Here is a 57,671-nt window from a genome sequence, read left to right as displayed (position 1 = left end):
TCAAGCAGTGACTCACGGCAACCGTACAGATTATCGAATTTTGATTTGGTAACAGCATCGTTCACATTGATAGCAGGGATTTTCAGACTACCTTGTTTGGCCATATCATACAGACGGGCAACACCGGTAGTTGTTTCTTCAGAAACGCCTTTAATATCCTGCAGCATTGCCGGGTATTTTTCATGCATCAGTTGGGTTAAATCACCGCCGTCATCCAGCAACAGGTTAGGCGCCCAGCCATCAGGACCGGTTATAGTTTGTTCTACACACCACCAGTACTCTTCCTCCGTTTCCCCTTTCCAGGCAAAAACAGGAATACCTGCTGCAGCAATTGCAGCCGCCGCGTGATCCTGAGTAGAAAATATATTGCATGATGACCAGCGAACTTCCGCACCAAGCGCAATTAATGTTTCAATCAGTACGGCTGTCTGAATGGTCATATGCAGGCAGCCAGCAATACGGGCGCCTTTGAGCGGCTTTTCACTGCCAAATTCTTCCCGGATAGCCATAAGGCCGGGCATCTCGGTTTCGGCAATTGCAATTTCCTTGCGTCCCCAGGAAGCCAGGGACATATCTGCGACTTTATAATCGGTAGTCGCTTTTCGTGTTAAAACTGTTGTCGAGCTCATCGAATTCCTTAAATAGTTATTAAAGCGCTTTTTTCAATTTTTCAACCTGATCCAGACGCTCCCATGGCAGGTTATCACGGCCGTAATGCCCATAAGTTGCTGTTTGACGGTAAATTGGTCTTAGCAAATCATGATGATCAATAATGCCCTGAGGAGTTAAATCAAAGTTTGTAGTAATCAAATCAATGATAACCTCATCAGGCAGCTTTCCAGTACCGTAGGTTTCAATACTGATTGAAGTCGGCTCAGCGACGCCTATTGCATAGGAAACCTGAATTTCACACTTGTCGGCGATTCCTGCCGCAACCAGGTTTTTGGCCACATAACGCGCGGCATAGGCAGCAGAGCGATCGACTTTAGAAGGATCTTTACCGGAAAAACAGCCGCCGCCGTGTCTTGCCATTCCGCCGTAAGTGTCGACAATAATTTTACGGCCGGTCAGGCCGCAATCGCCCAGGGGACCACCGATAACAAAACGACCGGTAGGATTAATAAAATAACGAGTATCCTTAGTCAGCCACTGTTCCGGCAAAACCGGCTTTATAATTTCTTCGCGCACCGCTTCGCACAAGTCGCTATGACTGATATCTGGCGAGTGCTGGGTTGAAAACACAATGGTATCAATTTCAATCGGCTTGCCATTCTCATAGCGCATTGTCAGCTGGCATTTGGCATCCGGCCGTAACCAGGACAGTCGATTGTTTTTACGCAGCAAAGCCTGCCTTTCCATCAGGCGGTGGGAATAAGCGATTGGAGCCGGCATAAACACATCGGTTTCGCGGCTGGCATAACCAAACATTAACCCTTGATCACCCGCCCCCATAATTTGGGTCTGTTGATTATCGACGCCCTGGGCAATATCGGGAGACTGCTTGCCGATTGCTGATAATACAGCGCAGGAAGCCCAGTCAAAGCCCATTTCCGAACTGTTATAACCAATATCCCGGACAACCTCGCGTACAATATCTTCCACATGGATAGTTGCAGTCGTTGTTATTTCTCCGCCGACAATTACCATACCGGTTTTAACAAAAGTTTCGCAGGCAACACGCGCTTTACGATCTTCGGTCAGAATTGCGTCAAGGATTGCATCAGATATCTGATCGGCAATCTTGTCAGGATGTCCTTCAGAAACAGATTCAGAAGTAAATACATGGAAATTGTTCACATTCACTCTCTTGTTGGTTCATTAGCGTTAAGGATAGTAATAAACTGGTCAAAAATAACTTCAATATCATGGGGACCAGGGCTTGCTTCTGGATGGCCTTGAAAACCCAAGGCTGGTTTAAATCGGTGTTTTATGCCCTGCAGGCTCTGATCGAACAGAGAGCGATGAGTTACCTCAAGGCAATCGGGCAATGTTTTTTCATCGATGGCAAAACCATGGTTCTGACTGGTGATAAACACTCTGTTCGGCGCCTGTGTTTCCAGTACCGGATGATTGGAGCCATGATGTCCAAATTTCATTTTAAGCGACTTGGCGCCGCAGGCCAGACCCAAAATCTGGAATCCCAGACAAATACCTAATATCGGCAGTTCTGCCTGTAAGAAGGTCTGGGTTGCTGCAATCGCATAATCACAGGCCTGCGGATCGCCGGGGCCGTTTGACAAAAACACGCCGTCCGGCTTCAATGCCAGTACGTCTTCTGCCGGTGTCTTTGCCGGAACAATGGTAATATAGCATCCTTTATCACGCAGAATGCGCAGCAGCATGCTTTTTACGCCAAAATCGTAAGCTACAATGTGGTGCCTTAAGGGTCGGGATGGCGCACCCCACTCTCCGCGCCCTTCTTCCCAGCGCTCAATGGCCTGCCTTGATACTTCGCTTGCCAGATCAGCGCCGTTTAAACCGGGAAAATTACGCGCCTTCTCCAGCGCCAGTTCCGGTTTATCAGCCTGAGTGCTAATACAGGCACCCAAAGCGCCTTTATCACGCAGGATCTGGGTCAGATGCCGGGTATCAACTTGCGCAATCGCAACAATATTCTGTTTTTTCAACCACTCAGGCAACGACATTTTTGAGCGATAATTGCTGGGAATCAGGGAACATTCACGCATAACCAACCCGGATGCCCAGATTTTAGACGATTCATTATCTTCTGCATTGTAACCTGTGTTTCCTACATGGGCGGTTGTCAACGTGATAATCTGACGGGCGTATGACGGATCGGTCAACATTTCCTGATATCCGGTCATAGAGGTATTAAACACCAGTTCCCCGACACAATCGCCATTTGCGCCGATTGAAATACCCTCATACACCGTTCCGTCTGACAGAGCCAATATTGCTGGTTTGTTAAACATGAAATAGCCCTTCCAAGGCACTGCTGCTATTGCATATTGCAAAGACAGCAGTAATTAGTTTGTCTGCGATAAAATTTCGCAATTGTAACTGAATATGATTAAAATTTCATGTCTTCAAAGAATTTTTTTACACCGTCAAACCAGGATGTGGTGCGTGGTGAATGCGTTTTCTTACTGCTGTCTAATGATTCCTGCAGTTTGGTCAACAGTTCTTTTTGTTCACGCGACAAATTGACTGGTGTTTCAACCACAATATGGCATAACAAATCACCTGGTCCGTGGCCTCGGACTGATTTAACCCCTTTGCCGCGCAGGCGAAGGACCTTGCCAGTCTGGGTTTCTGCCGGGATTTTAAGGGTAACACGGCCTTCAAGCGTTGGAACTTCAACCGATCCGCCCAGTGCTGCAGTAGCAAAACTAATCGGTACTTCGCAATGCAAGTCACTGTCCTGACGCTCAAAAATGCTGTGCTGCATCACATTGATTTGTACATACAGATCTCCGGTTGGCCCGCCATGGGAACCCGCTTCCCCTTCGCCGCCAAGACGAACTCTGTCGCCATTGTCAACTCCGGCTGGAATTTTAACCGTGAGCTTTTTGCTTTCACGAACTCGCCCCTGGCCATGACAAGACGGGCAAGGATCAGTGATAATCCGGCCTTCGCCATGACAGCTGGGACAGGTTTGCTGAATTGAGAAAAAACCTTGCTGAATACGAACCTGGCCTATACCGCCACAGGTTTCACACTCGGAAGGTTTTGAACCTTTTTTCGCGCCGCTGCCTTCACAGGGCCCACAAGCTGCATGCCGGGGAACAATAATTTCAACCTGTTTTCCGCTTGCGGCTTCTTCCAGGGTCAGTTGGAGATTATACTGCAGATCAGCGCCGCGTTGCCCGCGGGATTGTCTGCCCTGGCCACGGCCGCCGCTAAAGATATTTTCAAAAATATCTTCAAAGACATCCCCAAAACCGCCGAAACCTCCAAAACCTCCGCCGCCGGCAGCGCCTTCTACGCCGGCATGACCGAACTGGTCATAACGGGCACGTTTGCTGGAATCAGAGAGCACAGCATATGCTTTCTGTACTTCCTTGAATTGTTCTTCGGCTGCGCTATCGCCCGGATTGCGATCAGGATGATATTTCATCGCCAGCTTGCGGTAAGCTTTTTTAATTTCATTATCATCAGCACCGCGGCTGATACCTAATACTTCGTAATAATCCCGATTTCCCATGACTACTTGCACCAAAAAAAGCTATCAATTGCATAATTATAAAAGTTTGACAGCACATAATAAAAAAGGGGCAGTCAGAATCCCACCCCTCTCACCTTAATTATTCAGGACATGTACTGATTGTTATTTTTTATCGTCCTGTACTTCTTCAAACTCAGCATCAACAACACTTTCATTAGCATTAGCATTTGAACTGCTGCTTTCGCCATGTCCGGCATCTGTGCCCTGGCCAGCCTGTCCTTCTGCTGCTTTTTTAGCATAGACGCGCTCAGCCATTTTTCCAGAGGCTTCAGACAAAACTTTAATCTTGTCTTCGATCTGGGCTTTATCGCTGCCTTTGATCGCTTCTTTCAATTCGGCAATGGCAGACTCGATGCCTTTCTTCTCATTTTCATCCATTTCACCAGCCAGATCAGCCAATGATTTTTCAGTGTTATGAATTAAGCTGTCCGCCTGATTGCGAATATCAGCCATTTCCTTGAATTTTTTATCTTCTTCAGCATGAGCCTGAGCATCTTTAACCATGGCATCAACTTCTGCATCACTCAAACCGCTTGATGCTTTAATAACGATTGATTGTGCTTTGCCGGTTGCCTTGTCTTTTGCAGACACGTTCAAAATACCGTTGGCATCGATATCAAATGTTACTTCAATTTGCGGCACGCCGCGGGGCGCAGAAGGAATATTTGCCAAGTCAAAACGGCCAAGCGATTTGTTGGCAGAAGCCTGCTCACGTTCCCCTTGCAATACATGGACGGTCACTGCAGTCTGGTTGTCGTCAGCTGTTGAGAATACCTGGCTTGCCTTGGTTGGAATAGTGGTATTTTTTTCAATCAGCTTAGTCATGACACCGCCCAGCGTTTCAATACCTAATGACAGCGGCGTAACGTCCAGCAACAGGATATCTTTTACATCGCCTGACAGTACAGCAGCCTGAATTGCAGCGCCAACCGCAACCGCTTCATCAGGGTTAACGTCTTTACGCGGCTCTTTGCCAAAGAATTCCTGGACTTTTTTCTGGACTAAAGGCATACGGGTCTGACCGCCTACCAGAATCACTTCATTGATTTGAGAAATATTCAAACCAGCGTCTTTCAGGGCTGTTTTACATGGCTCAATTGAACGCTCAACCAGGCTTTCAACCAGTGATTCCAGTTTGGCACGAGTTAACTTCAGGTTTAAATGTTTAGGACCTGAAGCATCAGCAGTAATATAAGGTAAATTAACATCGGTCTGTTGCGCAGAAGACAGTTCGATTTTTGCTTTTTCAGCCGCTTCCTTCAAACGCTGTAATGCTAATGGATCGCTATGCAAATCAATGCCAGTGTCTTTTTTAAACTCGGCCGCCAGGTACTCAATCAGAGCCAGGTCAAAGTCTTCACCGCCGAGGAAAGTATCGCCATTGGTAGCCAATACTTCAAACTGGTGCTCACCATCAACTTCCGCGATTTCAATAATTGAAATATCGAATGTACCGCCGCCTAGGTCATAGACAGCAATAACAGAATCACCGCGTTTTTTATCCATACCATAGGCAAGTGCAGCAGCGGTAGGTTCGTTAATAATACGTTTAACTTCAAGTCCTGCAATACGGCCAGCATCTTTGGTTGCCTGACGTTGTGAGTCGTTGAAGTAGGCAGGAACAGTAATAACCGCTTCTTTCACTTCTTCGCCAAGATAATCTTCGGCTGTTTTTTTCATTTTACGTAAAACTTCAGCAGAAATTTGCGGCGGCGCTTTATCCTGATTATTTGCTCTTACCCAGGCATCGCCATTGTCGGCCTTAACAATTTTATAAGGCACCATTTTAATGTCTTTTTGCACAACCGGATCGGCAAAAGTACGGCCGATAAGGCGTTTGACCGCATAAAGCGTATTGTCAGGGTTAGTCACTGCCTGACGTTTTGCAGGGTTACCAACCAGAATCTCACCGTCTTGAAGATACGCAACGATTGAAGGCGTAGTACGGTTACCTTCAGCATTTTCAATAACACGCGGCGTATTGCCTTCCATTACCGCGACGCAAGAGTTGGTTGTACCTAAGTCGATTCCAATAATTTTTGCCATGTTTTTTGTGCTCCAAAAATTAGATTAAAATATCTTGTTTAGACATATGGGGTAAGAATTACAAAATTCAACCCATATGTACGCAAATAAACTTCAAGGGGCTCCGCTATTTTGCTTTTGCCACAATCACCCTTGCCGGCCGAATCACGCGATCATTGAGTTTGTAACCTTTCTGAAATACCGCAATGACTGAATTAGGCATGGCGTCGGCAGCCTCCTGCATAGACATGGCTTCATGCTCTTGCGGATTAAACGGCTCACCCAGCGGGTTAAGCTGCTGAACATTATTTTTTTCCAGTACATCAAGAAACAGCTTGTTAGTCAGCTGCAGACCTTCGTACATTGCAGCGTGCGTTTCCGGATCAATCAGCTGCAACGCCTGCTCAATGCTATCTGCCACAGGCAATAAAGAGCTGATAATCTTTTCCTGGCCATAGAGGCGCGCATTAGTAATATCACGCTCTGCACGCCGTCTGACATTTTCAAGCTCGGCAACGGCACGGACTGACTTTTCCCAGTTCTCATGCGCCTTTTGCTCCGCCAGCGTCAGTTTTTCTTCCAGGGCGGCATAATCCGGATGTTCCAGGGCGGACTCCCTGATTTCAGGTTCTGTTGTCTCTCCCTCTTCAGACAACAATTCATCCTGATCAGCCTCTTCTTTAAATCTTTTCCAGTCTTTGGTATTTTTGTCGCTCATTTAGCACTCCCAAATTCATTGGCTAATTAATATGGTGTTATAAAATCAAATTTCAAGACTTTGATTGATGAATTTTTAATTTAAATAAATGTGCTCTCCAATATTCCATACAACGTGGCATGCATTAAGGCTACTCATTAAGAAACATTTGTTTGCAATATATTTTATTTCTAACCTATTGAATGTTGTCTCAAAAATCTGCTAGCTTATTTGATTTTTTTACAGGGACGGTTATGAAAACAAACTTTATCTCAATTAAAAAACCAAAGTTGTCACAAGCCTGGTTAGTATTAACGAATCAAATGTCATACACTCTTACTCAGGAAGAATTAATAGCCAAAGTTGAACATTGCGACAGCCAGGTAAGCGCGCTGTCTTTGCAGAATTTTGGATTAGGGTATAGGCAGCCTAAAACAATTGTCGCGTTACTGGAAAAAATTTCTTCCAATATCATAACCCTGGATTTAACTAACAACGTATTATCACGCTTGTCTATTAAAGAGATAGATACTTTATTTCAAACTCTAAGCAAAAGCTCAATTAAACATTTGGATCTTTCTTTAAATGCACCAAGAAGCATCTGGTCAGAAGAAGAATTGATTGCTTTTTTTAGCAAAATATCACGTAACCTTGAATCTTTATGTCTTGGATTTTACGATTTGGCCAGCTATCCTGCAAATCAGGTGAAAAACGCATTTAAAAAACTCCCTGCTCTTCAGAAACTCGATTTGCGTAATAATTGTCTTGCCAATTTCAAGCCAGACGAATTAACTGAAATATTGGCAGCCCAATCAGCTCCTACTCTGATGCTAACTACCAATGGTTTTGGCGACTCTCCCGACTGGAGCATAGCGGCCTTACTGCAGTGTATACCAGCTACAACAAAGTGCGTTAATATCAGCCGAAACTGTCTGGCCAGTCCTGATGCAGAGACGCTGAAGCAATTAGCTGAAATAAAGCCGGAATTACAGGAAATCATTATCGATTCAAAGCGTATCTATAGAGCCGATGACAATAAGGCTTTTATCATCCAGACTGTTGAAAAATACCATGACGCTGCCTTTTTTCAATCCAAATTTGCAGTTCCAGTCCAGCCGGTGAAAAATATAGAACCGGTAGTTGTCGGACTGAGGGCTTGAGGTAGAATTTCGTTTTATGTGAGCATGTAAAACCTTGATTACGCTGCGCTGCATCAAGGCTACTCTTGCTAGCGTTAACTATTTAGAGCATACTAGCGAAAAGGTGTTTCAGAAAGGTTCGTTATGCATAAGTGGACGCCAACTTCATGGCAGCAGTTTTCCTATCAGCAGGCAGCGCAATATCCTGATCAAAATCAATTGGCACGGGTTGTTGACCAATTAAGCCACTTGCCGCCGCTGGTGACTCACGACGAAATCAAAAGTCTGAAAAAATCGATTGCACTGGCAGGCCGGGGTGAAGCGTTTATTTTACAGGGTGGAGATTGTGCAGAATCATTTCAAGACTGCCGTTCAGAAATAATTAGCAATAAAATCAAAATTATCCTGCAGATGAGTCTTATCCTTTTATATGGTATGCGCAAACCGATTATTCGTGTTGGCCGTATTGCAGGTCAATATGCCAAACCACGATCGTCGGATTTAGAGACAATTGACGGCGTTACTCTGCCCAGCTACCGAGGCGATCTGGTCAATTCACCCCAGTTTGATGAGCAGTCCCGCATCCCAAACCCGAAATTACTGTTGAAAGGCTACAGCCATGCGGCAATGACTTTAAATTACATTCGGGCTCTGGTTACTGGCGGCTTCGCAGATTTGAATCACCCGCAACAATGGGATCTCAGCTTTGTTGAACATTCGCCGCAGGCTGAAGAATACAATGCCATTGTTGATTCCATTGCCGACTCACTGGAATTTCTTGAATCGATTGATGGTATCCGCAACAGCAGCATTAGCAAGGTTGATTTTTATACCTCCCATGAGGCATTACATCTTCATTATGAGCAAGCATTAACCCGCCAGGCCAATGGCGAGCATTGGTATGATTTGTCCACCCACTTACCGTGGATTGGCATGCGGACTGCCCAGCTCGATAGTGCGCATCTTGAGTTTTTACGCGGAATCCAAAACCCGGTCGGGATAAAAGTCGGCCCTACCGCCACACCCGAATGGCTTAACCAAATTCTCGATGCCATTAACCCAGACCGAGAAGAAGGCCGTGTTTTGTTAATTACCCGTTTAGGAGCAAAACAGATAGCCAACCTGTTGCCTGAACTGATTAAAACAGTTCAAGACAGTAAAATTCCGGTAACCTGGTCTTGCGATCCGATGCATGGTAATACTGAAACAACAACCGATGGCATTAAAACCCGCCATTTTGATAATATTCTGTCAGAACTGCAACAAGCGGTTACTATCCATCGCCAAATGGGCAGTTATCTGGGCGGGGTTCATTTTGAACTAACCGGCGATAATGTAACGGAATGTATTGGCGGCGCGCGCGGCTTAAATGAACAGGATTTAAAACATGCCTACCACAGTCTGGTCGATCCAAGATTGAATTATGAGCAATCCCTGGAAATGGCTATTCAGTTAAGCCGAGAGTTTAAACAAAAATAATGTCATCTCGGCTAAACAACTTTTTTCATTGTAAACATTGAGCATGGGCACGTAAGTGCTCCTCAATAAAGCTGGCTACAAAGTAATAACTGTGATCATAGCCATTTTGTATTCGCAAGTTTAATTCAACACCGGCTTTATCACAGGCTTTTTTAAACAATTCCGGTTTTAACTCGGTTTTGAGAAATGGATCAAGGCTGCCCTGGTCAATCAGAATTTTGCCATTGGGCCAAGGGTATTTTTCCATTAAATGGCAAGCATCGTAATCTTGCCAGGCTTCGGCAGAATTGCCCAGATAGGCAGTCAGCGCCTTTTTTCCCCAAGGGCTTCGTGAAGAGGAACAAATTGGTGCAAATGTCGAAACACAATGGAAAAGCTCAGGATTTCTCAAGGCAATTACTAATGCGCCATGCCCACCCATAGAGTGTCCGGAAATAGCCAGGCGGGCAGTATCAATTGGAAGATGTGCTGCAATTAAACCGGGTAACTCCTGGCTGATATAACGATACATTTGATAATGTTTTTCCCAAGGGGCTTGCGTAGCATTCACATAGAAACCAGCGCCTTCTCCCACATCGCTTTCAGTATTACTATTTAAATTAACATTACGCGGGCTGGTGTCTGGAACAATCAACGCCAATCCCAAGGCAGAGGCAATGCGTTGCGCACCGGCCTTGGTAATAAAATTTTGTTCTGAACAGGTTAAGCCCGAAAGCCAGAAAACAGCAGGAACTTTTGCTGTTGCCGCCGCCGGCGGCAAATAAACGGCAAAACGCATCTGGCATTGCGTACTCTCGGCATCATGCTGGTAAACATATTGAGTACCGCCAAAACAGCGGTGCTCTTCCACTACGTTGATAGTCATCCTGCCCCCTCTCAAAAAGTTAGAACACTGCGGATAGACTCGCCGCTGTGCATCAGGGCAAACGCGTCATTAATTTTTTCAACCGGCATCACATGGGTAATTAAATCATCGATAACAATTTTACCATCCATATACCAGTCAACAATTTTCGGTACGTCAGTACGACCGCGTGCGCCGCCAAATGCAGAACCTTGCCAGACTCTGCCGGTGACTAATTGAAAAGGTCTGGTTGAAATTTCCTGCCCCGCGGCGGCAACGCCGATAATGGTGCACACCCCCCAACCTTTATGGCAGCACTCTAAAGCCTGACGCATCAATTGGGTGTTGCCGACACATTCAAAACTGTAATCTGCTCCGCCTTTGGTCAATGAAACAAGGTAAGGAACCAATTCTTCCTCGACTTCAACAGGATTAACAAAATCAGTCATACCCAGTTTTTCTGCCAGCTGGCGTCGCGCCGGATTAATATCAACGCCTACGATTTGCGAAGCGCCAACCATTTTTGCGGCCTGGATAACGTTTAATCCGATGCCACCCAGACCAAATACCACAACACGTGCGCCGGGCTGGACTTTCGCTGTATAAATTACGGCCCCGATACCGGTTGTTACACCACAACCAATGTAGCAGACTTTCTCAAAAGGCGCGTCTTCCCGAATTTTAGCGACAGCAATTTCCGGCAATACGGTGTAATTGGCGAAGGTGGAGGTACCCATAAAATGCAGCAGCGGTTTGCCATGCAAACTGAAGCGCGAACTGCCATCCGGCATTAAGCCTTGCCCTTGGGTGGCACGGATCGCCTGACATAAATTGGTTTTTTGCGACAAGCAATATTCACATTGCCGGCATTCAGGCGTATAAAGTGGAATAACATGATCGCCAGGCTTCACCGAATGGACTCCAGGCCCGGTTTCAACTACCACACCCGCTCCTTCATGCCCTAGAATTGCCGGGAACAATCCTTCCGGATCAAGACCTGATAAAGTATACGCATCAGTATGACAGACGCCTGTCGCTTTGATCTCGATGAGAACTTCTCCTGCACGCGGGCCTTCCAAATTGACTGTTTCAATGCTCAGCGGTTGATTTGCCGCATAAGCTACCGCAGCTTTCACATCCATAATTGTGTTCCTGAATTAATAAATCAAGGACTTATTATGATTAAGAATTGGGGAAAAATAAACGGCAGATTGTGTTGGGTCAAACGACCCAACCTACTTTTGATTGTTTAAAATTTCCGTGAGATGGCTTACGATGCGTTGTTCTAACCAGTAAACCGGTTTTCCTGGTATGCTGCCGCTGATGAAACCCACATGTCCGCCGGTTCTGCTAATTTCCAGCGTTACCTGCTCCGAAAGTTCGGCCTCAGTTGGAACTACCTGCGGTGTCATGAAGGGGTCATCAACTGCATGAATAATCAGGGTTGGGGTCGCTATTTTTTTCAGCCAGCCGCGTGAGCTGCAAAGGCGATAATATTGATGCGCGCTGTTAAAACCATGTAACGGGGCGGTAACTTTATCATCGAAGGTCCAAAAGCATTGACTGGTCTTGAGATAATGCAGAATTTCCGGTACTTGTTCTGCGAGGATAACCGATTTTTTCATAAATACCCTGCGTAATTTACGCAGCAGATAACTTTGGTAAATTTTTGAAAACCCGGTGCCAATACGCTCGGCAACCTGACGCAATTCAAACGGAACAGACACAGCAATCGCAGTATCTACCAGATCCTGTTTACCAGACTCGCCCAACCATTTCAGCAAGACATTACCGCCTAATGAGACGCCAACAATGGCTTTGCGGCTTTTGGGTTCACGTTCAGCAAGCAGACTCAGAATATAATTTACATCGGCCGTATCGCCTGAATGATAGGCGCGGGCCATTCGATTTGGTTCTGCACTGGCACCGCGAAAATGCATTAAAACCGATCGCCAGCCAGCTTTCTTAAACCGTTGCATTAAACCAGCAGCATATTTTGATTGTACGCTTCCACCCAGACCATGCAGCACGATCACTAATGGCGCAGTTTCTGGTAAGCCGTTTTTTGACCAGGCCAAATCAATAAAATCGCCGTCAGGCAGCTCAATACGTTCATACTGATCAACTGGTGCTTTAATCTTGCGGGCAACGGTCGCATAAATAGTCTGCGCATGGGCGCCCGGGAGCCACCATGCGGGTTTGAACTGGCTTTTAATTATCATCGTGTATTCTGGTGAAAAGCGGGACTGAATTCATGAACCGCATCAACCAAAGCTTTAACATGCTCTGGCGGCACATCCGGTGTAATGCCATGTCCCAGATTAAAAATATGGCCTGTGCCCTGTCCATAAGCAGCTAAGATTTGCCTGACCTGCTGTTGAATTGTATCAGGATCAGTTAACAGAATCCCGGGTTCAAGATTCCCTTGCAAGGCTACTTTATCGCCTACCTGTTTTCGCGCTTCTGCAATATTGCAAGTCCAGTCTATACCTAAGCCGTCACAGCCAGTCGCTGCCATTTCCTGTAACCAGTCACCGCCGCCCTTAGTGAATAAAATTACAGGCGTCTGTGCACTGAAGCCTTTGATCGCAGCAACGATTTTATTCATATAGGCGAGTGAAAACCGGTTATATTGTTGCGTATTTAGCAGCCCGCCCCAGGTATCAAAAATCATAAGCGCGTTGGCGCCCGCTTTGATTTGTGCCTGTAGGTAATTGCTGACAGCGTGTGCCAGCTTTTCCAACAGCAAATCGGCCATTTCTGGTTGCCTGGTGATCAAATCCATCATTCGATTAAATTGCCGGCTGCTGCGTCCTTCAACCATATAGCATGCTAAAGTCCATGGACTTCCGGAAAATCCAATTAATGGTAATTGCGCGGGCAATTCACGGCGTATTAATCTGACGGCGTCCATTACATACGCCAGTTCAGTTTCTGCATCAGGAACAATCAGTTGCTCGATAGCGCGATTATCGTGGAGTGGATAATGAAAGCAAGGACCTTCGCCTTCAGCAAAGTACAGCCCCAGTCCCATGGCATCCGGAATTGTTAAAATATCGGAAAACAGGATAGCGGCATCAAGTGCGTAACGACGTAATGGTTGTAAAGTTACCTCGCAGGCAAGTTCAGTATTTTTACATAGGCTAAGAAAATCACCAGCCTGTTTTCTTACCTCGCGGTACTCTGGTAAATATCGCCCTGCCTGACGCATTAGCCAGATGGGCGTTCTGGTTACTGGTTCACGGCGCAATGCACGCATGAAGGTGGATTGACTGGCGTCGTTCATAGCATAAATCGGATAACAGACAAAATTAGCGCCATTGTAGCACCGTTATTGGTTTTATTAAAATTTCACAGAGTGGGGATAACGGCGGGAATTGCTGAATTGAAATTGAACTGTTATTCTCCATTTTTTTATTTCAGGTGTAACTAATGGATAATTTAATCATTACTGGTTTGGCAGTGGAAACCCGCATTGGTACTTATGAATGGGAGCAGCATATCAATCAGAAATTACTGCTTGATTTGGTTATTCCGATCGACTGCGCTAACTGTGAAGAAGATTTAAGTAAAACACTTGATTATGCCCGTTTGTGTGAGTGTATTACCAATTATATTGAAAGTAACAGCTTTCAATTAATTGAAACTGTTGCTGAAAGAGTTGCTGCTTTGGTTAAATCCGAGTTCCATGTCGAAACGGTTAGTGTGAAGGTCAGTAAACCGAATTCGGTTAAAAATGCAGCTAATATTCAGGTTGCAGTAACCCGTTAATTGGTACAGCACCGCATAATCAAGGGTTTTCCCTCTCCCCAGCCCTCTCCCGATACGGGAGAGGGGGTATTTGGTACAGCACCGCATAATCAAGGGTTTCCCTCTCCCCGGCTCTCTCCCGATACGGGAGGGGCGTAAGGAAATAGGATTAAATATAGCCATTGAATACTGAATACTTTAAAATTAGCCATCGCTTTTTCATCCCCCCTATTTAGTATGAAAAAAATCCTTTTTCAAGACGATTTTGCTGTTTCCGGTATTATGTGTTTTGAGAGCTGCGGCAAAACCATCAAGAGCTTGTTAGATTCGTGTATCAGCGCCTGCATTGCTGAAAAACTGTTGCCTGACGATGCCAGACTCAATATGGATGCTGAACCAGGCGGTATCGGTATTCATCGTTTGCTGATTTCTATTGAAAGCGAGACAGACGATTTTACGCCTGTGGAAAATTTTAACACTATTCTTTCCGAGAGAATTAGGCAGGACGTAATTTTTGAGGTCATTGATACTCAGGAAGAGAATCATAAGAGTAAATCAGGAAAAATTAATTGGATAAATATAACAGTCAACCTGATTGCCATGACCGCCATCACAATTTTGGCATTGGCATTCCCGCCGTCAATTTTATTATCAGTGATTCTGATTACCGTTTCTTTTTTAATTACCGCTTTCACAGCACGGGAATATCTGATTAACTTTTTCCGAAATCTGCGCACCGGCAAACTGGCTAATATGACAAGTACGATTAGCCTTGGCTGGTTTTTATCGCTGGCCCATTCCCTTTATCACACTATCAGCATGCCTATGGCCAGTAGCTTTTCTATGGTTTTTATGAACTTTATCATGCCGATTATATTGATAACCTGCATCAACGGCATGGATGAAATTAAACGTATGGTTATGGAAAAATCGCGAAAGATGCAATTAAACGGATTGAAAACGCTATTTCCACAAATGTCGGAGAAATACCGTTGCTATCAATTATCGCAAACAGATTCAAAGCTTCTGGCCGAGCAAATGGCAATTATTCTCCAATCTGGGGCCTCTTCAGCGACTGATCACTCGGAACTGATTGCAAAATTATTAACCGCCAATGAAACGCAGGAAGAACAAAAAAAGCTATTGCGCGAAGGTATGCTTATTGAGGTTAAACCGGGAGAATGTTTTCCTGTTGATTGTATTTTGGTTCACGGCAATACCATTATCGATGCCTCAATACTGACCGGAGAACCGCAACAGCGCAAACAACGCTGGCAAACGATTCCGGCAGGCGCAATTAATCTCAGCCAGCCGGTCACTGTTTATGCTACCAAAAGTCCATACCATAGCACTGTGAACAGTCTGCTATTCCGCTCAAACCGGGCGAAAAATACCGCACCAGCGGGTTCTGTGCCCAAATTTGTTTATCTTTATACAGCTCTGGTCGCTATCGGCATTATTACCGCTATTCTTGCGCCAGTCGCCTTTGGAATCGTAACATTGCCGCTGGTCTTGCAGAATGTCATCGGCATTCTGTTTTCCATCTGCCCCTGCACGATTGCCATTGCCCATCAGTTGCCAGGCCTTATCAGCCTTCATCACCGGAACAGCAAAGGCATTCATTTGCGTGATGAGAATCTTATCACTAATCAAACGGCTGAGATAAAAATCATTGTGTTTGATAAAACAGGCACATTAACTACCGGCAATTCCGTGATTGACTCATCGGATATTCCGGCTAGCTCGCCAATCTGGCAAAGAATTTACTTATTAGAAAAAGCCTACGGCAGAGAACATCCACTGGCGAAAGCAATTACCAGACATTATGAAGAGAATATCGGCGCCAATATCTTTTTTAATGAAGTTAAAGGAGGTCAGATTGATTCGGAGAATCGCGGCTTAACTGCGATAGTACAGGAAAAAGTGATTCAAATAGGTAATGCTGATTATCTGAAAAATAATAACATCATAGTGCCTGAAATCGATCAGGGTAAAATTAATCAGGGTTTTTCAGCCGTGTATGTCGCCCAGGATGGACAATATCAGGGGGTGATTTATTTTAAACATGAAGTCAGGAAAGGCATCCGGGAAGCGCTCTCCAATTTAAAGCGTGAAGGCAAAAAAATTATTATGCTCACGGGCGACAACTCCAAATCAGCCGAAGGATTTAACCAACATATTGGTGAACAGTTTGACATAAAGGATATTCATGGCGACCAAACGCCAAAAAATAAAGAAGATTTTTTAAAATTGCTGATGAGCGATCCCCAAATTAAACCAGGAAACATCTGGTTTGTAGGCGATGGTTTAAACGATGCGCCCTGCTGCCGGATGGTAACTGAACAAGGCGGCGTCAGTTGCGCAATGGACACCAATGATAAATCGGCTTTTTTTACAGATATCTGTTTAAACGGTTCATTGGATTATTTATTCCAGCACAATAAATTAAATCGTTCTCTTCAGCAAAATACGATGCAGAATAAATGGATTGTAACCTGGGGTACGATTGCTTTCCTGGCATTTATTTTAAGCTTTTCTGTGGCTGGCGTTGCAGTTTCACCGCTTATCCCTATGGCGGTGATGTTAGCGACAACAATGTTTATTTTATTTAATTCTTACCGGATCAAACTTTCTATCGATAATGCCCTTGATAAAGTCACGTCATGGCCGAAAAAACTCCTGGCCTCCAATCTATCGATTGGCTTACTGCTGGGTGCAAGCGTTTTGCTTATTTGCGGTGTTTTGGTTACTACCATTGCAACTGGCGGACTGGCCTTACCGATTGCTGCGTTTACAGCAGGCGCTGCCGCTGCGGTTAGTAGTGTTTGTACTTTATCGGCAATCGGCTTATCTGGCGCTTTTTTGATATTGCTTGCCAGTTCTCTTGTATCTGCCAGATTGGCCAGGAATAAAACTCAAGAGATATTATTGCCCGTTAAGCAGCAGCAGGACGATTTAGCTAAACCTGTTCCCGTTGTGGTTAACGATGAAGGTGTTAAACATAATTTTGATTTCTTCCTGGGCAGGTTTCGCAGGAATCGGGTAACCAGGGATCAGCCTGTTGTTGAGAGTGTGCCAGGAAACCTGGCGATCTAGGCAGTCTTACTCTCACTGAATTTGCCAGCGAGAGAAATCTTGATTACGTGGCAAGAAAATGTTGGGTCAAACGACCCAACCTACGTGTTATGCATCCATTTTGCGGATCATGCCTTTCATGCGCTCGCTGCGGGCGACTGTAATCTGTGCTTTTTCAGCGTCAGCACGAGAATGGAATGGGCCGATAACTACCCGGAACCAATTAGTATTACGCTGGCTAATCTGACCTATGCTGACATCAAATCCCTGCATGACCAGTGATGCCTTAAGATGTTCCGCATCCTGACGTTTATTAAAGGCCGCTACTTGCACCATATAGGATTCTTTTGCTGCTGGAACCGGCACAGGTTTACTTTCAGCAACGGCTGCTTTTTGCGGCTGCTGCGTTGTGACTACGGCAGATTGGGGCGCCCGAGCGATTGCTGCTGCGGAGCTTGGCGGCACCACCTTTGCAGGCTCCTGGTGCTGCGCTTGCGGCGCTGGGCGGTAAGCGCTAACCGGCGTCTTACTGTCTTTGGCAAGCAAGGTATAAAACTCAAATTTAGGCTTGGGCAATTCAGGCTTTTTGGCAACAACCGGCTGTTGCGGTGTTTGCTTGCCGCTATGTTCCTGCACCTGCTTATTAACCCAGGAGGTCAGACTGGCAAAATCAAAAACCGATGCAACAAGATAACCACATAAAAAAGAGGCAACTACCAATAGAAACTGCTTGGGCGCATTACTGCGCTCCCGTGTTTGCCTTTTTCTCACATAATCTCTTGCCATCACATACTCTCAGGGGCTGATACGCCAAGCAATTTCAAGCCATTTCTTAACACCTGGCGCACAGCGGTTAAGAGACAAAGCCTTGCGCTACGCAATGCCATATCTTCGCATAATAGCTGCACTGCATTGTAATAGCTGTGTAAGCCATTAGCCAGTTCCCGTAAGAAATAGGCAACCTGATGCGGTTCACAAACCGATGCAGACGCAGCAATAATTTCCGGATAACGGCTGAGCAACGTAATTAAAGCAGTTTCATGCGGTTGGTTAAGCAAATTGATATTTGCCAGGCCAGCATCCTGATCCCAGGTTAAACCGCGCTCGTTTAATTGCCGTAACACACTGCTGATACGGGCATGAGCATACTGAATATAATAAACCGGATTGTCGCTTGATTGCGACTTTGCCAAATCAAGATCAAAGTCCATATGTTGTTCCGGTTTACGCATCACATAGAAGAAGCGTGCAGCATCGTTGCCGACCTCTTCCCTGAGTTCACGCAGCGTTACAAACGAACCGCTTCGGGTAGACATCTGCACGCGCTGGCCGTCACGGTACAATATGGCAAATTGAACCAACAGGACATCAATGGCACTGTCATCATGGCCCAAAGCTCTGACTGAGGATTTCACTCTGGTCACATAGCCATGATGATCCGCACCAAAGATATCAATTACACGATTAAAGCCCCGATCATATTTATTCCAGTGATACGCAACATCGGAGGCAAAATAAGTAGTTTGGCCGTTAGCACGTATCAGAACCCGGTCTTTTTCATCGCCGAAAGCAGTAGCTTTAAACCATAAAGCATTTTCCTGCGTAAACGTATGGCCAGTGTCTTTCAGCGCCTGTATTCCTTTCTCTACGGAGCCATTGTCAAATAATGACTGCTCAGAGAACCAGCAATCAAAATGCACGCCAAACTCACCCAGATCATCTTTAATATCATCCAATACCGAATCCAGTGCCTGCTTATGAAATAATTTAAATCCATCCGGCCCTAGTAATTCGCCTGCGCGGGTTATTATGGCGTCAATATAGAGCTCTTTATCGCCGCCTTCAGGCTCATCGGCTGGTAATCCCGCGCTGACAGCAGACCAGGGATGAACAAATTTCCGGCCATGCTGCTGCAATACCTGATTGGCAATTTCGTTAACATAATCGCCGCGATAACCATTGGCAGGGAAAACAATTTCTTCACCGGCAAGGGTCAAATAACGTAACCAGACGCTGGCAGCCAGAATATTCATCTGCCGGCCGGCATCATTAACATAATATTCCCGGCTTACCGCAAAACCGGCAGCATCAAGCAGATTACCCAAGGTCGCGCCAAAAGCGGCCCCCCGGCCATGGCCTACATGCAGCGGGCCGGTTGGATTAGCAGAAACAAACTCGATAATGACTTTCTGGCCATGGCCAATATTACTGCGGCCGTATGCTTCACCATCCTTAAGGACCGTGGTAATCACTTGAGAAAGGGCATCAGTGCGCATAAAGAAATTAATAAAACCCGGGCCAGCAATTTCCACTTTTTCCAATGCTGAGTCTGTTTCCAAGGCAGCAGTAATCAATTCAGCAATCTGGCGCGGCTGTTTTGCGCATGGTTTTGCCAGCATTAACGCCAAATTAGTAGCAAAATCACCATGACTGCTGTCTTTAGTCCGTTCAATTTTAATTTCCGGACTCAGATCAACAGGAACGACGCCTTCATTTTTAAGCTTAATCAGCGCAGTATTAAGCAATTGTTCAACAATTTGTTTCATCAGGTTTTATTCTTTCATCAAAAAGCTCCTATTATGCGCTTTTTCACGTCAGAAGCAAAGTCTTATAATTTCAAAAACCAAACACCGTATCCTACCTTCTTTGCCCTAATCTGGCGGTGAAAAAATCCATAAATACCTTCACTTTTGGCAATTCAAAATCATATGCCCGGTAAAAAATATAAATGTCGTAACAACGGAATGCATATTGAGGTAACAATCGAATTAATTCACCGCTATCAAGCCAATGTTCAACCAGACTGTCGCCAGTCAGAAACATGCCAATGCCTGCCAGACAAGCCTGATTTAATTCAGCAAAGCTATTCATATATAAAATCGGATTTGCAGTCGGGAGTTGTCCGCCATCAGCCAATGGCAAATAGTGAGCCGGCTTTCGCAGACTGTGCGAAATGACAGGATAACGAGGTAAATCTCCAGCATCGACCGGCATACCATAGCGTTCAACAAAAGCTGGCGAAGCACAAAGAATATTGCTAACCGTAAAAATTTTGCGATAACGCAAACTGTCCGTTGCTGGTGGAATAAGTGGAAAACCAACCATAATATCAAGATCACCGCGGGCAAGTTGGTCATCTTGTTCTGAAAAATCTATATTCAATTCAATGAGGGGATATAACGTCATAAATTCCGGCAAAAACTGCAATACCATATCACGACAGGTAATAGTGGATACCAGAACATTCAACTGGCCTTGCGGATTTTTTTTCTGCGATTCAATAAACAAATCAATTGAATTAATTTGCTCGGCAATCGTTTTACAACGCTCATAAAATAATACCCCAAACTCCGTCAGCTTAACCTGTCGTGTAGTGCGCTGAAAAAGCTGCTCGCCAATTGCCTGTTCAAGATTTTTAATCTGCTTGCTAACTGCGGTAGTTGTTAAAAACAACGATTCAGCTGCGTTGGAAAAGCTGTTTAACTCCGCAACTTTAAGAAAACAGGCAATTTGTCCCAGATTATACATACCCCGACCATTATCAACTTTAAGTTCATTATAATTTAACATTTTATCAATTAATTTTCAATAATGTTTCTTATATAATTAACTTTACTACATAGGAGAAAAATTATGACTGTTAAAACGACTGCTTATCGCTTCCATCATATTGGTATTCCAACGGCAGAACCAAGAAAAGGCGAGCGATATAGTTCAACATTCAAAATGTATACCAGCGGCGGCGAAAATAGTGAGTTTCGCGTGCAATATCACCGTTTTGAAGAAGGATGCCCCTTGCATCCGCTGATACAAACTATGACTCATGTCGCTTTTGTGGTAGACGATTTGCAACAGGCAATACAGGGAAAAGCAGTATTTATGCAGCCTTATGAGCCATTCGCCGGTTTTAAAGTAGCAATGGTTATGGATTCAGGCATGCCTATTGAGTTGATAGAAACCACTTTGAGTGAGGAGGAAATTTGGGGTGGGGAGCATAAAAATTCGGTGATTTATCCGGGTGAGTAAAATTTCTTACTAAGCTATACTTATACTAACTTGTTGGCATTAATATATAATTTAGGTATTGGAGTATTTTGATGGACGTATGCCCGACTGAGCGGCACTGCCATTAAGCTAAGAAAATTTGTCATCCCCGCGAAGGCGGGGATCCATCCATCAAACAAGGTAAAGAGCTAACTTGAGACATGGATTCCCGCCTTCGCGGGAATGACAGTATCTGTGCGCCTGAGCGGGCATAAGAAAGTTATTCATGAGAAATTTGCAGGAGCGAATTTGAATGCATCATTCCATTCCACTGATAACAACGATTGCATCGGCATTTGCTCTCGCACTTGTGCTGGGATTTATCGCTGTTCGGCTTAAGCTGCCTGCGTTAGTTGGTTATTTACTTGCCGGGATTGTCATTGGCCCATTTACCCCCGGCATATTTGCCAATGTCGAAATTGCTCAGGAACTGGCTGAAATTGGCGTCATGCTATTGATGTTTGGGGTTGGATTACATTTTTCATTGAATGATTTATTGCAGGTACGCAAAATCGCCATACCGGGCGCTATTGTCCAAATGGCTGTCGCCACGGCACTTGGTTCCAGTGTTGCAATGATGTGGGGATGGCCGATAGGAAGCGCATTGATTTTTGGCCTTTCGTTATCAGTAGCAAGTACTGTGGTCTTGTTGCGGGCGCTGGAAGAGCGCGGTGCGCTGGACTCAATCAATGGTCATATTGCGGTTGGCTGGCTGGTCGTCGAAGACCTGGCGATGATTATTGTATTGGTTCTGCTGCCGCCGCTCTCCCAATGGCTTGGCGGGAATACGCCGCCAGCAGAAGCTGGCAAGCCGCTATGGACGGTTCTGGGATTCACGTTCATCAAAGTAACAACATTTATTGCTTTAATGCTTCTGGTTGGCAGGCGGTTATTTCCAAAATTACTGGTACAAATCATCCGCACCGGGTCCCGCGAACTATTTACTTTGTGTATTATCGCCGCCGCAGTCAGCATTGCTTATGGCGCTGCCATGCTGTTTGGCGTATCGTTCGCGCTTGGCGCTTTTTTTGCCGGGATGATTTTGCGGGAATCCTCTTACAGTCACCGGGCAGCGGAAGAATCTCTGCCTCTGCGGGATGCGTTTGCAGTACTGTTCTTTGTATCAGTCGGTATGTTATTTGATCCATCGGTATTAACAAAACATCCACTACAAATCCTGGCCGTGGTTGCAATTATCATTATTGGCAAATCAATCGCAGCATTTGTCTTGGTCCTGCTTTTTCGCTATCCTTTACGCTCCGCTTTAATCGTCTCAGTCAGTCTCGCCCAAATTGGCGAATTTTCTTTTATTCTTGCCGAACTGGGGGTCCGTTTCAATATTCTTCCGGTTGAAGGAAGAAGTTATATCCTTGCTGGCGCCTTGATCTCAATCGCAATCAATCCATTATTATTCCGGTTAATCCAGCCTATTCAAAACTGGACCCGCTCACATGCTTCTTTAAGCAGGATATTTGAGCGCTCTAGTGATCCGTTAGCGGAGCTGCCAATGACAACCAGCGCTGAGTACCTTGCCGGACAAGTTGTGTTAGTCGGCTATGGCCGGGTCGGAAAACGGGTAGCCCAGTTGTTGTCAACAAAAGGTGTTCCTTATGTGGTTGTAGACGAAAACCGGGAATTGATAGAACGATTACGCGCCTCGGGGATACCAGCTGTTTATGGCGACGCTTCGGAACCAACGGTCCTGGTTCAGGCTCATATTGCCCGCGCTGATCTGCTCATGATTGTGATTCCCAATACCATACACATTAGTCAGATGATCAAATGCGCACGCCAACTTAACCCGGAAATTGAAATCGTTATCCGTACTCATAATGAAGCAGACACGGTAGCCTTGCAGAAAGAGATTCACAACAAAGTATTTTTTGCCGAAGAAGAAGTTGCCAACAACATAGGCTCGTATGTATTGAGCCGATATGGCAAATAACTCACCCAGCTTACAGCCAGTACAAGACTCAATGACTACGCTCTATTTTCTCATAAGCTTTCTGGATATAACCATCCTGCGACAACATAATCGCAATCGGCTTGGTCTTGTCAAAATGGGCAAAAACTATCATCATCATGACCGTAATCGGCACTGATAAAAACATGCCCAGAATTCCCCAGATGGCTCCCCATAGCGCCAAAGCAAACAAAATAACCAGCGGACTTAAATTTAATGATTTACTTAAAAAGCGTGGTTCAATCAGATTACCAGCTATGAACTGAACCGTTACGATTCCGGAAGTCACCACAAAAAACGGCAGCCAACCGTCAAACTGAATCAGAGCCAATAATGCCGGAAAGGCTGTAGCGATAATTGCACCGATATTGGGAATATAATTCAGGAAGAAAATCAGCAATGCCCAGAACTCGGCAAAATCAAGACCGACAAATTTCATAATTATCCAGCTGGAGATCGCGGTAACCAGGCTAAGCAATGACTTGATTCCCAAGTAAGTTTGCGTGTCTTTGACAATATGATTAATAATATTGTTGACCAATTCTCTATGCTCTGCCTGCGGGAACAGGGCATTTAATTTCTGGCGAAAATAATGCTGTTCAACGAACAGGAAGACCACATATAACGTGATAAGAACTGCAGAACCGGTAATCGAAGTAAATACCGCGTAAATATTTACCAGAATATTCTGCACGCTTAAGCTTTTAAGGAAACTGTCAAAATTGGCCAGAATCTTGATATGAAAATAGTTATCCACTTTGTCAAAAATTGCCATCAGATTTTCCTGATAACGGGAAGACGCGGCGATAACTTCGTTCACATTATCGCCGATAATGCTGATTAAAACCCGCACAAAAACGACGACAACCAGCAATGCAAAAATCATCCCCAAACTACCGTTCAGCCGTTTACCCACCCAGGGTATTTTGTGGACTGAAGCGTCAATGGTATTTAACAAGTGCCAGATAAAAATGGCGATTACAATCGGGATCAGCATGCTGCGGCCAACAAATAACAGGTAGCCGATAATCCAGACTAAAACCACACCCGCAGTAAAAGAAACTGTCCTGTTCATAACCCTGCTCCACAATTCTTCAACCAACTTTTGTTGGCCGAAATGACCCAACCGGCAAATTTCCTGCTATTATCAATACTTTCAATTCAACATATCATACCGTGCTGTCTCAATCTTGTGAAACACTTCCAGGTGTTGGACCTGCTCTGGCAGGAAAACTGGCAAAATGCGGCATCCATACTATTGCCGATTTACTGTTTCATTTGCCCTATCGCTATCAGGACAGGACACGAATTACGCCTGTGCGTGATCTGCGGGTCAATGACTACTGCGTCATTGCGGGACAGGTCTGTAAAACCGAAGTGAAATACGGCAAACGGATGATGCTCTATTGTTATGTGGAAGATAAAACCGGGATCATTCGCTTACGCTTTTTTCACTTCAACAAACAGCAGGTTAAATCCTTAAATGAATCAACCGGGATTCGTGCCTTTGGTGAGGTGCGTGAATTCGCCAATCAGCTCGAAATGATTCATCCTGAATATCGTTTATTGAGTGATGACGGTCAGTTAGTAATGGAGGAAACCTTAACTCCAATTTATCCCGTCACTGAAGGCCTCACGCAATCCCGGCTCAGACAACTGGTAAAAATAGCCCTGGATCAGGTAACGCCGGCACTGGCTGAACTTGAGTGGTTAAGCTCCCAACAATTGCAGCAAAATAATTTTCCTCCGCTGGCCGATGCCGTCAATCTACTCCACAATCCACCGCCAGATATTTCCATTCAGGCACTGGAGGAAGGCAAACACCCGGCTCTGCAACGCATGGTATTTGATGAACTGGTTGCCCAGCGTCTGAGTATGCAATTTGCCCGAAAGGAACGCACTCGATTACAAGCGCCCATAATTCCGCCGCAACCGGAACTGCAAAACCGGTTTACCAATCTGTTGCCTTTTGCGTTAACCAGTGCCCAGCAGCGCGTGGCTGACGAAATTATTGCAGATTTGAATCAAAATAAACCCATGCTGCGTCTGGTTCAGGGAGATGTCGGCTGCGGCAAAACGACTGTTGCAGCGATTGCGGCCTTGCAAGCCATAGGAAACGGCTATCAGGCCGCCTTGATGGCGCCGACAGAACTATTAAGCGAACAACACGCCATAAACTTTGCCCGTTGGTTCGAGCCCTTGGGCATTCAATGCGGCCGTTTAAGCGGAAAAATGAAAATCCGTGAACGTCGGGAAACATTGGAAAAAGTGTTAAATAATGAATGCCAGCTGTTAATCGGCACCCATGCATTATTTCAGGAATCGGTAGAATTTCATAAGCTCGGAGTGGTTATCATTGATGAACAACATCGTTTTGGCGTAGAGCAGCGCTTGCTGTTACAACAAAAAGGCCAGAAAGACGGCTTAACGCCGCATCAATTATTAATGACCGCGACCCCTATCCCCCGCACGTTGGCCATGACTCAATTTGCTCATCTGGATATTTCAATTATTAATGAATTACCACCAGGCCGAACACCGGTTAATACCGTAGTCATTAATCAGGACAAACGCGAATTGATAATTGAGCGCTTAAGCAGTGCAATCAGCACCGGCTGCCAGGCATACTGGGTATGTACCCTTATTGAAGAATCGGAAAAACTGCAATGCACGGCAGCAACCTTAACGGCTGAAACGCTGCAGCAACAACTTCTCCATGCCCGCGTAGGTCTGGTACATGGCCGGATGAAACCTGTTGAAAAAGAAGCGACTATGGCAGCGTTCAAAGGAGGGGAACTGGATTTGCTGGTTGCAACTACGGTTATTGAAGTCGGCGTTGATGTACCCAATGCCAGCCTGATGATCATCGAAAATGCCGAACGCCTTGGACTCGCGCAGTTGCATCAATTACGCGGCCGGGTTGGCCGTGGGCATACCGTGTCGCATTGCCTGCTTTTATACCAAAATCCGTTGTCGCAGGTTGGCTCGGAGCGATTACGGGTAATGCGAGCCACCACAGATGGGTTTGTAATTGCAGAAAAGGATTTACAGCTTCGAGGTGCCGGTGAAGTGTTGGGCACACGGCAGACTGGTTATCGACAGTTTAAAATCGCCAACTTGCAGCGTGACGGCTATTTATTACCTGCGGTGGGTGTAACAGCCAAGCAATTGGTTCAAGATGATCCGGTACTGGCGCAAACTATTGCCAAGCGTTGGCTAGGTGAGTTTGAACAGTTTTTGCAAGGTTAGGCTGGGTCGTTTGGCAAAAGCAAACGATTGCATGGATAATCTGATATTGCTACCATAACAAATTGTTTTTTAACCATACCGTTAAATAATGGCCAGCTCGGAACGCTATTGGCAAGCAAAAAAAATTACCTTGATTGGCGCTGCGATGAATGCTCTCCTGGGCATAATCAAACTCGTTGGCGGTTTCTGGTTTCACTCGCACGCCCTCGTAGCAGACGGGTTTCATTCAATCTCGGATCTGTTAACCGATGCCATGGTGCTGTTCGCGTCCAAATACGGCAGCCAGGATGCGGACGACTCACACCCATATGGCCATCAGCGCATCGAAACTGCGGCAACCTTACTGTTATCTTTGCTTCTGATCCTGGCCGGTATCGGCATTGCATGGGATGCCTGTGATGAATTAATCCATGCCAGTCATGATAAACCAGGCTGGATTGCGCTTCCCATTGCCGTCTTTTCGATATTAGCCAATGAAGCGTTATTTCATTACACCAGGCATGTGGGTGAAAAAATAAAATCGGCGTTGGTCATTGCCAATGCCTGGCACCACCGTTCTGATGCTGCCTCATCGATTGTCGTTGTTATCGGCCTTGCAGCCAGTCTGGCCGGCTATATTTATTTTGATGCGATTGCCGCAGTTATTGTCGGTGCCATGATCATAAAAATGGGAGTAGATTATGCCTGGAACAGCGTCAAGGAACTGGTTGATACCGCAGCTGATCCTAAGACTCTGGAAGAAATCGAAAATATTATCAAACAGGTCAAAGGTGTAAAAAAAATCCACCAGCTACGCAGCCGGTTTATGGGACATGATATTTTTGTCGATGTTCATATCCAGGTTGCACCCTATCTTTCCGTTTCGGAAGGCCATTATGTCGCGCAACATGTCCACCGCGCTCTGATCAACAAAATGCAGCATGTTGAAGACGTTACCGTCCATGTTGATCCGGAAGACGATGAAGAAAACTGCCCGTCATATCACCTGCCCAACCGTCAGGAACTTGAGGACAAACTGTTTACCCACTGGAAAACGCTGTTTCCCGAGATCATGTCCTGGAATCTGCATTATCATGATGGGAAATTGCGAATCGACTTAATCTGTCAACAATTGACTGCTGAAAGCTTGCCTGTATATCAGCAGATACAATCTGAACTGGCAGCGTACCCCGATATTGTTGAAATCAGAATTTACAATAAGGTAAAGGTTATAACAAATGAGCAAACCTGATATTGTTGCACTGGGCGAGCGTTGCTGCAAGAAAACGCTTGCTTAATACCGTCTGTGAAAATATTATTCACTTCCTGAATCAGCAACCTGTAAATACGGTATGAATGAAATAAACCTGTTGGCTACGGCCTCGTCATTAAAATTAGTGTTTGCTATTGCCATCGTTGCCGTTATTCTGTCAGCAGGCTGGTATCCTTTTAAAAAGCGCCTTGAAAATGAAGATCACATTGATTTCCCCATCGGTGAGACATTGGCAACCGGTGTGTTTCTGGGCGCTGCTTTATTGCATATGCTGCCGGAGGCTAATTCCTTATTTACTGCTGAAGGCTACCATTATCCTTTTGCCTTTATCATTACTGGCGCGGTCTTTTTATTTTTTCTCTGGTTTGAGCATCTGGGAAAAGAACTGTATCATCATAACGATACCACCCATCCGTCCTTTGCGATTTTAGCCTGGGCAATGCTTTCAATTCACTCCTTAATGCTGGGAGCGGCACTTGGGGTCAATCACAGCAATTCAGTAGTTATTATGCTGTTTCTGGCGATTATTACCCATAAATGGGCTGAAAGCTTTGCCATTGCAGTCCAGCTCAACAAAAGTTCATTAAGCCGCGCACAAAGCCTGATTTTCTTTCTTTCATTCAGCATGATGACCCCGCTTGGTATTTTTATCGGCTGGTATTTTGGCCGCGGTATAGAAACCAACTCCTTATTTGACCCAATCCTGATTGCCGCGTCAGCAGGTACGTTCCTGTATCTTGGCACTCTGCATGGACTTGAGCGCTGTGTCATGGTTGAACGTTGCTGCAACCTGCGTGATTACAGTTTTGTGATTATCGGCTTTTTATTAATGGCGGCAGTAGCAACTTATGTTTAAGGCTGGCAGCTTTTTTACGCGCAAATATTATTAATCCGCTATATACTAATGTAATGCAGGACGCAGGAACATTATTATGGCAAAACAAAATAACGCCAAAAAGGCGAAAAAACATGTTAAAAAAGCGCTGTCTCACATAAACAAACCGGCCGATTGCCTACAGGAAAAGCAGCACTATGATCGTATCGCCTGCGTTTTTCAGGGTGGCGGCGCCCTGGGCGCTTACCAGGTAGGCGCCTATAAGGCAATCCACGAGCGCGGCTATGTTCCGAATTTTCTTGCCGGCGTATCAATCGGCGCAATCAATAGTTCTATTATTGCCGGGAATCCGCCTGGTCAGCAAATTGATAAATTATTAACCTTTTGGAATACGATTACGCCTAAACTCTGGTCTGACTTCCTGTGCCAAAGCCTTGGTAATAATGATATTGCCCATCATCTTCATAACCAGTCAGGCGCTTTTCATACCATAATGCATGGCGTTGACGGTTTTTTTAAACCACGTATCATGCCGCCCGGTTTATTTACTAACGATACACCGGACAAGCTCAGTTATTATGATACCTCCGAGTTACGCAGCACGCTTGAAAATCTGATTGACTTTGATCGCATCAATAGCAAAGAAGTCACTCTCTGCCTCGGAGCGGTTAATATTGCCACTGGCGAGATGGAGTTTTTTAATAATCAGTTAATGACCATTACACCGGAACATATCATGGCAAGCGGCGCTTTACCGCCCGGGTTGCCGGCAATTAAAATCGGTGAAGACTATTACTGGGACGGCGGCATTTATGCCAACACGCCGCTGGTTACGGTTCTGGACGCTCTGCCGGAACTGGATACCTTGTGTTTTGTCGTTGACTGCTTCAGCCTGAAAGGCCATTTACCACATACCCTGGATCAGGTCGATGAGCGTCAGAAAGATATCCGCTATGCCAGCCATTCACGCCGGTTAACCAATGTTTATACCAGCCGACAGAATTTACAGGCAGCAATTCAGTTTTTAGGCGAGAAATTAACCCCTGAGGCCAGAAAAGATCCTCGCGTACAACAAATCCTTGATTTAGGTCACGCCAAACGGTTTAGCGTGGTGCATGTGATTTACAATGGCACACCCTTTTCGCACTCGTTCAAAGACTATAATTTTATTCGCTCGGTAGTCAATTTGCGTATGGAAACCGGTTACCAGAATGCCATCGAAGTACTCAGTAAGCCAGATTGGGAAAAGAAATCCAATAAATTACTTGCTTGTTCTATTTATGGCGTTGAATCGGAATATTTTGAACAACATTAAGGAGGTAATGATATGACTATGAAATATAGCATGCTGATGGGTTCATTATTATTGGCAACGCAAACTATTGCGGCCGACATCACAACAATGGTCTACAGTACAGACAATAATAAAACGGCCTTGGGCACAGTTGTGTTCAGCGATACGCCGTATGGCCTGCTGATTAAACCTAACCTCAATGGTTTGCCGGTGGGCGCACATGGTTTTCATCTGCACCAGACTGCGAATTGCAGCGATGCCGGGATGGCTGCCGGCGGGCATTATGATCCCAAACACACGAATAGCCACCAGGGCCCTTACGGGGAAGGTCATTTAGGCGATTTGCCGGTATTATTCAGCCTTGATGGAACAGCCAATACACCATTACTGGCGCCGCGTCTGAAAACCAGCGATTTAAAAGATCTGGCATTGATGATTCATCAAGGCGGCGATAATTACAGTGATACCCCTCCTCTTGGCGGTGGCGGCGCTCGCATTGGTTGTGGGTTGTTGAACAACCAGCAGTAAATATGTTTTAATAAAAAGTTGGGTAATACGCTTTTAAGGATAGAAATGCGCACAAGGACTAAGGTGCTAAAACAGGCATTTACAGCAACTATGTTGTTACCGCTCACAGCTTATGCGAATAGCGCCGGTTATTTCACTGACTGGCTGCTGAGCGGTTCTTTTGGTATCTATCAATACGAATCGGGTACCAAAAATCTCCAATATGTAGTTACCGAACTTGAAACCGATCGCATGATCCAGCGCACTAGCCGACATGCTCCCATGTTTGGCGTCGCACTGAAAAAACCGGTTTACCAGAATACTTACCTTCAAGGCTTAAGTATCGGCCCGGCGCTTTATTACCAACGAGCCAATTTCACTGGCGCGGTGCTGCAATATGACGATTGGTTATTTAATAATTACAATTACAATATGGGCGGGAATGTCTACAACGGTTTTATTGAGGCAGAAGCATTGCTAAAACCATTCTATAAAGCGATTTCACCGGTAGTTGTACTGGGTGTCGGTGCCTCTTATGCCCGCCTTGATTATCATGATTATCCGGCATATTCAGATGTAGCAGAAGAAGGCCGTATGAAAACATCCGGACACAGTAATGCCAAATTCGCGTTCGAAGCAGGCGCGGGCATTGCATTTCCTTTGTTATCCAATCTCAAAGGCCGATTAAATTATCTTTATCAAAATACCGGCCGTACTACCACGCAAATCTATAATGCAACAGGTATAGCAAACGTCAGTATCTCCAACCGGATGGACAGCCACAATTTGTTGTTTTCGGTAGTCTATCAAATCGGAAGTTAACGTAATTTTGCAGCCGATTGTCACGACGTTGTTTCAAGGCATACTTCGTGACAATCAAACAGATGGCTGTGTAACCGTCCATTTTTCGCGATAAAAACAGGCAAGGCTTGCTAACCCGATCAAGCTGAACAAGACAGCTGGAACAGCTAGCGGCAACGTGGACGTAACTGTTTTGTTAATCAGAAAATACCCGGCTATGCCAGCGAAGAAGAAACGGCTGGCTCCGCACGCTGCCGCTGCTGTTCCCTTGGCCTCCTCAAACGGCTCCATCGCGCCGCCTGATCCAGCGCCCATACAGAATGTGCCGCCCATCCCAATCAGCAGCATAGGATAAACAAAATTATGGACACTCAAACCATAATAAAGATACCAGATCCACATCCACAGACCGCCTGCCAGGGTAATTAAATAACCGGCGATACAAGTCTTGAAAATACCGATACGCTCGACCACCAGCCCACCAATAAAACTGCCGATCAGTAATGAGATCCCCATAAAACAGAAATAAAAACCATATTGGGTTTGCGGTATACCAAGACAGCGCATAATCAGGTAAGGCGATAAAGCACAGAATAAATAAAGATAGCAATGCCCAAACGCTGAAGCGAGATTATAAACAGTAAAATCCTCATTACGGATTACAGTCAGATATTGCTTAAAAAGTTTGCCGGATAAGGGCGTGCGTTTATTCGCCGGCAGGGTTTCTTCCAGCCAGGCTCCCATAGTATAAAAAGCAGCGCCGGCAATAAATAAAAGAATCCAGAACGTATAAGACCACCCCAAATACAAATCAAGATAACTGCCGATAAAAGTCGCAAAGATGGGTGAAAACGAAATCATACCATTGAGAAAACTGTATGCCTTGGCGCTTTCATCTCCAGCATAACAATCACGCACAATTGCAAAACCAATCACCATCATGCCGCACGAACCAACAGCTTGCAGAATACGAAAAAACAATAATTGCCACACTGTCGTACTTAATCCGCAGCATAATGATGCAACGGCAAAACAGGCAATGATGACCAGGGCTGTTTTACGGCGGCCATAATGGTCGGAAACCGGCCCTATCACCAATTGCATCAATCCAGAAGTAAGCATAAACCAGTTCAGGGTTAACAGCATCTGGGTATCTGTCGCCTGAAATTCCTGGGTCATATGGGCTATTGCCGGTACATATAAATCCATTGCGAGCGGCAAAGCTAATACCATTGGCGTTAAAGCAAGAATCAATTTGGCAAACATAATGCAATATTCCAGAATTTAAGTCGACTGAGCAAATCATATTGTGCACTTTATTCTCAAAAATGCCAATACACTCACCTGCCAATGGAGCGCTTGAATCAAACTTCAAAGCTCCCATAATTTTGGTTATCGACAACATTCTACAGATCACGTATTATCAAAATCTTCATTATGATGAAACATTCAGTCAACCGTTACAGTTCATTTGGAGTGGATTATGACAGCAGGGCAATTATCAATATCCCTTGTCAACAGACTGTCATTATCAGACACGAATAAAGTGTCTGCGGGCTATTATCGTTCCAAACTTTTTATTGCGCCTTTTACTACCAATCCGCTTGTTGCAGCAGCAGGTCCTTTGTTATCGTTGATGGAAAGGCTTTGCATCAGTCCTTCTGTACCGCCTATTAATAGCATCAGGGATAATATTGAACATGAAATGCGCGCCTTTCACAGCCGCCTGGAAGGTAAAGACTATACCGATGAACTTGACTGTATTGCCCATTATTTACTGTGCGCAACGATTGATGAACTATTAGGCAAATGCTATCTGCGTCTGCACGGTAAAGCGCCTGAATTTGTCGCGTTTACGCCTTCATCCTATGATGAAACGGGTCCGGAAGAACGCTTCTTTGACGTGATTGCCTATATCAAGGAACGGCCAAACCAATATCTTGACGTTATCGAACTGGCCTATTACTGCCTCATCAGTGGCTTTGAAGGTAAATATCATCAACAGGCTGATGGCCGTCTTGCGCTTGATAATCTGATTGAAGAATTATTTCAACTGATCCAGCAACACCGTGTCAATAAACCACTGCACTTATTTAAAGATACTGAAAAAGCTGAAATTGAAATGCAGCCAGTAAAAAGTTATCGCACAATAATTGCTGCCGGCTGTATCTCGGTTGCGGTTCTGGTTGCAAGTTATGCCCTAAGTTATGTCCTGCTGGATAATCAAGCTAAAAATATCCAGTTCGGGCATACTGTAATTGCCAAACTGGATGACTAATGGATAACTCGTTAACAATTATTTGCGATGCTTTAAAAAAGATTTTTAATCAGTTAAAAGTTCAGAATAATGCCTTGTCATTCATTCTGCTGACGGGAAAAATCGGTCAGGGAAAAACCGCTTTACTGAATCAAAGCCAATTAACCCGCTACTCAATCGGCTCTGAGTATAATGCCAATCTTTTTTATAACCAGAATGGCGTCATTCTTGAATTGGGTGAAACCTGGCTGAACCAAAGCGAAAATCTGCTTGCTTCCAGTTTAAAACAACTTAACCGTTGTCATAAAAATGTAAAAATCAGTGGTATATTGCTGGCGGTTGATAGCAGCGACTTGCTGTTTGGCGATCCCTCGCAACAGCTGGAACAGTGCAAATTGCATAATCAATTGCTTAACCGGTTCGGACATGCCCTGGGGTATGCGGTTGATACGGCGATTATTATCACCAAACTTGATACCCTTGCAGGGTTCTGTGAGTTTTTTCAGTTTGAACATGCAGCTGAACTAAAAAAACCACTGGGATTTTCGCTGGAGTTTTCGCCTCAACGAGCCAAGCTTGCCGCTCATTATAAAGTACAATTTGATCGGATGATTGAAGTTTTAGGGCAGCAGATCATTCATAAACTGCATCCTGCTCGTTCAAGCCTCAAACGGACATTGATTCGAGAGTTTCCATTACAATTGACCAGCTTACGCATTCCCATTCAGGCTCTTTTGCAAAATATATCACCTCAGTATTTTAAAACCAGGGCAATATATTTCGCCAGTGCCGAACAGGGCGGCTTAAGCATAGACCAGCTAAATAAAAAGATTCAGCATGAGTATTCGCTGACAGTCCAGGATCGTTTTCCACAAGCAACCAATTATCGGGCATATTTTATTGAGGGCGCCCTGCTGGCTTTTCAGCAACAAACCATGCGTCGCACAACCCGTACGGATCAACGTTATAAACTGATTGGAGCCATATCAGCATCATGCGCTGCGTTACTTCTGGCTGGTCTTGGTTATCAACACTTCAAAACATCACGTCTGCTTGATGCGGCAAGTAAAGAATTATTAGCCTATGAAACACTGATTAATCAAAGTGAAAACAGAGCATCAGCATTTTATCATTTGACGCAGGCCGAAGAAAAACTGGGGCTAATACCCAGCAATATCCTGTCTTTATCTGCAATTGAACGGCTAAAAGCGCAATTACATAACAGCACTCAGCATCAGTTGCATGACAGTTTCCTGCCTGAACTGGTTGCAAACCTTGAAAATGTGATAACCAATCCCTCACAATCGCAACCCGAACGGTATCAGGCACTGAAAATTTATTTAATGCTTGCAGAGCCAGAGCATTTTTCCGAACCGGAAATTATTACCTGGTTCAATGCCCATCAACCTGATGGCAAGACCGGGCCAATTAACGATAAAGAATTATTCCTGATCAAAAATGCATTAAAACAACCGTTCCAACCGCTGACAATTAGCCGGCAATTAGTCACTGATACCCGTAATTACCTTAATGCCCTGCCTGCCGCCTACCTGTATTATTCGTTAGCGAAAAATAGCTTTCCGCAGGAAACACAGCCGCTGAAAATTGATGGCTTTGATCTGGCAAGCAAGTCTTTACCGGTTTATTACACTAAAGAGGGATTTAAACAGGTCTTTCAACAGTTACCTCAAATTGCGCATAAGCTGCAACAGGAAAACTGGGTTCTGGCAAGGCAGGATCTGGCAAACATTCAACAGCAACTGGAAGAAGCTTATTGCTTTGATTATATGACCTGGTGGCAAAATTTCAGCCGGCGTACCCAGCCCCATCATTATCAGGGTTATGAGCAGGCAAGACAGCTTACCCAGCTCTTATATCAAAATAACGCGATTGCCAGTCTGGTTAATCTGATCCAGCAGAATACCAGTCCGGATGTAGCTGATAGCAGCGGTTTATTTAATCAGAAAATAGCCAATAAATTTACGTCGTTAAGCCTGATGAGCGATTCAGCAAGCAAGGACTTGACCCAGACTATTCATGAGCTTGAAAAATTTATTACAACCTTATCTCTGGTCGACGATCATGGCCAGACCGTATTCAATTTAACCCGCGCAAGATTCCAGGGCGACAACCCGGCAGATCCGCTGAGTGCTATTTATGCCCGTGCCCGGCAATTGCCTGACCCTGTTGCAGGCTGGGCAAAACAGATTGCTGATGATACCTGGTTCATTTTTATTAATGAAAGCAAAGAGTACCTGAATACGCAATGGAGGCAGAATGTATATAACAGTTATATCGAAACAATCGCCCACCGTTATCCATTAGATTCACAGGAAAAAGAAGAGGTAACGCTTGCTGATTTTAATCAGTTTTTTGCGCCTAACGGCAAATTGAATACTTTTGTAAACAATTACCTCAAACCATTCCTTGATACTTCCCATCCGCAATGGACAGCAAAGGAAATGAATGGTTATGTACTGCCTTTTTCACCTGAATTATTAAATGAACTGATTCGGGCAAATGTAATCAGTAATATGTTTTTCCCGGATAACTCTTTGGATAGCAAGATTGAATTCAGCTTGCAAAAAATCAATCTGGATCCAGTAGTATCAAACCTGCAACTCACTATCGGCTCCACGATTTTAACCGACACCCAAGGCAGCGATTCCTATACTTCCTTCATCTGGCCGCAAGCCGGAGCGAAACTAAGCCTGAATTCGATTGAAGGCGAGCATTTTGAACTGGAAGAACAAGGCCCATGGGCATTTTTCAAAATGCTGCAAAAAGTGAATGTCCTCGTTGATAACAACGACAGTGCAAGCTTGCAAATTTTATTTGAAGTCAATGGAAATTCCGGCCGTTACCTGTTAAAAACCCAGAACCAGATTAACCCCTTCAGCCCAGGAATTTTAACCGGCTTTAATTTAAGCAAAGAAATTGTGTAAACTGGTTACAGCGAGAGGTTCTCCATTAAGGTTTATAAGTCTAGTTATTTAGATCAGACTTATTATCTCAAGGAAAAACTATTTTTGAAATATTATGGATAAAAGCTCTAGTACCTTATTTTGAACTTCCCTTTCAATAACACCTAATTTTTTGACAATACGCGTGCGATCTATTGACCTCAGCTGATCAAGTGCAATCTGCCCTTTTTTATCTTTAAATTCTGTCAATATTCTAGTTGGAAAATTGTCTTTAATGGTGCTGGTCATCGGTGCAATAATAACTGTTTTCAACCTACTCAAATTTATTGAGTCCGGTGATATGATTACTGCCGGACGTGTTTTTTTAATTTCAGAACCAATGGTAGGATCAAGATTGACTAAAAAAACATCAAACCTTTTTATTTTTACCATGTCCATTCATCCATATCAAAATCATTGCTTAGATTTAAATGACTCTCATCACTACCATCATCCACAAGAGCATTGAATTGCTCTAACCATCCTTCTTGCTGATTTTTGATTGGAATTAATGTAAGCACACCCTTCTCATCTGCTCTAATTTCCAATTCTTCACCAGGATGTAAATGAGCTTCTTTAATGATAACTGAGGGAATACGAATTCCTATTGAGTTTCCCCATTTAGTTAAAGTAACCGTAGACATTGTAACTCCAGAAATGTATATTCATAATATAATTATACATGGTATATACATATATTCAAGCCTTGTTGTCTGCAAATGAACAAATTATAGCTAATTCACCACTAGAAAAGAGTAAAATTAAGGTAGCTTGATCCGGCATAAATAAAATATGAATTAGCAAAGAGCCGCTCACAACCGGTTAGATGCTTCATGAAATCGCATGCTTTTAAAATAGCTTTAATTTAAGCAAAGAAATTTTGTAAAACGGTGAGTTTTATGGGTAAATAACGCAGGGGTTGATTATTCGCCTAATGCCACACCATAAAATGGTAATTTGCTTACCTAAACTCTGAGAGAGCGCATAGCGCTCACCCGGGGGCTTATCCGTTTTGGCCGCGATTATCCAAAGCTACAGGAAGATGCCAGTTTATCTAGCAAGCTATTGCTTAATTTATCTGTCGTAATTAACTCTGGACAATTGCATAGCCGGGCAATAACCTTTAGTCTACTACCAAAATCACACCTGCTCTCGCCCTCAAAATAATCATAACCACTGATTTCAAACTTTTTATGCAAAGAGTCTAATAGCATGGGACGTAACGAGTGCTTGTCTAAATTACCGTTGTCTGGATTTTGTAAAAAAGTCAACAAATCAGTTATTAATCGCGGCGTAGAGGTTGTTTTATGGATTTGACCGAGTAATTCAGTTGCGCGTTGACGTCCTGCTATTCCATGATTGTGTGTGAATGAGATGGTGTAATGATAAGAATTATTGATAGTTTTGTAGTTATTAATTGTTTCTTCGCATAACTTAATTAACTCCTGATGAAATAAATTTGAGAAAATGCGTTGATCATCAATTTTAATTTTTCCCATTTGGAGGGTTTTTTTAACTAAGATAGCGTCTCTAAATGATAAGAGATTTTTCTGTTTTTACGGTGGCTGGACCAGGCATATTTGTACTCTCAAAATAGACATCTCATAATTTTAACATAGCGCCCTATTTATGCTCAATAATTATTAAGAGCTCTATTGCCGATTAATAAATTGTCCGGCACAAAGCGCAAAGCCAAATTTGTTGTGTGTATTTAATATTTTCTTAATGATTAAATTTTATAATAGTATTTTTTTTATGCTATGACATTATGCCTTCTACCAACCTGTTTTTTTCTTCTCGACACAATTCAGATAACAGTCAGCATGATGCTAATTTGCCATTGGAAACTGTAAAAAAATGCATTGATGCTCAATTGAACTATAGCCAAGGCCTAATCAAGCGCGCCCGCATTGGCAACCACCAGGAATTAGTCGAACTGATTGTATCGCAATATATTAGCCTGGATATTCTACCCCATACTAGAGAATCTCAGCATTTAAAAGAGACGCCAATAAAGCAATTGCAAAAAACAATAGTGACCGGTGCGGTAAAAGATATCCAAAGCTTGCAGGAGATGAAGGATTTAGCTGAGCTAAACCGTATCGATGATTTGTATTTATGCATTTTCTTATATTATAAACAATTGAGAATCACCATTAGTGACGCTCTTAACAGAGATTTGATTAATAACATCCTGGCTCATTATTTTACTAAAGAAGAAGCAAAGAAAAAAACCAAACAGTTTATGAGAAACATTAACAAAACCCCGTTAATGGATGAAATTAATCAATTTGCTGCCCTGCTAACAATACTCGAACCCAGCGTTAGCCCTATTTGTAAACAATTTGCAGATGAAGTAAACGTAAAAATTATTGATGATAAACATTGTTCTGTAGAACCAGATAATAAAAAATTAAATAACAATAAAGATAAAATGTTAATGCTAGAACACAAATACCCTGGAGAACCTCGGTTTCAAGCCTTAATTGCAAGCTATTATAGGGGTTTGCTTGCATTGAAATATGTCAAAGTAAAAAAATCGGAAAATCAAATTTTACTATTGTTTGCTGAAATGAAGCCTCTTTATGAGTTAGAGGCTAAAATTAATCACTTGCTGCGCAAGCTAGAAAAGCAACACAATCATACCAGGATTGCACAAGAAGCCTCTGAGTCAACTAAAGTTCCGGGTTCATCACCTCCAGCCTATAAAAAATCAAAAATAGATCGAGGCTTAATAACTGGCTCTTTAATTACCGCTGTTGCTCCTGTTTCTGAAGCTCAAGAAACGGTTAATGATTATTCTAACGCTACTGATGCTCCACAACAAGCTGTAAAGACTAGCGTTACCGATGAAACAATCATTAATGAACCAGAAGTTAATCAAGAGCCCAGTATAACAACAGAAGTATTGGAAGTTTTAGAAACTGCAAGCACAAGCGAAATAACCGTTGCTGACAAAAGCGATGAAGACGAAATTGCTCTTGCTGAGACCAGTAGCTCGTACTATTCGTTTTACAAAAAGGAAAAGCCTTCAAAAAAACAGACAGCTTCTACGCAATTGCCTGCGATACCCCTTAAAGACAGTCATAAGGATACTTATTTAAAGGTCTTTGGCCTGGTGCCTTACGATGCAATCAATTTACGCGAGTTGGTTAATCTTACCTACCAATTTAAAGGAACAATAACAGCTACAGGCAGGAACAGATGCCGTATTGAGCTTGAGAATATTTACGCTTATGTAGCTACCCCCAGAGAAGCGCTAAGTCGCGCTTGTAATAAAGCCACGGTTACAATGCATGGTGGCGGGCATCGAGGTACGAAGAGCCAAAACCACGATCGTGATAAAGCACCGGAATATCTTATTAACCAATTTAGAGATGCCTTTGATCGTGCCGGGCTAACACCGACTAATTTAGGCATAGAACTAAGTCCACCTCCGGCTAACTTGAGTGCATAGGGTTGGTAGTTCTAGTTGTGCCAGCATCAACATAAGTGCGATAATAGCAGCCTGATGTCCAAAGGACTTTAGATTAAAATTAAATTCCAGAAAAAGAGTAGCCTGGGTGGAGGTCCAAAGGACCGGAACCCGGGTTTCACTTCGTTTCACCCAGGCTACAATATAAATGGAACGGCAAGAGAGAAGAGTTTATGTGCTATACTGATTATCATATAAATGCATAGGATAAATAATGCCTTTTTTTCAGCATGAACAAAGCAGCACTGATTTAGCTTCTTATTTATACTCAAAAATCATGTCAGCCGAAAAGACGGCATCAGTAGCCATAGAACATATAACAGCCCAACAGCAACGCTTGTTCAATTTTTTAACGCGCCTGTTTAGGAAAAAACAAACCGATCAGGATACTTTAAAACAACAACTAATGGAGGCTGCTCTAGCCTTTGGCCTTCAGCAGATTCAGGAAGCATTAAATATTGCCCGAAATCAGCATGGTCATAGTCTGCTTACCCAGGCATTGCTAAATCAGGACTTTGAACTGGCAGATCAGTTAACAAAACTTGGCGCAACGGCAGGCCCGATAGAAAAAGCAGCCTTTGAATTAGCACTGGACAGTGATGCTGCAAAGCGAACTGGTTTTACTGCTACCCAAAAACCAACTCTGCATCCGGTTAAACATTTTGGTTTATCGTTGGGAATAGTAATGACCAGTAAAGATGGTACCTTCTCACAATTTGGCCATATCGGACCAACTTACCAAATGATGGCCGATGCCGTTGGCGCTTATGCCAAAAACTCAGCCAACGCCGATTTTCAGCAAATCGCTGAGGCATTTGATTTTGCTAATCAGGCAGCAAAATTTTCCAACAGCACGGCTCTTGGAATACCTGAAGCCGGTGAAGCGCTAGTGAGCCGCGTTCAGGAAGGTAAAATCACAACTATTCCAATCAGTGTTGCTGGTCATGCTATGGGTTTATCCATAATTCCTGATGGAGCAGAGTCTAAAACAGGTTATCTGGTTTTGACCGATCGCGGCATTACTAAAAAATCTGGTGAAGAAGGCACCCAGATTTTTCGGGTTGATTTGGATAAAATTAATTCGACCTTTATTAATACAGTATTAAATGGCCATGCTAAAGGGATACCCTATGCCACCGTAATCAGCGAGGTACGTAAAATAACCGATGAAAAACCGCCGATACAGACTATCAGGCAGAAAAACCAAAAATGCGATAACTGTACCATAGCTAACACCCGCTCCAATATTCATGGTATTCAGCTCTGTCAAAAAGCTATAGCTTGCGGCGGATTTGATAAGCTTGGGAAGCAGGATTTGGAAACAACCCATGTTGAATATAAGAAATTCACTAACCAGATGCGAGTAAGTAAAGTCCATGAACTGGTAAAAGCGCATCAACAAAACCCAACCGATCCTGATTTAACCAATTTGGCACACGAATATCTCAGAAAACATCCTTCGGCAGATGTTAACATAAGAGGTCCGCTTGAAAAAATGTTGGGAACATATATGCGTCAGGAATCCGAGCCTTCATCTGCTAACAGTATTTCAAAAGGAATGTAGGTTGGGCCGTTTTGACCCAACAAAAAATGCCGCATTAATACAACATGGGGTCAAATCCCAACACTACCCGACCTTGGCAGCCAGATGTTTAATATTCGGATCTTTGGAATAAGCGTTCAAGATATCAGCGACCAATTGATCAATCACACTAGACGCAGCGTCATCTTCAATTAATCCCATCTCGGTTTTCATTGCCACTAAACGCTCTTCCACTTCCTTGGCAACAGAACCGTTGGGGAATAAATTTGCTAGTACCCGCCTTGCTTCTGCGGGCCCGAGATAGCGGTAAAGTTTATTCCGTACAGCGGTATCTTCAGCCGTTGTACTGAATGCCCATAACTCAATCGGTCCTAATGTTAGTGTCAGCAGCTGAACGTTCAAGCCATTCTTGGTAGCGTATTGAGCCAGGAAAGTCGCACCTCCCTGGCGGGGACCATGTACTCGGGTTCGCAAAGCAATTTTTGCGGTATTCGATAATCCGAAGATCTTGGTCGTTTTTTCAATCGCTTGTGCTGGACCCGCATCCATAATGTAGATTGAGGTACCGAAATCAATCATGACTGAATCGAAATCATCAACTGATTGCGAAAGCAGTGCAATCTGAACTTTCCATTTACGTCCTTCCCGCATATCGATAATAACCTGATCACGTACTGCGGAAGATTTTGAAGTACGGTGGAATTCGTCATATACAATACGCTTGGGATCTTCACGAATTTCCAGGATCCGCTGTTTATGGTATTCACGGTATTGTTCTGGAATATTTCCCATACTCTCTTCGGTCAAATAATAATGACGCGCCAATACATAGCGGGCCAACATATACATTACTGATGTCTGGCGATCGGCGGCATCTCCGCCGCTCTTGGCTACTTCGTCCAGATCCAGTGATACGATTCTGGCATCACCAATATCAAAACTGGTTATCCGCGATAAAATCGGGTATTCACGAACTGCCCCTGAAATCATCCTGGAAAATGAATTGATTAATGACTCGCCAGTCGGTGCTGTAACTCGTTCATACAAATCCTCGATGGAAGAACTACGGCAAATTGACGCAGCATCAGCCAGCAACGGCATGGCATAACGCTGGGCAAGCATTGCCTCATGAGTAAAACCAGCTGCAAATAATGCGTCAGTAACCTCCCACCAGGTCGATTTGGAGTCACGTACAAAACCAATTTCTTCCAAAATACCATCAATAAACTCTTCGACCCCTTGTGCATATGGGGTGGGATTAAACTCATCCGCCAGCGCTTTATAGAGCTCATCAACAACCATCCCCGCCAAATCAGCCATTCCATCATAGGGCTTTGGAGAGCCGAGAGGCGTTGTTAACAGAGTCAGGAAATTCACCAGGAAAGAGCGCTCAGCTGCAGTCGGATAACGGCAACCCAATTGCGTATCAAAAGGATTAATCGAATATTCAGGGGTCATCCGCAAACGATGATAAGCCACCAGGTGACGACGTGATGCGGGCAGCGCTTCTTTCAGCAGTGAAATCAAACCGCTACTGGAAGGCCCAATATCAATAATTGCAATTCGCGGCAAACGGGTAATCCCCCCGGACAGGCAAAGCGCTAAATTCAATGCATTCGACAATACCGATTTACCCGATCCAGGGCGTGCATACACCAAATCAATCCAGGTTGTCTGTTGGCTTGAGCCTGGTTGGTAAGGCCATGGTTTACCATCGGGCGAACGAAATAATAATGCACCTGTTTTCCATGGCGAAGCCGGTCTGGTAATCGGCAACATGGTAACAACATCAGTCAAGGGCGCAATAGAAGCAACAGCGGCACTGTTTAAGGTTGTACCTAACATGCTTGATACAAACCCGGCAAACGGATCCCCGCATACCTCGGAAACGTCAGTCGAACCCCAGCCCTGAATAGCTTTTACCAGCTCTGAACTACGGCGCCGCAAGAGTGCAATATCGCCTTCAGGCGCCCAGGTCGATGCAACAACCCTTAACCGTACAACCGGATCGTCAGTATTAAGCTGAATATATTTAAGCAGGTTAACCGAGTCGCTGATCAAGCGATTTTGCGCCGATGAGAAACTCAGGATTGAAGCCAGTAGCCCTTTGAATTTGATCGTCTCCAAACCTTCACTTTCAATTAAAAAAGAAATCCGCCAGGGAACATGAGAAGGTAATATCCTGGCAAATAAACTTAAAAATGGTCTGACATCTTTTGGAAACAAGTCAATAAAGGCACTTGAATAAATTTTATTACCAACCCGAACGGTTCTTAAATCGATAACTTCAGCATCCCGCGGAATAATCTGTTTAGCAAGCGATGGCCATAATAAATCGGAGGCATCTCCTTCAAAGCTATTGATTTCACGCGAATAAAGCCTGTCGCCAGGCAGTGAAGGCTCCCAGTCATCTGCAGTAAAGTCCGGATCGCCAGTCATTCGAACCGCATAAATCGCCTTATGAACTTCCAGCAAGGAAGCCAGGACATTCAACGAACTTAAATCATTTAAAACTGCGCGGACATATGCGTCATGGGTATCACGAATTTCAGGAATTGCAGAATAAATAGTTTGTGTATTTTTAAAAGCCGGAGCTTTTTTATCTCTTAATATTTTCAGCTTGGATTTATTAGCTGCTTTCAATTGATCGGTTGTCAGATTAAAGGGCCGGGTATATAAAACGAAAAAAACTCTTTCCTCGGCACAGTATTGGGATAAATAAGCTACTCGCTCGTGGAATAAATCATCCAGATCAAGTTCAAGCCTTTTAGCCGTATTTTCTGCAGGCTCATAAATATCTCTGATAATTTTTCTGATGTTTTGTTTATCGTGACTGAAAAAAACCTGTAAGGCATGGCCCGGCCGGCTCATTGCAGCCTGGAGAGAATTGGTCAGCCCTTCAACAAGTCGTTCAAATTCCTCTGTTCCCGCTAACGCGGTAACGCCTTCAATCTGGATGACTGAAAGCAATGAACCGTCGTGATTAACCAGGACGGTTGGACTATCAGCCGTTTCAAGATCACAATATGATTCTGTTGTCTGCTTAAGAGATGTACTAAGCCAAGCAAAAAAAGTATCTACACCTTCAAAAAAAGAATCAGCCCAATTAGCCATGTTATATCCCTACTCCAAGCAATTTTATCAGGGGAATTGAATTAACCATTAATTGCTATCTGCGATTTCTTCAAGGGCGCTAGCAGCCCATTGTTCAATTTGTTTACGGAATTTAGCTCTCGAAGGCAAGAGTCTGACATTTTTAAAAAGTTTTTCAAGTGTTTCAGGAGATGCTGCATTCGAATCAATAATTAATTGTCCAAAAATTGCGGGGTCGCTGGTACCTTCTCCAAATTTTTCTTCAACTATTTGCGAACGAAATTTAAAACTGCGATAGATATTCTGCGCACTGCTTTTATAACCGGTATCATTAGTAATTGCACAAAATAAAACATGGCACAAACTGTTAAGTTCGGCCTGAGTTAGCTCAGGTAAATAAATAAGAGTTCCGCCACCGTATCCGCCAACGCCTACCGATTCAACAAAAAAGCATTGAGCGCAAAAACAGCATGCGGTTACCAGATTGGATAACTGGTTATTGGTATAATTACCATCAAGATTAATGACTTCCTGGAAAAGACGAGCCTGAAAACCACAAAACTGACAGGTATATCGGTCACGGCGAAAAACTTTTACTTCAAAAGCCTTAAAACGCTCATCTGCTTTTCTGGCAGAATAAAGCCTCCACGCTCCTGGGCTGGCAACAAGCTTAAGATTTTTGCTTTCCTGGGTACCAACCATTTACTTTACTCTCATCGTTAACGCACTGTTAAAAGGCTGATAATAGCCTCTCAACAGTGCCAGACAATTTAATTAACTTATGCCCCGGAATAGGTTATACCAGATGGGCCTGCAGTTTGACCGCCAGAGCTACCAAACATTGTATATCCAGCAACGCTCAGAATAGAAGGCAGGAATAATAATGCTGCAGCGATCAGAATCAGAGCAATTGGAGTACCTATTGGGATTTGGGTTGGATTATCTTTGTGTTGCTTGAATTTCATAATAGCACCAATTGAAAATCCAAGACCCGCAATATATGAACCGCCAGTGATCAGTTTGCCTATAGCATCGAAAGTGTCAGTAACGTTTGATGCCATGGTGCCGAGCGTAATATTATTGCCGCCGCCTCCGCCGCCACCATGTTTGGCAGCCAGTACTTCTGTAACAACCATCATAAGTCCAACACATATAATGGAAGCAATTATTCGCATATACTTAGTAGCGGAATTATTATTCACACCAATTCTCCTATTTTTAGTTTGTACCATACAAAGTATTATTAATTATTTGTAACGTAAGAACAATATTAATTGCAAGTATCCCTCCAAAAATATGCATAAGTCCTTTACCAGTTCCGCCAGGTTGCTGGCCTTGACCCGCCCCTTTTGCAATTAGTACCCATCCTCGCACAAACGCAATTAAACCGATGGTTTGAATAATTCGCGTCAGTGATTGGCCAACCAGGCTACCGCTGCCAAAGAGCGAACTGATTGCCTGATTAGAACTGTCCACAGGTGCATATTGCAGTATGTTGGATGAACCAAAAGTGGTCGCCAGCATTGCGTCAAGCCCTGAGGGAAAATATATAAAAATCGCAGCAACAAACATATGAAGCAAAGGCTCTTTAATATTGGTCTGCGAAGACATCATTGTTTTCGATTCGCCGTAAGACTTCAGGGTAAAAATTGCTTTAAATGCAAACGCCAGACCGATGATATAGGCAGCGCCTGTAATTAGCCGCTGCACCGGTACCATATTGCTTGCCAGATTGGCAAGGATGTCAGCCTGACCGCTTACCCATGAAGACAAAGAACTGCTGTCTGCCATAATAACATGCCTCAACTATCCTGTTGACTGAACCGAATGACTTGTCCTGAGCTTGTTAATACACGTCCCTGATTAGGATCAATCAACTTTACAATACCATATCCTGCAATACTACTTCCTTCTCTAACGGTAATTGTAGACCCATTTGATGCAATTAACCACGCTCTACCGGGGATAATTGCCTGGATATAATATACCGCTCTTGCTGCAGCAACAGGGCGTTTTACATAGTGGGTTTTTGGTCGGACTTTGGGTTTAGTCAGCGCAGCTATCTGATTTGATTGCTGATCCAGTTTTGCTGACAGGCTTTCAATAACCTGATTAAGCTGATTTATTTTGCTGGTTAAATCACTCAGATTCGAATTAATACCATTAATTTGTCCATTAACACTGGTTAATTCTGAACGTACGTTTTCCTGACTCAACTCCATAGCTGCCAGCTTCTGCTCTTGCTGTGAAGGCGCTGCGGGTTCAGGTGCGGTTGCCGCTGGCTGCGGCGGCGTAACCACGGGAACCGGAGCTTGCTGCATTATAGGCTTGGTTGCTACCGGTGGGGGAGGCACGGTAGTTTCTGCAGTCTGGTGCCTGGCTGCAAAGAAAACCGATGCAAACTTGTATATCAGCATAGCAAGAATAAAAATCCCCACCGCAATTAAAGCATTACGTTTTACGTTTGTGTTTTCCATTGCAGCATGCTTCGCAGCTGGAGCCTTGGAATAATTTTCCTCATCATTCATTGAATCAGTGCTAATCATATCCAGATCAGCAAATTCATATTCCTCATTATTTTGATCGTTATCAGCCATGTCCTGCCTGCCAAGTTATATGTTAAAGGGAGGTTAAATCTTGAGTAAACAATACTCCAATGCCTGTACCGGAATAAACCTCAACGGTTATCGGGCGGTTAAATTGCTGTTGTGCCGCTTGCCCCCATGCCTGACCAAGATTGGAAAGACCAATTACAGCATTTTGCAATATCGAACGATTAATACCGTTTTGTACACTGACATAATCGCCACCTCCTGGTCCGCCAATACTTACCGTAGTATCAGCTGACTGGAACGCATTACCGAATCCTTCCAGGAAGGAAGAGGCGAATAAAGATCCATATCGCAACAGATAGTGGTGATCTGTTTTGCTTGATAATGCGGTTCGTGCTGTATTGGGATCAATGGCATAAGCGCTGATTGATGTCGACCCAGCTGCACCGGGAACAGAGAGTGTATTGAAATTTATCACCATTTTTTCGCCATTATTCGGCAAGTTGAAACTGCCAATCAGTTTCGCGCCTTTCAGCTTACCGCTGACTATGGTTGCCAGGATGGGGCCTGGTTCGTCGCTATTAACAGACGTATCTATTACCGCAAACAGAACATCGCCTGTTTTGATCAATGCCTGCTGTCCTGGTTGAGAAACATTGGCTGCTGCATTAGGTTGCGATTGATTCGCGGCTTGTCCACCGCTCGTCATAGTGGCTTCTGTAGCGGTGACCTCAGTTTTATGCGCAGCAACATATGTCTGTGTGCTAACTGACTCCCACCTCTGTATTGAGTGGTTAGCAAGCGACTGCATTTCAGATGCCCGTTGCTGAATTTTCTGCTGATAACGTTGATCAGCATATTGTTGATTCTGCCTTTTTAAAATTGCCTGCAATTGCTGAGCATTCCTTGATTCAGGCGTGGCAGCAGGAGCCGCTGTTTCATTAATCAATGCAGGCATAGTTGAAACCTGGTCAGGCTGCTGTGCAGGCGGAAGAGTCAAACCGGCTACTTGCGTGCTGGTCAGACCAGCGGCGTTAAGATCATCCGCTGTGTAACCGGCTTTTTGAAGATCGTCTACTGGAAAGCCAGCATCGGCCAGTTCCTTCGCTGTAAACCCTGCCGCTCTCAGCTCAGCAGCTGTAAAACCTGCTGCTTTCAAATCAGCGGCGCCGAATCCCAGATCTTTAAGCTCTTTCGCTGTGAAACCCGCGTCTTTTAGCTGTCTGGCGGTAAAACCGGCTGCTTTTAATTCTGCACCAGTAAAACCAGCAGCCTTGAGTTCAGCTGCGGTAAAACCGGCAGCCTTGAGTTCAGCTGCAGTAAAACCTGCCGCTTTCAACGCGTCAGCACTGCATCCAACTGTCTTTCTGATAGTAGCTGCAGATACACCTTTCAGGCGTGCAGCAGTCAAAGTATTAACATCACAACTTACCAGGCGGCTTGCAGCAATATCTGCTGGATTGCAACCAGCGTATTGGGCTATAAGCTTGGCGCTTACCCCTGCTATTCGCTCGTTTCTCAGGCTGTCAGCGCTACAACCGGCAGCTTTCACGTCTTCCGGCGTCATACCCGCTGGCAACGAAGCTTCTGCCGCTGCGACCTCGGCCGGTGAATATCCCGCTTTTAATAAGTCATCAGGCGTAAATCCGGCATCCAATAATTCCTTGGCAGTATAGCCTGCCTGCCGTAATTGCTCTGGTGTAAAACCGGCATTTTTCAGATCAGCCGCTGTAAAGCCGGCATTTTTCAAATCAAGTGCATTATAACCCGCTGCTTTTAATTGCGTTGCACTGCAACCATTAATCCGTCTTATGGCTGAAGCGGTAACACCTGCTTTATGTAATCGCTCCAACGCCTCTACCTGGCAACCAGCCTTCCGAATATCATCGGCGGTAATGCCTGCAGGCAAACCGCTGGCCTGAGCTATATCACGCTCGCCATAACCTGCTCCTTTTAACTCATCATCGTTAAAGCCACCGTCTTTCATTTCCTGCGCACTAAAACCCGCTCCGCGCAACTCACAGGCGCTGAAACCGCAAATATTCAGTTGTCCGGTAGTAAAACCGACTTGTTTTAAATCCGTTGCGTTATATCCCGCTGATTTCAGTTCTGTACAAGAACAAATCTTTTGTAAATCTTTTATTTTGTAACCATTCGCTTTAAGTTCAACACACGTACAAGCCTGTTTAAGCTCAGCCAGTTCTGCACCCAGACCCACTGCTTTCTGAACCGACGCGGCGCTACAGTCCGCATTTTTAACCTCATCAAGCCAAAGTTCTTTTGGTTTGCCATTTGCCTGGTTACCCAATGCCTGAAAACCGAGTCCGCCCTGGCCTCCTTGCGGGACCCCGACAATACCGACTCCCGCACCCAGCTTTTGGGAACGAATAATTGTTGGAATAGCGCTGTGGCCCGTTTTTAATGCGGCCTTTGCCTCATCCACATTCTGTGTTTCCTGCAATTTGGCATATTCTGCTGTCGGATCAAGAGCGCCAGGGATAGACTGAATGCTCGGTGCATTGCTTACACCAGAGCTCAGTTCTTTACCTCCGTTTACTGAAGAAAAGAAACGGCTAAATCCGACAACAATTGCAATGACCAGCAAGATGCCGGTAAAGATAATAATTACCCGGGAGCGGGTATTGGTAAATAATGCTTTGAGGTTCTCTTTTCTTCCAGCCATTTGTTTATAACCCTTCTACCTTAAGCTGCATGACTTTACCATGCCAGGACACCAGTAATACTGGCGATTTCTGCATTTCATACGCGTGCATTCCGTCCGCGCTGGTCATAGTACCAATCCAACCCGGCGACAAGATCGTCAGATTGGTTCTGACGTACATTTTTTCGTTAAGCAACCATGCCCGTGCATCACCGCCGCTAACGGTCAAACGCTGGCTGCCTGGAGGCGGCACGCCATCAAGCACTTGCAATAGTAAATCATTGGCGCTTTGAGGCAGGCCTTCACTCATAGGCACATCTTTTGCCATAGGGCCATAACCTTGAATTCGCAAATCTACGCGGTAATCAACGGCCTTCTGCCCAGGAATAAGAGTCAGCATAACAGGCGTATTCAAACCTTTCAGACGTATAGCGAGATTGCCATAATTATAAAGTTTCTGCGCCTGAATCATAATGGTATTGCTTGTTTTATCCCACTGAATGTTAAAGGCAGACGGATCACCAAGATCATAAGCACTTATTGGCCAAGGTGCGCCAGTTGAATCCAGAAATACCAGGGAAGAAACAAATCCTTGGGCTAATCTTATTACAGGCGGTGTGGAACCAGGCGACAAATTAACCATTTGCGATGTCGCAGTTGGTTTTGGCGGTGTACCTGCGGTAGCCGCCTGGGCAAATTCACCAGCCTGATACATTTGTTTTAATCTTAATATCTGTTCTGGCGTCAATGGAAACAATTTGCGGCTTACGTTTTCAAACGCAGTCTGATCAATTATTTCCTCATCATCCGGCGTAGGTACATCATCTTTTTTAGCCTCAGAAGCTCCCCCGCCAACCGGTGGTTTATTAAAAGAAACGGTTGGCGTAGGTTTCGATGCAGACTTCGGCGCTGCTTGTTCCTGTTGCTGCGGCGGCATAGGCATTGTGCCATTGGCAGCCTCATTTTGTGTTTGCAAACGTTGTTGCAATAAACGTAACTGCTGTAAAGCCTGTTGTGCAGAATCCGTTTGGGTCTGATCTGCGGCCCATAACTCTGCAGCCGGCATAGAATTAAGAGCCAGCGAGGTTATCAAGCCTATCACAGACTTTGCCAATATCTTTTTATTCATCATTAACCTACTCCGCCGCTAGCTGGGCCAACTACAAATTGGGCAATACCTATTCCTCTCGGTGAATTAAGTGTTGATACCCGGGTGATTAACATGGTAACCACATTATTTTGTTGTGAGAATTCGCTGGCACTCTGATACGTTACTAAAATCGGCATCTGAACACGCCAGGAGTACCGTCCATTAAGCATCCCCTTCTGCAAAATAATAGGCGCCCTGGTAGCCACGGCAGATACAATCAGTTTTTTAGCTTTAACCGCATCAAGGTTATTCGATTGCTGTAAAGCAGTTAAAAACTGTTGCCAACCCTGTGCGGTAAAAAAGGCTGATGAAGCCTGTAGTTCATCACGATAATTAACAAAGTTATAGGTAAATGCTGCGATAGCTGCCTGATTTGCCCATTGCAGGATTGCCGAGTCTGACTGATTGGGCTCATTTAATGGATAAAGAGGTGTAATGCGGCCATTAATGCTCGTTGCAAAATATTTGGGAGCAGGCGGATGCGATAATACATAAAACAATACCAATCCCATGACAAGATTAACCACAAGGGATACAAGTAATCCAACCACAATTTTCCGCTGGCCATCACGGTAAAATTCATTTCGTAGTACTACGGCACTTAACGCATCTTCAGCCATATTATCCTCTTTTATTGCGGTACAGTTTTAACATCATCATCCTTAGGAATATCAGGCGGCAGCAGGGCTTGAGCTGACTCATTAGCCTGCAGCATCGCTCTTAGCTTTACAGGGGCAGTAATGCCGTTTGAAGCATAATAGGTGCGTTCAGGCATAGTAGAGTGAAAATAGATAATCAGCAATAACAGCACACAGTTTGTTATCACTGAAATCATTAATAAATTAATAGCACTCCTGTATGTCTTTACATAAAACGATTTGGAGAGCTTTATCCGCTCCCAGGCGCCTCGACTCATTTATACCACCTATACAATCGCATCCCGGAATGTTATCTCAATACGAGAATTTATTTCACGATCCCCACCAGAAACATTTGCAGAAATCGGCTTATCACTTCCTGCTCCTTCCGTAAAGATAAAGCGGCTATCTATACCTTGTGACCATAAATAATCAGACACAGCCCTGGCCCGAGCCAAAGTTAACGCCTGCTCTCTCTTTGAAGAAACATATTTGCTACTGTAGGCAGTAACATTAACGCCCACTTTTCTAAATTGCTGCATAAATTCGGCTACCTGATTCAACACAGCAAAAGATTGCCAGGTCAAACGAGGAGATTGATCAGCAAACAGTGCAGCTGAAGGAATACTGATCAGATAATCCTGCCCGATTGTTATAACTTTAACTCCGCATTTACTAAAAGCGGCTTGCATAGCAATCACTTTTTTATCTGAACTGCCGGCAACGCGGCTCGGCAGCCTGAAATTCTCTTCTTCAGCGGGCACATAACTGGGACCCTGACAGCCTGTTAACAGCAGCAAAAGCAATAATGTCGCAGGCCATGTTGAAAGTCTTTGCATAGCAGCACGTGAATAGCTCACTTAAATTCTCTTCCAAATTTACCGGGTAATTTTATTAGTTCAAATAAAACATACAAATCATTATCTTACAAGCGGTTCTCGTAAAATTATTGCGGTAATTTTTTTAGCTGGATAATAAATGATCTTGATGGTGTAAAAAAACTGTTAATTTGAGAGATGAAAATTAATAAGGTATTGTTGTGTTGAGTGTTGGGCTTTGCAGCCCAACCAACGTTTATGACTCTTCCGTTGCTGCATTTTCTTCTGCTTTTTGTCTTTCGATAATAATACGCTCGCATAGACCATTGGCAATGTCAGCCAAATCTTCACCGCTGACGTAATCTCTTTCCAGCGGCGGATAACTGGTCGCTGTTTGAAAGTCTTTAATCAGTTCATTGGCAACTGTACCCGAGTACTTATCTTTTGCACCGCTTGCGCGTTCAATAGTGGTTAACAGGTTGCGGGTTTCATTCATAAGTAACAAGGGCTGTGAAAACGAATCGACATCTTTCACGAGCAATGGCAAAGAGTTGAAACTGCGGCGCAGCTTGCTGAAAATTGTTAATACGCCGTCTTCCTCTTCTTCAACCAGCTCCTCTAGTGGTGGCGGTTCATTATGACCATGGAATGCGAGCAATGCAGCAACTCCACGTTCAATAGGCTCACTGATTTCGCTCTCATGAAGTACTCTGGTAATCAGTGAAATTTCTTCGCTTTCAGCATGAGCATCAATGCTTAGATTACCGCTCGCCAGTATTTTCTGAAAGCCTGCCATTTGCTTTTGCAGTTTAACCAGAAAATCATCCGATGGCGGTTCAACCTTAAGAAATTGATTAACTTTCAGTCGTTTAACCGGTTTCGGGTTGGCATAAAACATCCTTGCACGCACAATTTTTGATTTGAAGAAGATATGCGCCTCACCCTCTGTCTGATCTTTCAGGTCAAGCAAATCAACGCGTGCCCGTTTTTCAAATGATGAACTTTTTGTATCCAGATAACTGTTCACCATGCTGTTATCTTTAGTCTGGAATGAATCAACCTTGGTCACATAGGCTTCGCCGGCTGTTTTGGTGAAGAAATCCCAGGTTTCAATCGGATCTTCAAGTTTCATACAGATCTTGATGTTAGTATTCGCACCAATAGAAGCAGCTTCTTCTTTGGACGCCTTTTGGAACGCAGGTAAATCCTGTCCGGCGAAGATAGCGCAAAATCCTAACGAACGCGCCTGTGCCGGTACGACTGCAAACCCTTGTACAGCATAATAGCCATACTCATCCAGTACACAGATAAACGGTGTCGGTGAATTGGTTGGCTTACGCTCGATGACGTCGCGGTAATCCCCTTCCACGTCCTCACCAAGACCTGCGGCCATCATCGCTTTGAGCGAAGAAACAATAACTTTTCCAAGATTTGATAATTCATCCGGTGATTTTTCAAGTGCGGGCAGTAGTACAACTAACACACGTCGATTCAAAATCACATCTTTAAAATCGACTTCGGCCAGATTGGTTCGAATAATATGACCATAGGTGTCCGCAAGCGATGAAAACGTACGGACTAACTGCATGGTGATAAAACCATGCTGCTCCAGAACCTGTGAAACCTGTTTCCCTTTTTTCTCTTTGTTGTAACCTGGCAGGTTAAATACATAGTTCCGCAACGGATCGGTAACCAGCTTTGGAACTGATTCAATATTAATTGCTTCCTGATCCTCTCTCGGAAACACTTTATCAAGGACAATGGATTCGAGTTTGTTTAAATCAAAATAATTACGAATCGTATTTGCATCCAGCAGGAGCGCACCATCGTCACGCATGTATACCAGCAGACGCATTAAAGCTTCCACGAAGCTGATAGCACGGCCCTTCCACATATCGCCATCGCCGCCTGACTGGTTTGATGAGCCCATCAAACTTACCACTAACTGGGTTAACATACTTGATGAACCCTGACAAAATGGATTCAGGGTATTAGACAGACGTTTTTCCTGAGGACCAATAATATCCCGCGCACCAGTCATAAAGTTAATTAATAACAGGTCATCTTCCCGCCCCATGCTTCTGACTATACTGAAGATTTTTGCAAACAGCGCATTATCGCCTTTTCCATCGACATAAATAAAACCACTTGCCTGTACCAAGGCATTATAGGCCAGTGAAACCAGCGTTTCGGTTTTACCGCTACCGGTTGATCCAAAAATTAAAGCGTGGGTACGTAAGTCTTCATTGGCAAACCATAATTCTTCGCCACTTTTGCGATCGTTACCAAAAAAAGCGATGCCTCGTGCTATATTTGGCGTTTGAATACCCGGTTTTAAATCATTGTAATCTTTTACTCTGGCAATCTTAGGCAACCGGAAAGGGAGCTTCTGTTTACGTGTGTAACTGTAAAGAAAAAAGGGCATGGCGAGCAGCAGAATCAATGCACTGACTTCTGAAACATAAAAAGCCATTCCTGCTAATGAAAACAAAACAATTGAAACGTTAGTCGGATCCGAGAAAAAATCAGCCATGCGCTGCCCAACAGTGCGAGTATCCCGCAATAGCATTGTTGGATCAATTTCATGCCGGCCTTCAATACCTCGCATCATGGCTTTAACTCCTGCAACTCTTTTTGAGACAGTTTCACTTCTTTCACCGCAATTTCCAATGCCTTGATGGCTTCGTCAATCATCGGAACCAGGGATTTTCTTCCCATAGCTTTTTCAGCAATCCAATGCGCAAAGGGACCGCCTACCTCAGCATAAGGTGTTTGCCTGCCTATACTGTTAAGCATATACCATAATCTGCGATCGAGCGGTTTTAACCATAAAAACTCAGAACTGGCAACTACTCCATCCTGGCGCGCAGCAAGCAATAAAGAGGCCATGACGGTGAGCACATAGGCATGTCTGGAAGTAATTTCCTGCACATTCTCCATATTCTGGTACTTTTGTAATACAGGCCGTGCAACAGAGAAATCCGGTTTGCCTGTGACGTAAGTTCTATCCAGTGTTTCCAAAATCATGGTTGCCGCATTACGGTCACGGTTCAGACGCGCCATAAAAACAGCAGCCAGGGCGTATGCCTGTGGTGAACAACGCTCAAATCCTTCCCAATAAGGACCTAACTGCAAGGTAAAAATACGTTTGGCATCGCCTTTACGGATACCAGCGGTCATTTCCATTCCTGGCAAAGGGTTATCCAGAATCGCATCTTCCTTTTTGAGCAAATGGTATTTTCTGGCAAACTCAATCGGCGTTAACCCCATAGCCCAAGGTCCCTGGCTAATATCCTGGCTGACAATATCTTCTTTGACAACCGGCATAATCGCAGGCCAGTTAAATTGCTCCTGCGCTTTTAATGTCTGCATATTATGCGCTCGACGAAATTTAAGCACCACATTGGATTTATAGAGGAAAAATGCCAAACCGATCAAAATAGCTGTGATAGGATAGCGTACATAATCACCTACGCCAGCACTCAAAAACAACAACTGATTCCAGGAAACCGAATTTGGATCAATGGTTTCCATAATATAAATTTGTTTTTGTAAAATAGGATTATCTACAAAAAGATTAATAAATTTAGCCTGCCAGACATTTATTTTAAATACAAATGCAACAATATGCTGATGCCCTGTTTTCCAGATAACAAAACATATAAGCCCAATAAGGACCATAATCCATACTGGAGCCATTGAATTATCATTGTTTCCACTACCACCACCACCCTGCTGCGGTTGTTGAGCCATAAGAGAACTATTTACCTAAGTAATTTGTAATATAAGTATATAGCGAATTTAGCAGTATTTGCGAGAGCCCAGGCAAGTATTTTACCCGTCCTGCTGTTCCTGGTTCTTGATCAAGCGGCCTTTTTCATATTTATAAGTGCCGCTATAATGGACAAAACGGGTGATATTCTCAAGATTAAGCGACTTGTCTTTCAGAGTCATTAATGGTTTGCCAAACTTGTCTACAGCAATTTTTTCCTGGGGAACAACGAGGATATCATCTTTGTTTACATAAACTGCAAGGTAGGCCTCATTCAATTTATTGTCTTTAGAGCGTATCAGAGATTTTATATGCTCTTCATTGGCATAAATTGGCCGTGTAATTAAAAAACGCTGCAGGTTGGCAATTATTCGCTCCCATGCCGGAATATTGTTCCCTTCAGATGAATAAACACTGATAAACACTTCCTGTTGTGCTTCGAGATTGGCAAAGCGCTTCGCTTGCTTTGCCTGCTCAATATTATCATGAGCCTCCAGCTGGCTTGCAAAATTGTCTCTGATCTCGCGCAGATTTTTACCGATTATCCGTAAAAAATTAGACTGCTCCCATGGTCCTGCAGCCAATGCTTCATCAAAAGCATCGAGCACTGCTTGCGCCTGTTGTGGAGTCAGTTCATCTTTCATAGAGTTTTATTTTTTTAGAATTTGATAATGCTAGTATAACAGGTATTCAGTAACAATGCTGAATACCTGTATTTTTTTATGACATTTTGGGTGTTACTGCAGGTGTATCATTCGGATCCTGGTCATCAGGACGTTTGGTAGCCTGCTTCAGAGTTTCAGCAGTTAAACCAAAGGTAGTTTGTGATGTTTTTTGAGCAGCGGCAGTTGGTGTAACTGTCGTAAGCAAACTATTACCTAGTTGTTGCAATACTTCTTTGCAACGCTTTCCATCCTCGGTTTCACCGCGCACAGCAGCTACTTTGCTCAAATTAGCAATATAGGATTCTACTTTGGAAATCATCAGGTGAACCTGACTTACGGTTGGCTTAAGTGCTACATCAACCGCTTTCACTGCATGGCCAAAAAGTCCGGTCATATTATAACTCCAAACAGCTATTAAAAATTCATAATAGGATATCAGTATTTTGCTTAAGAGAATCTTAAGAAAACCTGTTTTTATAAAATATTTCTTTGTGCCTGGGCAATTTTTATATTACGTGCAGGTTGGGCTGTAAAGCCCAACATTTGATCTCTGATTAAACACTGTTGTTGGGCTTTACAGCCCAACCTACACGTAGTACAAAAATGTCCTGTGCAAACAAAATACTTAATACATCATTCTATATTCAAATAGTAGACCTTTATATAGGTTTTGCAAAATTTAATTTGTGAGCAATGTGTGTTTTAATGGATCTTCAGGTAGCCTGGGTGGAACGAAGTGCAACCCGGGTTGGGGAGTTATTTATGAGCGCTTATGTTGGGTCAAACGACCCAACCTACTGTTTGGGTGTTTTGGATTTGATTTTTGGGTTTGATTGATAACGGAGTGTTGGGCTTTATAGCCCAACCTACGTTTTTAATAAAGCCCTGGCGATGACCTACTTTCACATGGGGAAACCCCACACTATCATCGGCGCTGGTCCGT

General features: G+C 44.1%; 48 protein-coding genes (1 of these 48 running past the window's edge). 16 read left to right on the top strand and 32 right to left on the bottom strand.

Annotated features, from left to right (window positions below; translation table 11 throughout):
- The 6 genes from ahcY to grpE form a co-directional block, all read right to left on the bottom strand.
- Positions 1–629, bottom strand: partial view of an adenosylhomocysteinase gene (gene ahcY / locus ACFORL_RS05530; protein WP_382341915.1) — the 5' portion only. Its footprint begins 691 nt before the window's first position; 629 of the gene's 1,320 nt are visible here — the first part of the coding sequence; its start codon is at positions 627–629; the stop codon falls past the left edge of the window.
- Between the two features lie 19 nt (positions 630–648).
- Positions 649–1,797 carry a methionine adenosyltransferase gene (gene metK, locus ACFORL_RS05525; RefSeq protein WP_382341913.1) on the bottom strand — a complete coding sequence of 383 codons (1,149 nt, stop codon included), beginning with the start codon at positions 1,795–1,797 and terminating at the stop codon, positions 649–651.
- A gap of 2 nt (positions 1,798–1,799) precedes the next feature.
- Positions 1,800–2,933, bottom strand: coding sequence for a glutamine-hydrolyzing carbamoyl-phosphate synthase small subunit (gene carA, locus ACFORL_RS05520; protein WP_382341911.1), 1,134 nt, complete (start codon positions 2,931–2,933; stop codon positions 1,800–1,802).
- A gap of 98 nt (positions 2,934–3,031) precedes the next feature.
- Positions 3,032–4,165 carry a molecular chaperone DnaJ gene (gene dnaJ, locus ACFORL_RS05515; RefSeq protein WP_382341909.1) on the bottom strand — a complete coding sequence of 378 codons (1,134 nt, stop codon included), beginning with the start codon at positions 4,163–4,165 and terminating at the stop codon, positions 3,032–3,034.
- Between the two features lie 123 nt (positions 4,166–4,288).
- Complete coding sequence (gene dnaK, locus ACFORL_RS05510; RefSeq protein WP_382341907.1) at positions 4,289–6,232, bottom strand: molecular chaperone DnaK; 1,944 nt, start codon at positions 6,230–6,232, stop codon at positions 4,289–4,291.
- Positions 6,233–6,338: 106 nt separating this feature from the next.
- Positions 6,339–6,929: a nucleotide exchange factor GrpE gene (grpE, locus tag ACFORL_RS05505; RefSeq protein ID WP_382341905.1), complete on the bottom strand. Its 591-nt coding sequence runs from the start codon at positions 6,927–6,929 to the stop codon at positions 6,339–6,341.
- A gap of 233 nt (positions 6,930–7,162) precedes the next feature.
- Here grpE and ACFORL_RS05500 point away from each other — a divergent pair, with 233 nt between their 5' ends.
- Together ACFORL_RS05500 and ACFORL_RS05495 are read left to right on the top strand one after the other, a co-directional pair.
- Positions 7,163–8,068, top strand: coding sequence for a hypothetical protein (locus ACFORL_RS05500; RefSeq protein ID WP_382341903.1), 906 nt, complete (start codon positions 7,163–7,165; stop codon positions 8,066–8,068).
- A gap of 123 nt (positions 8,069–8,191) precedes the next feature.
- Complete coding sequence (locus ACFORL_RS05495; protein WP_382341901.1) at positions 8,192–9,526, top strand: class II 3-deoxy-7-phosphoheptulonate synthase; 1,335 nt, start codon at positions 8,192–8,194, stop codon at positions 9,524–9,526.
- A gap of 25 nt (positions 9,527–9,551) precedes the next feature.
- Here the strand turns inward: ACFORL_RS05495 and fghA are convergent, their stop codons facing one another.
- From fghA to hemE, 4 genes are all read right to left on the bottom strand, one after another.
- Positions 9,552–10,391: an S-formylglutathione hydrolase gene (gene fghA / locus ACFORL_RS05490; protein WP_382341899.1), complete on the bottom strand. Its 840-nt coding sequence runs from the start codon at positions 10,389–10,391 to the stop codon at positions 9,552–9,554.
- A gap of 11 nt (positions 10,392–10,402) precedes the next feature.
- Positions 10,403–11,512 (bottom strand): S-(hydroxymethyl)glutathione dehydrogenase/class III alcohol dehydrogenase, encoded by a 1,110-nt coding sequence (locus tag ACFORL_RS05485; protein WP_382341897.1) that lies wholly within the window; start codon positions 11,510–11,512, stop codon positions 10,403–10,405.
- 93 nt (positions 11,513–11,605) lie between these two features.
- Positions 11,606–12,592, bottom strand: a complete 987-nt coding sequence (locus ACFORL_RS05480; protein WP_382341895.1) for a hydrolase — start codon at positions 12,590–12,592, stop codon at positions 11,606–11,608.
- Positions 12,589–13,656 (bottom strand): uroporphyrinogen decarboxylase, encoded by a 1,068-nt coding sequence (gene hemE / locus ACFORL_RS05475; RefSeq protein ID WP_382341893.1) that lies wholly within the window; start codon positions 13,654–13,656, stop codon positions 12,589–12,591. The genes ACFORL_RS05480 and hemE overlap by 4 nt, the downstream gene beginning before the upstream one ends.
- 146 nt (positions 13,657–13,802) lie before the next feature.
- Between hemE and folB the strand changes: the two genes are divergently transcribed.
- Together folB and ACFORL_RS05465 are read left to right on the top strand one after the other, a co-directional pair.
- Positions 13,803–14,141, top strand: coding sequence for a dihydroneopterin aldolase (gene folB / locus ACFORL_RS05470; RefSeq protein ID WP_382341891.1), 339 nt, complete (start codon positions 13,803–13,805; stop codon positions 14,139–14,141).
- A 216-nt stretch (positions 14,142–14,357) separates the two neighbouring features.
- On the top strand, positions 14,358–17,216 hold the full coding sequence (locus ACFORL_RS05465; protein ID WP_382341889.1) for an HAD-IC family P-type ATPase: 2,859 nt from the start codon (positions 14,358–14,360) through the stop codon (positions 17,214–17,216).
- 87 nt (positions 17,217–17,303) lie between these two features.
- Here the strand turns inward: ACFORL_RS05465 and ACFORL_RS05460 are convergent, their stop codons facing one another.
- The 3 genes from ACFORL_RS05460 to ACFORL_RS05450 form a co-directional block, all read right to left on the bottom strand.
- The gene (locus ACFORL_RS05460) at positions 17,304–17,966 is read right to left on the bottom strand and encodes an SPOR domain-containing protein (RefSeq protein ID WP_382341887.1); all 663 of its coding nucleotides are present in this window, start codon (positions 17,964–17,966) and stop codon (positions 17,304–17,306) included.
- Positions 17,967–17,980: 14 nt separating this feature from the next.
- Positions 17,981–19,741 (bottom strand): arginine--tRNA ligase, encoded by a 1,761-nt coding sequence (gene argS / locus ACFORL_RS05455; RefSeq protein ID WP_382341885.1) that lies wholly within the window; start codon positions 19,739–19,741, stop codon positions 17,981–17,983.
- Positions 19,742–19,832: 91 nt separating this feature from the next.
- Positions 19,833–20,765, bottom strand: a complete 933-nt coding sequence (locus tag ACFORL_RS05450) for a LysR family transcriptional regulator (RefSeq protein WP_382341883.1) — start codon at positions 20,763–20,765, stop codon at positions 19,833–19,835.
- A 63-nt stretch (positions 20,766–20,828) separates the two neighbouring features.
- Between ACFORL_RS05450 and ACFORL_RS05445 the strand changes: the two genes are divergently transcribed.
- Together ACFORL_RS05445 and ybaL are read left to right on the top strand one after the other, a co-directional pair.
- Positions 20,829–21,221, top strand: coding sequence for a VOC family protein (locus ACFORL_RS05445; protein WP_382341881.1), 393 nt, complete (start codon positions 20,829–20,831; stop codon positions 21,219–21,221).
- 271 nt (positions 21,222–21,492) lie between these two features.
- Positions 21,493–23,184 carry a YbaL family putative K(+) efflux transporter gene (ybaL, locus tag ACFORL_RS05440; RefSeq protein ID WP_382341879.1) on the top strand — a complete coding sequence of 564 codons (1,692 nt, stop codon included), beginning with the start codon at positions 21,493–21,495 and terminating at the stop codon, positions 23,182–23,184.
- 28 nt (positions 23,185–23,212) lie between these two features.
- On the opposite strand, the gene ACFORL_RS05435 is transcribed toward ybaL, so the two are convergent.
- The gene (locus ACFORL_RS05435; protein ID WP_382341877.1) at positions 23,213–24,277 is read right to left on the bottom strand and encodes an AI-2E family transporter; all 1,065 of its coding nucleotides are present in this window, start codon (positions 24,275–24,277) and stop codon (positions 23,213–23,215) included.
- A 101-nt stretch (positions 24,278–24,378) separates the two neighbouring features.
- Here ACFORL_RS05435 and recG point away from each other — a divergent pair, with 101 nt between their 5' ends.
- The 6 genes from recG (at position 24,379) to ACFORL_RS05405 (ending at position 31,161) form a co-directional block, all read left to right on the top strand.
- Positions 24,379–26,451, top strand: a complete 2,073-nt coding sequence (recG, locus tag ACFORL_RS05430) for an ATP-dependent DNA helicase RecG (protein WP_382341875.1) — start codon at positions 24,379–24,381, stop codon at positions 26,449–26,451.
- 88 nt (positions 26,452–26,539) lie between these two features.
- Complete coding sequence (locus tag ACFORL_RS05425; protein WP_382341873.1) at positions 26,540–27,682, top strand: cation diffusion facilitator family transporter; 1,143 nt, start codon at positions 26,540–26,542, stop codon at positions 27,680–27,682.
- A gap of 118 nt (positions 27,683–27,800) precedes the next feature.
- Positions 27,801–28,559 carry a ZIP family metal transporter gene (locus tag ACFORL_RS05420; RefSeq protein ID WP_382341977.1) on the top strand — a complete coding sequence of 253 codons (759 nt, stop codon included), beginning with the start codon at positions 27,801–27,803 and terminating at the stop codon, positions 28,557–28,559.
- Between the two features lie 76 nt (positions 28,560–28,635).
- Complete coding sequence (locus ACFORL_RS05415) at positions 28,636–29,853, top strand: patatin-like phospholipase family protein (RefSeq protein WP_382341871.1); 1,218 nt, start codon at positions 28,636–28,638, stop codon at positions 29,851–29,853.
- Between the two features lie 12 nt (positions 29,854–29,865).
- Positions 29,866–30,360 carry a superoxide dismutase family protein gene (locus ACFORL_RS05410; protein WP_382341869.1) on the top strand — a complete coding sequence of 165 codons (495 nt, stop codon included), beginning with the start codon at positions 29,866–29,868 and terminating at the stop codon, positions 30,358–30,360.
- A 45-nt stretch (positions 30,361–30,405) separates the two neighbouring features.
- A complete protein-coding gene (locus tag ACFORL_RS05405; protein WP_382341867.1) occupies positions 30,406–31,161 on the top strand; it encodes an outer membrane protein in 756 nt (251 codons plus the stop codon).
- Between the two features lie 54 nt (positions 31,162–31,215).
- Here ACFORL_RS05405 and ACFORL_RS05400 read toward each other — a convergent pair whose 3' ends face one another.
- A complete protein-coding gene (locus ACFORL_RS05400) occupies positions 31,216–32,406 on the bottom strand; it encodes a multidrug effflux MFS transporter (RefSeq protein WP_382341865.1) in 1,191 nt (396 codons plus the stop codon).
- Between the two features lie 217 nt (positions 32,407–32,623).
- Between ACFORL_RS05400 and icmH the strand changes: the two genes are divergently transcribed.
- Both icmH and icmF read left to right on the top strand, forming a co-directional pair.
- Complete coding sequence (gene icmH / locus ACFORL_RS05395; RefSeq protein WP_382341863.1) at positions 32,624–33,418, top strand: type IVB secretion system protein IcmH/DotU; 795 nt, start codon at positions 32,624–32,626, stop codon at positions 33,416–33,418.
- Complete coding sequence (icmF, locus tag ACFORL_RS05390; protein WP_382341861.1) at positions 33,418–36,342, top strand: type IVB secretion system protein IcmF; 2,925 nt, start codon at positions 33,418–33,420, stop codon at positions 36,340–36,342. Before icmH ends, icmF begins: the two co-directional genes overlap by 1 nt.
- Positions 36,343–36,420: 78 nt before the next feature.
- On the opposite strand, the gene ACFORL_RS05385 is transcribed toward icmF, so the two are convergent.
- From ACFORL_RS05385 to ACFORL_RS05375, 3 genes are all read right to left on the bottom strand, one after another.
- Positions 36,421–36,753: a type II toxin-antitoxin system PemK/MazF family toxin gene (locus tag ACFORL_RS05385; protein WP_382341859.1), complete on the bottom strand. Its 333-nt coding sequence runs from the start codon at positions 36,751–36,753 to the stop codon at positions 36,421–36,423.
- The gene (locus ACFORL_RS05380; protein ID WP_382341857.1) at positions 36,747–37,004 is read right to left on the bottom strand and encodes an AbrB/MazE/SpoVT family DNA-binding domain-containing protein; all 258 of its coding nucleotides are present in this window, start codon (positions 37,002–37,004) and stop codon (positions 36,747–36,749) included. The genes ACFORL_RS05385 and ACFORL_RS05380 overlap by 7 nt, the downstream gene beginning before the upstream one ends.
- Before the next feature lie 378 nt (positions 37,005–37,382).
- Positions 37,383–37,859: a hypothetical protein gene (locus ACFORL_RS05375; RefSeq protein ID WP_382341855.1), complete on the bottom strand. Its 477-nt coding sequence runs from the start codon at positions 37,857–37,859 to the stop codon at positions 37,383–37,385.
- Between the two features lie 269 nt (positions 37,860–38,128).
- On the opposite strand from ACFORL_RS05375, the gene ACFORL_RS05370 reads away from it, so the two are divergent.
- Both ACFORL_RS05370 and ankD read left to right on the top strand, forming a co-directional pair.
- Positions 38,129–39,817 (top strand): hypothetical protein, encoded by a 1,689-nt coding sequence (locus ACFORL_RS05370; protein ID WP_382341853.1) that lies wholly within the window; start codon positions 38,129–38,131, stop codon positions 39,815–39,817.
- Positions 39,818–40,049: 232 nt separating this feature from the next.
- The gene (gene ankD / locus ACFORL_RS05365) at positions 40,050–41,399 is read left to right on the top strand and encodes a Dot/Icm T4SS effector AnkD/LegA15 (RefSeq protein ID WP_382341851.1); all 1,350 of its coding nucleotides are present in this window, start codon (positions 40,050–40,052) and stop codon (positions 41,397–41,399) included.
- A gap of 63 nt (positions 41,400–41,462) precedes the next feature.
- Here the strand turns inward: ankD and ACFORL_RS05360 are convergent, their stop codons facing one another.
- The 14 genes from ACFORL_RS05360 to ACFORL_RS05295 form a co-directional block, all read right to left on the bottom strand.
- The gene (locus tag ACFORL_RS05360) at positions 41,463–44,492 is read right to left on the bottom strand and encodes a type IV secretion protein IcmB (protein WP_382341849.1); all 3,030 of its coding nucleotides are present in this window, start codon (positions 44,490–44,492) and stop codon (positions 41,463–41,465) included.
- Between the two features lie 48 nt (positions 44,493–44,540).
- Positions 44,541–45,173, bottom strand: a complete 633-nt coding sequence (icmJ, locus tag ACFORL_RS05355) for a type IVB secretion system protein IcmJDotN (RefSeq protein WP_382341848.1) — start codon at positions 45,171–45,173, stop codon at positions 44,541–44,543.
- 77 nt (positions 45,174–45,250) lie between these two features.
- Positions 45,251–45,703, bottom strand: coding sequence for a type IV secretion protein IcmD (locus tag ACFORL_RS05350; protein WP_382341846.1), 453 nt, complete (start codon positions 45,701–45,703; stop codon positions 45,251–45,253).
- Complete coding sequence (locus tag ACFORL_RS05345) at positions 45,690–46,262, bottom strand: type IV secretion protein IcmC (RefSeq protein ID WP_382341844.1); 573 nt, start codon at positions 46,260–46,262, stop codon at positions 45,690–45,692. The genes ACFORL_RS05350 and ACFORL_RS05345 overlap by 14 nt, the downstream gene beginning before the upstream one ends.
- Positions 46,263–46,273: 11 nt before the next feature.
- Positions 46,274–47,068 (bottom strand): type IVB secretion system protein IcmG/DotF, encoded by a 795-nt coding sequence (gene icmG, locus ACFORL_RS05340; RefSeq protein ID WP_382341842.1) that lies wholly within the window; start codon positions 47,066–47,068, stop codon positions 46,274–46,276.
- Positions 47,069–47,090: 22 nt separating this feature from the next.
- Positions 47,091–49,706, bottom strand: a complete 2,616-nt coding sequence (gene dotG, locus ACFORL_RS05335; RefSeq protein ID WP_382341840.1) for a type IVB secretion system protein DotG/IcmE — start codon at positions 49,704–49,706, stop codon at positions 47,091–47,093.
- Between the two features lie 4 nt (positions 49,707–49,710).
- Positions 49,711–50,814 carry a DotH/IcmK family type IV secretion protein gene (locus tag ACFORL_RS05330; protein ID WP_382341975.1) on the bottom strand — a complete coding sequence of 368 codons (1,104 nt, stop codon included), beginning with the start codon at positions 50,812–50,814 and terminating at the stop codon, positions 49,711–49,713.
- Positions 50,815–50,816: 2 nt separating this feature from the next.
- Positions 50,817–51,455, bottom strand: coding sequence for a type IVB secretion system apparatus protein IcmL/DotI (locus tag ACFORL_RS05325; RefSeq protein ID WP_382341838.1), 639 nt, complete (start codon positions 51,453–51,455; stop codon positions 50,817–50,819).
- Between the two features lie 11 nt (positions 51,456–51,466).
- Complete coding sequence (gene icmM, locus ACFORL_RS05320) at positions 51,467–51,751, bottom strand: type IVB secretion system protein IcmM/DotJ (protein ID WP_382341836.1); 285 nt, start codon at positions 51,749–51,751, stop codon at positions 51,467–51,469.
- A gap of 9 nt (positions 51,752–51,760) precedes the next feature.
- Positions 51,761–52,312 (bottom strand): type IVB secretion system protein IcmN/DotK, encoded by a 552-nt coding sequence (gene icmN / locus ACFORL_RS05315; RefSeq protein ID WP_382341973.1) that lies wholly within the window; start codon positions 52,310–52,312, stop codon positions 51,761–51,763.
- 235 nt (positions 52,313–52,547) lie between these two features.
- Positions 52,548–54,902, bottom strand: a complete 2,355-nt coding sequence (locus tag ACFORL_RS05310; RefSeq protein ID WP_382341833.1) for a TraM recognition domain-containing protein — start codon at positions 54,900–54,902, stop codon at positions 52,548–52,550.
- Positions 54,899–56,044, bottom strand: coding sequence for a type IVB secretion system coupling complex protein DotM/IcmP (icmP, locus tag ACFORL_RS05305; protein WP_382341830.1), 1,146 nt, complete (start codon positions 56,042–56,044; stop codon positions 54,899–54,901). Before icmP ends, ACFORL_RS05310 begins: the two co-directional genes overlap by 4 nt.
- Before the next feature lie 81 nt (positions 56,045–56,125).
- A complete protein-coding gene (icmQ, locus tag ACFORL_RS05300; protein WP_382341828.1) occupies positions 56,126–56,707 on the bottom strand; it encodes a Dot/Icm secretion system protein IcmQ in 582 nt (193 codons plus the stop codon).
- A gap of 76 nt (positions 56,708–56,783) precedes the next feature.
- Positions 56,784–57,122 carry a hypothetical protein gene (locus ACFORL_RS05295; RefSeq protein ID WP_382341826.1) on the bottom strand — a complete coding sequence of 113 codons (339 nt, stop codon included), beginning with the start codon at positions 57,120–57,122 and terminating at the stop codon, positions 56,784–56,786.
- Positions 57,123–57,671: the final 549 nt, after the last annotated feature.

Origin of the sequence: Legionella dresdenensis, from assembly GCF_042649825.1 — a bacterium.
Lineage (GTDB): Bacteria > Pseudomonadota > Gammaproteobacteria > Legionellales > Legionellaceae > Legionella_C > Legionella_C dresdenensis.
The sequence above is the reverse complement of the archived record's forward strand: the minus strand, read 5'-3'. Positions and strand labels throughout refer to the sequence as shown.

What these genes read in the sequence shown, in the direction of transcription:
- ACFORL_RS05405 (WP_382341867.1), top strand. Translation starts at nt 30,406, where the DNA reads ATGCGCACAAGGACTAAGGTGCTAAAACAGGCATTTACAGCAACTATG.
- icmQ (WP_382341828.1), bottom strand. Translation starts at nt 56,707, where the DNA reads ATGAAAGATGAACTGACTCCACAACAGGCGCAAGCAGTGCTCGATGCT.
- ACFORL_RS05310 (WP_382341833.1), bottom strand. Translation starts at nt 54,902, where the DNA reads ATGATGCGAGGTATTGAAGGCCGGCATGAAATTGATCCAACAATGCTA.
- ACFORL_RS05410 (WP_382341869.1), top strand. Translation starts at nt 29,866, where the DNA reads ATGACTATGAAATATAGCATGCTGATGGGTTCATTATTATTGGCAACG.
- ACFORL_RS05325 (WP_382341838.1), bottom strand. Translation starts at nt 51,455, where the DNA reads ATGGCTGAAGATGCGTTAAGTGCCGTAGTACTACGAAATGAATTTTAC.
- ACFORL_RS05375 (WP_382341855.1), bottom strand. Translation starts at nt 37,859, where the DNA reads ATGGGAAAAATTAAAATTGATGATCAACGCATTTTCTCAAATTTATTT.
- ACFORL_RS05480 (WP_382341895.1), bottom strand. Translation starts at nt 12,592, where the DNA reads ATGATAATTAAAAGCCAGTTCAAACCCGCATGGTGGCTCCCGGGCGCC.
- ACFORL_RS05485 (WP_382341897.1), bottom strand. Translation starts at nt 11,512, where the DNA reads ATGGATGTGAAAGCTGCGGTAGCTTATGCGGCAAATCAACCGCTGAGC.
- ACFORL_RS05425 (WP_382341873.1), top strand. Translation starts at nt 26,540, where the DNA reads ATGGCCAGCTCGGAACGCTATTGGCAAGCAAAAAAAATTACCTTGATT.
- icmM (WP_382341836.1), bottom strand. Translation starts at nt 51,751, where the DNA reads ATGAGTCGAGGCGCCTGGGAGCGGATAAAGCTCTCCAAATCGTTTTAT.
- fghA (WP_382341899.1), bottom strand. Translation starts at nt 10,391, where the DNA reads ATGACTATCAACGTAGTGGAAGAGCACCGCTGTTTTGGCGGTACTCAA.
- ACFORL_RS05495 (WP_382341901.1), top strand. Translation starts at nt 8,192, where the DNA reads ATGCATAAGTGGACGCCAACTTCATGGCAGCAGTTTTCCTATCAGCAG.
- ACFORL_RS05380 (WP_382341857.1), bottom strand. Translation starts at nt 37,004, where the DNA reads ATGTCTACGGTTACTTTAACTAAATGGGGAAACTCAATAGGAATTCGT.
- ACFORL_RS05370 (WP_382341853.1), top strand. Translation starts at nt 38,129, where the DNA reads ATGCCTTCTACCAACCTGTTTTTTTCTTCTCGACACAATTCAGATAAC.
- ACFORL_RS05330 (WP_382341975.1), bottom strand. Translation starts at nt 50,814, where the DNA reads ATGAATAAAAAGATATTGGCAAAGTCTGTGATAGGCTTGATAACCTCG.
- ACFORL_RS05415 (WP_382341871.1), top strand. Translation starts at nt 28,636, where the DNA reads ATGGCAAAACAAAATAACGCCAAAAAGGCGAAAAAACATGTTAAAAAA.
- ACFORL_RS05385 (WP_382341859.1), bottom strand. Translation starts at nt 36,753, where the DNA reads ATGGTAAAAATAAAAAGGTTTGATGTTTTTTTAGTCAATCTTGATCCT.
- icmH (WP_382341863.1), top strand. Translation starts at nt 32,624, where the DNA reads ATGACAGCAGGGCAATTATCAATATCCCTTGTCAACAGACTGTCATTA.
- ACFORL_RS05295 (WP_382341826.1), bottom strand. Translation starts at nt 57,122, where the DNA reads ATGACCGGACTTTTTGGCCATGCAGTGAAAGCGGTTGATGTAGCACTT.
- ACFORL_RS05500 (WP_382341903.1), top strand. Translation starts at nt 7,163, where the DNA reads ATGAAAACAAACTTTATCTCAATTAAAAAACCAAAGTTGTCACAAGCC.
- icmG (WP_382341842.1), bottom strand. Translation starts at nt 47,068, where the DNA reads ATGGCTGATAACGATCAAAATAATGAGGAATATGAATTTGCTGATCTG.
- ACFORL_RS05465 (WP_382341889.1), top strand. Translation starts at nt 14,358, where the DNA reads ATGAAAAAAATCCTTTTTCAAGACGATTTTGCTGTTTCCGGTATTATG.
- icmP (WP_382341830.1), bottom strand. Translation starts at nt 56,044, where the DNA reads ATGGCTCAACAACCGCAGCAGGGTGGTGGTGGTAGTGGAAACAATGAT.
- ACFORL_RS05360 (WP_382341849.1), bottom strand. Translation starts at nt 44,492, where the DNA reads ATGGCTAATTGGGCTGATTCTTTTTTTGAAGGTGTAGATACTTTTTTT.
- argS (WP_382341885.1), bottom strand. Translation starts at nt 19,741, where the DNA reads ATGAAACAAATTGTTGAACAATTGCTTAATACTGCGCTGATTAAGCTT.
- ACFORL_RS05350 (WP_382341846.1), bottom strand. Translation starts at nt 45,703, where the DNA reads ATGGTACAAACTAAAAATAGGAGAATTGGTGTGAATAATAATTCCGCT.
- icmF (WP_382341861.1), top strand. Translation starts at nt 33,418, where the DNA reads ATGGATAACTCGTTAACAATTATTTGCGATGCTTTAAAAAAGATTTTT.
- dnaK (WP_382341907.1), bottom strand. Translation starts at nt 6,232, where the DNA reads ATGGCAAAAATTATTGGAATCGACTTAGGTACAACCAACTCTTGCGTC.
- dotG (WP_382341840.1), bottom strand. Translation starts at nt 49,706, where the DNA reads ATGGCTGGAAGAAAAGAGAACCTCAAAGCATTATTTACCAATACCCGC.
- ankD (WP_382341851.1), top strand. Translation starts at nt 40,050, where the DNA reads ATGCCTTTTTTTCAGCATGAACAAAGCAGCACTGATTTAGCTTCTTAT.
- carA (WP_382341911.1), bottom strand. Translation starts at nt 2,933, where the DNA reads ATGTTTAACAAACCAGCAATATTGGCTCTGTCAGACGGAACGGTGTAT.
- hemE (WP_382341893.1), bottom strand. Translation starts at nt 13,656, where the DNA reads ATGAACGACGCCAGTCAATCCACCTTCATGCGTGCATTGCGCCGTGAA.
- ACFORL_RS05450 (WP_382341883.1), bottom strand. Translation starts at nt 20,765, where the DNA reads ATGTTAAATTATAATGAACTTAAAGTTGATAATGGTCGGGGTATGTAT.
- dnaJ (WP_382341909.1), bottom strand. Translation starts at nt 4,165, where the DNA reads ATGGGAAATCGGGATTATTACGAAGTATTAGGTATCAGCCGCGGTGCT.
- icmJ (WP_382341848.1), bottom strand. Translation starts at nt 45,173, where the DNA reads ATGGTTGGTACCCAGGAAAGCAAAAATCTTAAGCTTGTTGCCAGCCCA.
- icmN (WP_382341973.1), bottom strand. Translation starts at nt 52,312, where the DNA reads ATGCAAAGACTTTCAACATGGCCTGCGACATTATTGCTTTTGCTGCTG.
- ybaL (WP_382341879.1), top strand. Translation starts at nt 21,493, where the DNA reads ATGCATCATTCCATTCCACTGATAACAACGATTGCATCGGCATTTGCT.
- ACFORL_RS05445 (WP_382341881.1), top strand. Translation starts at nt 20,829, where the DNA reads ATGACTGTTAAAACGACTGCTTATCGCTTCCATCATATTGGTATTCCA.
- ACFORL_RS05435 (WP_382341877.1), bottom strand. Translation starts at nt 24,277, where the DNA reads ATGAACAGGACAGTTTCTTTTACTGCGGGTGTGGTTTTAGTCTGGATT.
- ACFORL_RS05345 (WP_382341844.1), bottom strand. Translation starts at nt 46,262, where the DNA reads ATGGCAGACAGCAGTTCTTTGTCTTCATGGGTAAGCGGTCAGGCTGAC.
- folB (WP_382341891.1), top strand. Translation starts at nt 13,803, where the DNA reads ATGGATAATTTAATCATTACTGGTTTGGCAGTGGAAACCCGCATTGGT.
- grpE (WP_382341905.1), bottom strand. Translation starts at nt 6,929, where the DNA reads ATGAGCGACAAAAATACCAAAGACTGGAAAAGATTTAAAGAAGAGGCT.
- ACFORL_RS05400 (WP_382341865.1), bottom strand. Translation starts at nt 32,406, where the DNA reads ATGTTTGCCAAATTGATTCTTGCTTTAACGCCAATGGTATTAGCTTTG.